The sequence below is a fragment of the Mesorhizobium album genome (assembly GCF_033977205.1).
Classification (GTDB): Bacteria; Pseudomonadota; Alphaproteobacteria; order Rhizobiales; family Rhizobiaceae; genus Mesorhizobium; species Mesorhizobium album.
Genome location: NZ_JAVIIW010000007.1, coordinates 1 through 56,950 on the forward strand (window position 1 = coordinate 1; position 56,950 = coordinate 56,950).

General features: G+C 64.9%; 51 protein-coding genes and 1 tRNA gene (1 of these 52 cut by a window edge). 18 read left to right on the top strand and 34 right to left on the bottom strand.

The features are described from left to right. Nucleotides 1–327 precede the first annotated feature (327 nt). The 7 genes from RFN28_RS07865 to RFN28_RS07895 all read right to left on the bottom strand — a co-directional run bounded on the left by RFN28_RS07865 (nucleotide 328) and on the right by RFN28_RS07895 (nucleotide 7,631). Nucleotides 328–813, bottom strand: a complete 486-nt coding sequence (locus RFN28_RS07865) for a hypothetical protein (RefSeq protein WP_320286806.1) — start codon at nucleotides 811–813, stop codon at nucleotides 328–330. Nucleotides 814–900: 87 nt separating this feature from the next. Next, a complete protein-coding gene (locus tag RFN28_RS07870; protein WP_320286807.1) occupies nucleotides 901–1,794 on the bottom strand; it encodes a sugar phosphate isomerase/epimerase family protein in 894 nt (297 codons plus the stop codon). Between the two features lie 111 nt (nucleotides 1,795–1,905). Then, nucleotides 1,906–2,844 (bottom strand): ABC transporter substrate-binding protein, encoded by a 939-nt coding sequence (locus RFN28_RS07875; RefSeq protein WP_320286808.1) that lies wholly within the window; start codon nucleotides 2,842–2,844, stop codon nucleotides 1,906–1,908. An 83-nt stretch (nucleotides 2,845–2,927) separates the two neighbouring features. Continuing rightward, nucleotides 2,928–3,926 (bottom strand): ABC transporter permease subunit, encoded by a 999-nt coding sequence (locus tag RFN28_RS07880; protein WP_320286809.1) that lies wholly within the window; start codon nucleotides 3,924–3,926, stop codon nucleotides 2,928–2,930. Beyond that, nucleotides 3,923–5,479, bottom strand: coding sequence for a sugar ABC transporter ATP-binding protein (locus tag RFN28_RS07885; protein ID WP_320286811.1), 1,557 nt, complete (start codon nucleotides 5,477–5,479; stop codon nucleotides 3,923–3,925). The genes RFN28_RS07880 and RFN28_RS07885 overlap by 4 nt, the downstream gene beginning before the upstream one ends. Next, a complete protein-coding gene (locus RFN28_RS07890) occupies nucleotides 5,476–6,852 on the bottom strand; it encodes an FGGY-family carbohydrate kinase (RefSeq protein WP_320286812.1) in 1,377 nt (458 codons plus the stop codon). Before RFN28_RS07890 ends, RFN28_RS07885 begins: the two co-directional genes overlap by 4 nt. Beyond that, nucleotides 6,849–7,631 (bottom strand): DeoR/GlpR family DNA-binding transcription regulator, encoded by a 783-nt coding sequence (locus RFN28_RS07895; protein ID WP_320286813.1) that lies wholly within the window; start codon nucleotides 7,629–7,631, stop codon nucleotides 6,849–6,851. Before RFN28_RS07895 ends, RFN28_RS07890 begins: the two co-directional genes overlap by 4 nt. A gap of 194 nt (nucleotides 7,632–7,825) precedes the next feature. Here RFN28_RS07895 and RFN28_RS07900 point away from each other — a divergent pair, with 194 nt between their 5' ends. The 3 genes from RFN28_RS07900 to RFN28_RS07910 are packed head-to-tail and all read left to right on the top strand — an operon-like array spanning nucleotide 7,826 to nucleotide 10,993. After that, entirely contained in the window at nucleotides 7,826–8,866 is a 1,041-nt protein-coding gene (locus RFN28_RS07900; protein ID WP_320286814.1) for a class II aldolase/adducin family protein, read from the top strand. A 4-nt stretch (nucleotides 8,867–8,870) separates the two neighbouring features. Further along, nucleotides 8,871–10,145, top strand: a complete 1,275-nt coding sequence (locus RFN28_RS07905; RefSeq protein ID WP_320286815.1) for an FGGY-family carbohydrate kinase — start codon at nucleotides 8,871–8,873, stop codon at nucleotides 10,143–10,145. Between the two features lie 2 nt (nucleotides 10,146–10,147). Continuing rightward, on the top strand, nucleotides 10,148–10,993 hold the full coding sequence (locus RFN28_RS07910) for a TIGR01459 family HAD-type hydrolase (RefSeq protein WP_320286816.1): 846 nt from the start codon (nucleotides 10,148–10,150) through the stop codon (nucleotides 10,991–10,993). A gap of 1 nt (nucleotide 10,994) precedes the next feature. On the opposite strand, the gene RFN28_RS07915 is transcribed toward RFN28_RS07910, so the two are convergent. From RFN28_RS07915 to RFN28_RS07945, 7 genes are all read right to left on the bottom strand, one after another. Further along, nucleotides 10,995–12,062 (bottom strand): ABC transporter ATP-binding protein, encoded by a 1,068-nt coding sequence (locus tag RFN28_RS07915; protein ID WP_320286817.1) that lies wholly within the window; start codon nucleotides 12,060–12,062, stop codon nucleotides 10,995–10,997. 3 nt (nucleotides 12,063–12,065) lie between these two features. Next, nucleotides 12,066–12,914: a carbohydrate ABC transporter permease gene (locus RFN28_RS07920; RefSeq protein WP_320286818.1), complete on the bottom strand. Its 849-nt coding sequence runs from the start codon at nucleotides 12,912–12,914 to the stop codon at nucleotides 12,066–12,068. Beyond that, entirely contained in the window at nucleotides 12,914–13,837 is a 924-nt protein-coding gene (locus tag RFN28_RS07925) for a carbohydrate ABC transporter permease (protein WP_320286819.1), read from the bottom strand. Before RFN28_RS07925 ends, RFN28_RS07920 begins: the two co-directional genes overlap by 1 nt. Before the next feature lie 182 nt (nucleotides 13,838–14,019). Next, nucleotides 14,020–15,297, bottom strand: a complete 1,278-nt coding sequence (locus tag RFN28_RS07930; protein ID WP_320286820.1) for an ABC transporter substrate-binding protein — start codon at nucleotides 15,295–15,297, stop codon at nucleotides 14,020–14,022. Nucleotides 15,298–15,324: 27 nt separating this feature from the next. After that, nucleotides 15,325–16,527 (bottom strand): PLP-dependent transferase, encoded by a 1,203-nt coding sequence (locus RFN28_RS07935; protein WP_320286821.1) that lies wholly within the window; start codon nucleotides 16,525–16,527, stop codon nucleotides 15,325–15,327. Beyond that, entirely contained in the window at nucleotides 16,524–17,255 is a 732-nt protein-coding gene (locus RFN28_RS07940) for a FadR/GntR family transcriptional regulator (RefSeq protein ID WP_320286822.1), read from the bottom strand. The genes RFN28_RS07935 and RFN28_RS07940 overlap by 4 nt, the downstream gene beginning before the upstream one ends. A gap of 179 nt (nucleotides 17,256–17,434) precedes the next feature. Beyond that, nucleotides 17,435–18,142 (bottom strand): DJ-1/PfpI family protein, encoded by a 708-nt coding sequence (locus RFN28_RS07945; RefSeq protein ID WP_320286823.1) that lies wholly within the window; start codon nucleotides 18,140–18,142, stop codon nucleotides 17,435–17,437. An 86-nt stretch (nucleotides 18,143–18,228) separates the two neighbouring features. Here RFN28_RS07945 and RFN28_RS07950 point away from each other — a divergent pair, with 86 nt between their 5' ends. Then, on the top strand, nucleotides 18,229–19,176 hold the full coding sequence (locus RFN28_RS07950) for a GlxA family transcriptional regulator (protein ID WP_320286824.1): 948 nt from the start codon (nucleotides 18,229–18,231) through the stop codon (nucleotides 19,174–19,176). Between the two features lie 84 nt (nucleotides 19,177–19,260). Here RFN28_RS07950 and RFN28_RS07955 read toward each other — a convergent pair whose 3' ends face one another. The 4 genes from RFN28_RS07955 to RFN28_RS07970 form a co-directional block, all read right to left on the bottom strand. Further along, nucleotides 19,261–19,929: a DUF2161 domain-containing phosphodiesterase gene (locus tag RFN28_RS07955; protein WP_320286825.1), complete on the bottom strand. Its 669-nt coding sequence runs from the start codon at nucleotides 19,927–19,929 to the stop codon at nucleotides 19,261–19,263. A 62-nt stretch (nucleotides 19,930–19,991) separates the two neighbouring features. After that, the gene (locus RFN28_RS07960) at nucleotides 19,992–20,342 is read right to left on the bottom strand and encodes a hypothetical protein (RefSeq protein WP_320286826.1); all 351 of its coding nucleotides are present in this window, start codon (nucleotides 20,340–20,342) and stop codon (nucleotides 19,992–19,994) included. Nucleotides 20,343–20,477: 135 nt separating this feature from the next. Continuing rightward, a tRNA-Ala gene (locus tag RFN28_RS07965) sits at nucleotides 20,478–20,553 on the bottom strand. A gap of 164 nt (nucleotides 20,554–20,717) precedes the next feature. Beyond that, complete coding sequence (locus RFN28_RS07970; RefSeq protein WP_320286827.1) at nucleotides 20,718–21,107, bottom strand: TIGR02300 family protein; 390 nt, start codon at nucleotides 21,105–21,107, stop codon at nucleotides 20,718–20,720. Between the two features lie 195 nt (nucleotides 21,108–21,302). On the opposite strand from RFN28_RS07970, the gene aroA reads away from it, so the two are divergent. From aroA to rpsA, 3 genes are all read left to right on the top strand, one after another. Beyond that, the gene (gene aroA / locus RFN28_RS07975) at nucleotides 21,303–22,661 is read left to right on the top strand and encodes a 3-phosphoshikimate 1-carboxyvinyltransferase (protein WP_320286828.1); all 1,359 of its coding nucleotides are present in this window, start codon (nucleotides 21,303–21,305) and stop codon (nucleotides 22,659–22,661) included. A gap of 264 nt (nucleotides 22,662–22,925) precedes the next feature. Beyond that, nucleotides 22,926–23,576: a (d)CMP kinase gene (cmk, locus tag RFN28_RS07980; protein ID WP_320286829.1), complete on the top strand. Its 651-nt coding sequence runs from the start codon at nucleotides 22,926–22,928 to the stop codon at nucleotides 23,574–23,576. Nucleotides 23,577–23,778: 202 nt separating this feature from the next. Further along, complete coding sequence (gene rpsA / locus RFN28_RS07985) at nucleotides 23,779–25,476, top strand: 30S ribosomal protein S1 (protein ID WP_320286830.1); 1,698 nt, start codon at nucleotides 23,779–23,781, stop codon at nucleotides 25,474–25,476. A gap of 77 nt (nucleotides 25,477–25,553) precedes the next feature. Here rpsA and RFN28_RS07990 read toward each other — a convergent pair whose 3' ends face one another. From RFN28_RS07990 to RFN28_RS08005, 4 genes are all read right to left on the bottom strand, one after another. Then, the gene (locus tag RFN28_RS07990; RefSeq protein ID WP_320286831.1) at nucleotides 25,554–26,261 is read right to left on the bottom strand and encodes an SDR family NAD(P)-dependent oxidoreductase; all 708 of its coding nucleotides are present in this window, start codon (nucleotides 26,259–26,261) and stop codon (nucleotides 25,554–25,556) included. 227 nt (nucleotides 26,262–26,488) lie between these two features. Continuing rightward, the gene (locus RFN28_RS07995) at nucleotides 26,489–28,069 is read right to left on the bottom strand and encodes a 5-guanidino-2-oxopentanoate decarboxylase (protein ID WP_320286832.1); all 1,581 of its coding nucleotides are present in this window, start codon (nucleotides 28,067–28,069) and stop codon (nucleotides 26,489–26,491) included. Next, nucleotides 28,066–28,713: a TetR family transcriptional regulator C-terminal domain-containing protein gene (locus RFN28_RS08000; protein ID WP_320286833.1), complete on the bottom strand. Its 648-nt coding sequence runs from the start codon at nucleotides 28,711–28,713 to the stop codon at nucleotides 28,066–28,068. Before RFN28_RS08000 ends, RFN28_RS07995 begins: the two co-directional genes overlap by 4 nt. Further along, a complete protein-coding gene (locus RFN28_RS08005) occupies nucleotides 28,710–29,582 on the bottom strand; it encodes a dimethylarginine dimethylaminohydrolase family protein (protein WP_320286834.1) in 873 nt (290 codons plus the stop codon). The genes RFN28_RS08000 and RFN28_RS08005 overlap by 4 nt, the downstream gene beginning before the upstream one ends. A 211-nt stretch (nucleotides 29,583–29,793) precedes the next feature. On the opposite strand from RFN28_RS08005, the gene RFN28_RS08010 reads away from it, so the two are divergent. The 6 genes from RFN28_RS08010 (at nucleotide 29,794) to RFN28_RS08035 (ending at nucleotide 35,634) form a co-directional block, all read left to right on the top strand. Next, nucleotides 29,794–30,609 carry an ABC transporter ATP-binding protein gene (locus RFN28_RS08010; protein WP_320286835.1) on the top strand — a complete coding sequence of 272 codons (816 nt, stop codon included), beginning with the start codon at nucleotides 29,794–29,796 and terminating at the stop codon, nucleotides 30,607–30,609. 56 nt (nucleotides 30,610–30,665) lie between these two features. Further along, nucleotides 30,666–31,460, top strand: a complete 795-nt coding sequence (locus RFN28_RS08015) for a transporter substrate-binding domain-containing protein (RefSeq protein WP_320286836.1) — start codon at nucleotides 30,666–30,668, stop codon at nucleotides 31,458–31,460. A 198-nt stretch (nucleotides 31,461–31,658) separates the two neighbouring features. After that, nucleotides 31,659–32,324, top strand: a complete 666-nt coding sequence (locus tag RFN28_RS08020) for an ABC transporter permease (RefSeq protein WP_320286977.1) — start codon at nucleotides 31,659–31,661, stop codon at nucleotides 32,322–32,324. After that, a complete protein-coding gene (locus RFN28_RS08025; protein WP_320286837.1) occupies nucleotides 32,324–33,133 on the top strand; it encodes an ABC transporter permease in 810 nt (269 codons plus the stop codon). The genes RFN28_RS08020 and RFN28_RS08025 overlap by 1 nt, the downstream gene beginning before the upstream one ends. A gap of 96 nt (nucleotides 33,134–33,229) precedes the next feature. Then, nucleotides 33,230–34,231 (top strand): Ldh family oxidoreductase, encoded by a 1,002-nt coding sequence (locus tag RFN28_RS08030; RefSeq protein ID WP_320286838.1) that lies wholly within the window; start codon nucleotides 33,230–33,232, stop codon nucleotides 34,229–34,231. A 419-nt stretch (nucleotides 34,232–34,650) separates the two neighbouring features. Continuing rightward, entirely contained in the window at nucleotides 34,651–35,634 is a 984-nt protein-coding gene (locus RFN28_RS08035; RefSeq protein WP_320286839.1) for a complex I NDUFA9 subunit family protein, read from the top strand. 52 nt (nucleotides 35,635–35,686) lie between these two features. On the opposite strand, the gene RFN28_RS08040 is transcribed toward RFN28_RS08035, so the two are convergent. Continuing rightward, nucleotides 35,687–37,057, bottom strand: a complete 1,371-nt coding sequence (locus RFN28_RS08040; RefSeq protein WP_320286840.1) for a cytochrome P450 — start codon at nucleotides 37,055–37,057, stop codon at nucleotides 35,687–35,689. Between the two features lie 289 nt (nucleotides 37,058–37,346). On the opposite strand from RFN28_RS08040, the gene gyrB reads away from it, so the two are divergent. Next, a complete protein-coding gene (gene gyrB, locus RFN28_RS08045; protein ID WP_320286841.1) occupies nucleotides 37,347–39,818 on the top strand; it encodes a DNA topoisomerase (ATP-hydrolyzing) subunit B in 2,472 nt (823 codons plus the stop codon). Nucleotides 39,819–39,897: 79 nt separating this feature from the next. Here gyrB and RFN28_RS08050 read toward each other — a convergent pair whose 3' ends face one another. The 11 genes from RFN28_RS08050 to RFN28_RS08100 all read right to left on the bottom strand — a co-directional run bounded on the left by RFN28_RS08050 (nucleotide 39,898) and on the right by RFN28_RS08100 (nucleotide 52,274). Beyond that, nucleotides 39,898–41,295 carry an NAD(P)(+) transhydrogenase (Re/Si-specific) subunit beta gene (locus RFN28_RS08050; protein ID WP_320286842.1) on the bottom strand — a complete coding sequence of 466 codons (1,398 nt, stop codon included), beginning with the start codon at nucleotides 41,293–41,295 and terminating at the stop codon, nucleotides 39,898–39,900. Nucleotide 41,296: 1 nt separating this feature from the next. Beyond that, nucleotides 41,297–41,722: a proton-translocating transhydrogenase family protein gene (locus RFN28_RS08055; protein WP_150828522.1), complete on the bottom strand. Its 426-nt coding sequence runs from the start codon at nucleotides 41,720–41,722 to the stop codon at nucleotides 41,297–41,299. Beyond that, nucleotides 41,722–43,002: a Re/Si-specific NAD(P)(+) transhydrogenase subunit alpha gene (locus RFN28_RS08060; RefSeq protein WP_320286843.1), complete on the bottom strand. Its 1,281-nt coding sequence runs from the start codon at nucleotides 43,000–43,002 to the stop codon at nucleotides 41,722–41,724. The genes RFN28_RS08055 and RFN28_RS08060 overlap by 1 nt, the downstream gene beginning before the upstream one ends. Before the next feature lie 85 nt (nucleotides 43,003–43,087). Beyond that, nucleotides 43,088–43,312 carry an aa3-type cytochrome c oxidase subunit IV gene (locus tag RFN28_RS08065; RefSeq protein ID WP_320286844.1) on the bottom strand — a complete coding sequence of 75 codons (225 nt, stop codon included), beginning with the start codon at nucleotides 43,310–43,312 and terminating at the stop codon, nucleotides 43,088–43,090. Between the two features lie 149 nt (nucleotides 43,313–43,461). Beyond that, the gene (locus tag RFN28_RS08070) at nucleotides 43,462–43,611 is read right to left on the bottom strand and encodes a DUF3096 domain-containing protein (protein WP_320286845.1); all 150 of its coding nucleotides are present in this window, start codon (nucleotides 43,609–43,611) and stop codon (nucleotides 43,462–43,464) included. Nucleotides 43,612–43,757: 146 nt separating this feature from the next. After that, nucleotides 43,758–44,519 carry an N-acyl amino acid synthase FeeM domain-containing protein gene (locus RFN28_RS08075; protein WP_320286846.1) on the bottom strand — a complete coding sequence of 254 codons (762 nt, stop codon included), beginning with the start codon at nucleotides 44,517–44,519 and terminating at the stop codon, nucleotides 43,758–43,760. A gap of 403 nt (nucleotides 44,520–44,922) precedes the next feature. Continuing rightward, nucleotides 44,923–47,238: a putative bifunctional diguanylate cyclase/phosphodiesterase gene (locus tag RFN28_RS08080; protein ID WP_320286847.1), complete on the bottom strand. Its 2,316-nt coding sequence runs from the start codon at nucleotides 47,236–47,238 to the stop codon at nucleotides 44,923–44,925. A gap of 150 nt (nucleotides 47,239–47,388) precedes the next feature. Further along, entirely contained in the window at nucleotides 47,389–50,862 is a 3,474-nt protein-coding gene (locus RFN28_RS08085) for an indolepyruvate ferredoxin oxidoreductase family protein (RefSeq protein WP_320286848.1), read from the bottom strand. An 89-nt stretch (nucleotides 50,863–50,951) separates the two neighbouring features. Next, nucleotides 50,952–51,083, bottom strand: a complete 132-nt coding sequence (locus RFN28_RS08090) for a hypothetical protein (protein ID WP_320286849.1) — start codon at nucleotides 51,081–51,083, stop codon at nucleotides 50,952–50,954. A 62-nt stretch (nucleotides 51,084–51,145) separates the two neighbouring features. Further along, complete coding sequence (locus tag RFN28_RS08095; RefSeq protein WP_320286850.1) at nucleotides 51,146–51,673, bottom strand: hypothetical protein; 528 nt, start codon at nucleotides 51,671–51,673, stop codon at nucleotides 51,146–51,148. Then, nucleotides 51,666–52,274, bottom strand: a complete 609-nt coding sequence (locus RFN28_RS08100) for a CGNR zinc finger domain-containing protein (RefSeq protein ID WP_320286851.1) — start codon at nucleotides 52,272–52,274, stop codon at nucleotides 51,666–51,668. Before RFN28_RS08100 ends, RFN28_RS08095 begins: the two co-directional genes overlap by 8 nt. 127 nt (nucleotides 52,275–52,401) lie before the next feature. Here RFN28_RS08100 and RFN28_RS08105 point away from each other — a divergent pair, with 127 nt between their 5' ends. The 4 genes from RFN28_RS08105 to RFN28_RS08120 form a co-directional block, all read left to right on the top strand. After that, on the top strand, nucleotides 52,402–53,307 hold the full coding sequence (locus tag RFN28_RS08105) for a branched-chain amino acid ABC transporter permease (protein WP_320286852.1): 906 nt from the start codon (nucleotides 52,402–52,404) through the stop codon (nucleotides 53,305–53,307). 242 nt (nucleotides 53,308–53,549) lie between these two features. After that, a complete protein-coding gene (locus tag RFN28_RS08110; protein ID WP_320286853.1) occupies nucleotides 53,550–54,155 on the top strand; it encodes a TRAP transporter small permease subunit in 606 nt (201 codons plus the stop codon). Then, nucleotides 54,152–55,936, top strand: coding sequence for a TRAP transporter large permease (locus tag RFN28_RS08115; protein WP_320286854.1), 1,785 nt, complete (start codon nucleotides 54,152–54,154; stop codon nucleotides 55,934–55,936). Before RFN28_RS08110 ends, RFN28_RS08115 begins: the two co-directional genes overlap by 4 nt. 10 nt (nucleotides 55,937–55,946) lie before the next feature. Then, nucleotides 55,947–56,950, top strand: partial view of a zinc-dependent alcohol dehydrogenase family protein gene (locus RFN28_RS08120; protein ID WP_320286855.1) — the 5' portion only. 22 nt of this gene lie beyond the right edge of the window; 1,004 of the gene's 1,026 nt are visible here — the first part of the coding sequence; the start codon lies at nucleotides 55,947–55,949; the stop codon falls past the right edge of the window.

The window sequence follows — 56,950 nt, forward strand, 5'->3', positions numbered from 1 at the left end:
CCTGTTTTGCTTCCTCAGGTCCGGCCGAGGCGTATTCGCCGACCACGTCGTTGGTGTTCGACGGGTTGATGTTGCGCGAGCCAGCATCGCCCAGCCACTCGCCGTCGATCAAGTTCTTGCGGAGCACGGTCATCTTCATTCCTTCGAGATTGGCTTATTTGTTCGAGATTAGCAGGGGCGATAACGCGCCGGTTATTTGTCAGACAAATGATATAGCATCGCCCGCCGAAAGGTCTACCCGAGAGCTTTCGATAAAGGTAGGCGCGCGGTTGCGGAAGTCCATTGGCTTCGTCCGCGACGACCTGTCACGATGTTGAGTCAGCGCCTTCAGACAGAGAACGACCAGAACAGGCAGGCGAGCGTTACCGCGGCGAAGATGACGAAGAACAGGCTTCTGAGCAGGACGTTGCGGCGAAGTTCGTTCATGGTGAGATGCGCGGCGACGATCGCCGCAACGAACAGGAAGCGCCAGTTGAAAAGCCCCCACAGCACCTCATGCTGGCCGAAGGCCCAGCGGGCGAGAAGCGAGCCGACGATGGTGGCGAACAGCATGATCGTGGCCCAGAAGATCGCATCGGCAGCGTGGGTGAGCACAACGCCGGCGGCGCGGATGGGCAGGATCATCATCAACAGCGCACTGAAGAAATAGATGGCGGCAATGGCGAGGAAGGACCCCGCTTCGGCAATACCGTCGAGGCGCTTCATGCCGAAAGCGCCGTAAGGATAGCCGTGCCTGGCAACCGCCAGCGAAAGCGCCATCAGCAAGGCGCTCAACACCGTGACCAATGCGAAAGTGCCGAGAGCCTTGCTCATGCCGTTTCCTGTCGAGACGAATCAACAAGAGTTTAGCAGAGCGCGGCCGCCAAAAGCCGCAATTCACCTCTCGGCATTCTCGAAGCGTCAAGGCCTCTGCGATGCCGAAACGAGCTCGGCCTTGCGCCGTGCCGTCTCCAGGCCGACGTCGATGAAGCGGCGCGCATGGCGGGCAAGCTCCATGTTGTCGGTCCACAGATTGCGCCAGATCGCCGTCTTCTTCGACAGGTTCTCGTCGACGATCTCGGAGGAGAAGGATTCGAAGCTGAGGTCGTCGCTATAGCCGATGGCCGTCAGCGCATCGAAAATCGCGGCGAAATCGATGCTGCCGGTGCCGAGGAAGCCGCGATGGCTCTCGCCGATATGGACATAGCCGATCGTCTTAGCGGCATGGCGGATGGCCAGCCCGACATCGGCCTCCTCGATGTTCATGTGGAAGGTGTCGAGGTGCAGGAAGATGTTGTCGGAGCCGGTGTCCTCGATGAAGGCGAGCCCCTGCGCGGCGGTGTTGAGCAGGTTGCTCTCGAAGCGGTTGACGATCTCGAGATTGAGCGTGACGCCGGCCGCCTTGGCTGTCTCCGCGACCCTGGCAAGCGTCGCGGCGCTGCGGTTCCACTGGTCGCGCGTCGGCGGCTCGGTCTGCAAGCCGTGGTTGGTCGAGAGAATGCCGCCGACCTTGCGGCCGCCGAGATCGCGGGTGAGCGCGATGGTGCGGTTAAGGATTTCGACGCCGCGCGCGGCGACCGCCTTGTCGGGGCTGGAGATGTCGCCGTCGGCCGGCAGGCCGATGCTGATCGCCACCCCCAGACCGAGGTCGGCGATGCTTTTGGCCAGCCTTGCGATGTCGACATCGGCCGGGTCGAGATAGGAGAATTCGATCAGGTCGAAGCCGGCCTCTTTTGTATTGGCCAAAGTGCGCTCGATATCCGCCTGTGCCGAGCTCGCCGACCAGACGAAAGAATGGATTCCAATGCGCGACATATTCGTCTCCATCTGCTGCGAAGCATCGGACCCGGAATGGAGCAGGTCCGGGTCCGATGCCTGGACAAGGAGTGCGGCCAGCCTGCGCCGGCCGCGCTGCGCTAAAGAGGATCAGCGCGCCGCCGTCCAGCCCTTATAGTCCTTGAGGTTCTCGGCGGTGATCAGCTTCGGATCAAGCAGGACGACCGGCTCGGCCGGCTTCTTGCCGGCAAGCACGTCGGCCGCCATCTGCAGCGACTGGCCGGCCATGACATAGGGATCCTGCGAGGCGGAAGCCTTGATCATCGAAGTGCCGGATGCGAACTCCTTCTCGATGTCGGGAGCGCCGTCGACCGCGGTGAAGATGAATTCCGAGCGGTTGAGCTGCTTGGCCGCGAGCTGCGCGCCGATCGCCGTCGGATCGTTGATGGCGAACACCGCGTCGATCTTGTCGAAGCGGGTGAGCAGCGACTGGAACACTTTCAGGCCGCCGTCGCGCGAGCCTTCGGCGTTCTGGTCGTCGGACAGGATCTTGATGTCCGGATGCTGAGAGAGAACGTTCTTGCAGCCCTTGACGCGCTCCAGGATCGACGACGATGCCGGGCCGTTGAGGATGACGTAATCGCCCTTGCCGCTGGTGTGGTCGACCAGGTACTGGCAGGCCTCCTCGCCGGCCTTGACGTTGTTGGTCATCACGGTGACGTCGGCACCCGGCGCCGAAACGTCGAAGGCGGCAACCACGATGCCGGCCGCCTGCGCCTTCTTGACGGCGGGCGCGATCGCCTTGGCGTCGACGGCGTTGAGCATGATCACGTCGACGCCGGCGGCGATGAAGGAATCGATCTGCGAGACCTGCTTGTTGAGATCGTAGTCCGCCGATACCGACGTCACCTCGACCTTGGGATTGATCTTCTTGGCCGCGTCCTCGATGCCCTTGATGGTGGCGACGAAGAAGGGGTTGCCGAGCAGGCCGACCGAGATGCCGACCTTGTTCAGGTCCTTGGCCGATGCCGGCGCGACGACGAGAGCCGCGAGGGCCGCGCCGCAGAGCAGTTTGGCGATGGTCTTCATTTACTTGCTTCCTCCGATTGCCCCGCGCCTCTCACGGTGCGTTACACACAGTCCGGCCCGTCCGGGCCGGCGACCAAGGTCAATCACGTTCTTGCTCCGGCCTGGAGCCGGTAACGGTCGAGGGCGACCGCCACGATGATGACCAATCCCTTGATGATGTACTGCCAGATGTCGGAGACACCGGCCAAAATGAGCCCGTTGGAGAGCACTGCGATGATCAGGCCGCCGATCAACGTGCCCCAGATCGAGCCGACGCCGCCGACGAAGCTGGTGCCGCCGAGGATGACGGCGGCGATGGCATCGAGTTCATAGGACTGGCCGAGCTGCAGGCCGTTGGCAGCATAAAGTCTCGCAGCCGACATGACGCCGCCGAGGCCGGCAAGCAGGCCGGACACGCCATAGACGAAGAGCAGCACCAGCGGCACCTTGATGCCGGTGAGGCGCGCCGCCTCGGCGTTGCCGCCCACGGCATAGATCCAGGTGCCGAGCACGGTGCGCTTCAAGACCAGCCAGGACAGAACCACCACCGTCAGTGCGATGATGACCAGCCACGGAACGCCGAACAGCGAGCCATTGCCGATGAAGTCGAACGGCAGGTCGGAGTTGAACACGGTCGTGTCCTCGCCGAGCAGGCGGGCGACGCCGCGGACCGCGGTAAGCGAGCCCAGCGTGACGATGAAGGCCGGCAGCCTGATATAGGCGACGAGCAGCCCGTTGATGACGCCGAAGCCGAGGCCGACCAGGATGGCGGCGGGAATACCGAGCATGCCCCAGTCCGGCACCAGCGACACCAGCACCGCCACCATTGCCGAGGCGGCGAGGACGGAGCCGACCGAGAGATCGATGCCGCCGGTGAGGATGACGAAGGTCATGCCGGCGGCGAGCACGATGTTGATCGACGATTGCTGGGTAACAATCAGCAGGTTGGTGCCGGTGAGGAAGCGCGGGTTGATGAACTGGAAGCCCGCGGCAAGCAGCACCAGAACCGGCAGCATGCCGAGCGCGGCGAAGGCCGAGCGCAGCCGCCGGCTCCTGAGCGCCGCCTGATCCGCTGTCGTCGTCACGGTTGTGCTGTCGGTCATCGCTTCGGTCCTTCCTGGGCCGCTCCCGTCGCAAATTCCATGATCGCTTCCTGGCGAAGCGGCGCGCCCGCGGACGCCGTCACCTCGCCGGCGATGGCGCCGCCGCGCATCACCAGCACGCGGTCGGCGACCCCGATCACTTCCGGCAATTCGCTGGAGATCATCAGGATGGCGATGCCCCTGCCGGCGAGATTGTCGATCAGCCGGTAGATCTCCGACTTGGCGCCGACATCGACACCGCGCGTCGGCTCGTCGAGGATGACGACCTTCGGCGCGGTCTCCAGCAGGCGGGCGAGCAGCACCTTCTGCTGGTTGCCGCCCGACAGCGAGCCGGCATTGGCCTGTGCCGACCTGGTGCGGATCGACAGCTCGGCGACAGCCTTGGCGGCGCGCCGGTCGGCGGCGGCGAAGTCGCGAAAACCGCCTGCGCGCGCGTCCCTGGCCAGCACGCCCATGTTGATGTTGTCGGAAATCGACATGTCGAGGAACAGGCCGAGCTCCTTGCGGTCCTCGGTGAGATAGGCGATGCCGGCCGCGAGCGCCTCACGCGGCGAGGCGATCGCGAGCGGCTTGCCGTCGAGCTCCAGCACGCCGGCGCTGCGCCGGTCAGCGCCGAAGATCAGTCTGGCGAGCTCGGTGCGGCCGGAGCCGACCAGCCCGGCCAGCGCCAGGACCTCGCCGTGATAGAGGTCGAACGAGCAGTTCTTCAGCAGCCTGCCGTCCGACATGCCGCGCACCGACAGCGCCACCTGGCGCTTGCTGTCCGGCGGGCGGTGATCCTTCCTGTAGAAGGCCGACAGATCGCGGCCAACCATCATCGAGACGAGGCGCGAGGCATTGAGATCGGCATGTTCCAGCGTGCCGACATAGCCGCTGTCGCGCAGCACGCTGACACGGTCGGCGAGCTGGTAGACCTCTTCCATGCGGTGGCTGATGTAGATGATGGCGATACCTTGCGCCTTGAGCGTGGCAATGACCTCGAACAGCCTTTCGGTCTCGCGCGACGTCAGCGAGGTGGTCGGCTCGTCCATGACGATGATGCGGGCGCTGGTCGACAGCGCGCGGGCGATCTCGACCAGTTGGCGTTCACCGAGCGACAGGCTGGAGACCAGGGTGCGCGCGGAGAAGGAGACGCCGAGCCGCTCGATGATTTCCCGGGCGCGCCGGTTGCATCGATCGCGATCGACGACGCCGAACCTGCGCGGCTCGTTGCCGAGGAAGATGTTCTGCGCCACCGTGAGGTTCGGCGCCAGCGACAGCTCCTGGTAGATGACGGCGATGCCGTGGGCGCGCGCCTTGATCGGATCGCCGGTGGCGACCGGCGCGCCGTCGATCAGGATCTCGCCGCCGGTATCAGGCCGATAGGCGCCAGACAGCACCTTCATCAGCGTCGACTTGCCGGCACCGTTCTCGCCCATCAGCGCGTGCAGCTCGCCGGCGTTGACGGTGAGCGACACGTCCTGCAGGGCGCGGATTGGGCCGAAGGTCTTGGAGATGTGGCGCATCTCCAGCACCGGCCTCTGCGCCGCCTGGGCATGGGCGATGGCGGTCATTGCGCACCTCCCGCCGATGCGGCGATGCCGCGCCCGGCGATGAGGGCGCGCCAGCCGTCACGGTAACCGGCCAGGCCCTTGAAGTTTGTGGCGCGGACCGGCTCCGGCGTGTCGGCGGCGAATTCGCGCCCGACACTCTCGAAGGCGAGCGCGGCCGCGCCCGTGGCGCTGCCTTCCAGCGTGGCACCCTGCATGAAGGACTGGCCGGGGCGCAGCGCGGCCAGCAGACCGGCGAGCAGGCCGCCGGCATTCAGGCCGCCATCGACGATGACGGTGCCGCGCGAACGGATCAGGTCGAGCGACAGGTCGACCATCAGCGCCACGTAGAGCAGCGCCACGGCCGCACGTTCCTCGGCATCGGAAACGCGCCCGACGATTTCGCCCGTCCGGCCTGGCATCGGTCCGCCTGGGGCAAAGGTCGGCAGCGCGATGATGCCGGCGTCGATCGCGCGCTCTATCGCGGCCGGAGCAATCGTGCCCTGCCAGTTGCCGCTGATGGTCGCGAATTCGCGCCCGCCCATGAAGCGGATGGTGGGCACCGGGCCGCCATCGACATCGACATTGACCAGCATGTCGCGGTCGCGGTCGAGCGCGTCGAGCGGGCAGTCCGGGTTGAGTATGATCACCCAGGTGCCCGTCGACACCACGGTGAGCGGCCCAAGTTCCTGCCGCCGATAGGCATGGAGCGCGGCGTTGCTGTCGTGGACACCGTTGTGGATGGAGACCGGCCGGCCCGATTTGCCGAAGCGCCGCTCGCCGATGACTGCGCCGGCGCGCGCGAAGGCTGGCATCTGACCGCGCCAGCCTTCGGCGTCGACCAGCGAGGAGAAGTCGCGCTTGCGCGGTGCCCACAGATGCGAATGGCAGCCCAAATAGGACATCTCCGAAACGGCGCGGCCGCCGAAGCGCCAGCTCCAATATTGCGGATAACCGAGGATCGCCCTCGCCGCCTCGAAGGCGCCCGGCGCTACTTCCTTCAGCCACATCATGTGGCGGGCGTAGTTGAAGCCGAGCGGCAGGCGCGGCGAGAAGGTCTCGGCGAAATCGGGGATACGGCGGTCGATCCGCGTGGCGATTTCGGCCGGCGGCTCCTGCTCGTAATCGAGTATCGGGTGCGTCAGCGCCGTCCCATCGACCAGCGCGAAGGTGCAGCCATGGCCGGACACCATCAGGCCTTCGATGCCATGGCCGTCGACGGCCTCGTCGACGGCATTGAGCGCCCAGTCATGCAGCGCCATCTCGTCAAGCACGCTGAGGCCGTCCTTGCGTATCCAGTCGGGCTTGGTGCGCCGCTCGTCGAGGATGCGCCCGTCCTGGCCGAAGACGAACAGCTTCGAATTGGTCTTGCCGAAATCGAGCACCGCCACCTTCACGGGAGGGCTCCCGAGGACGGCGCGATGCGCACGGCGACGCCGGCGTCCTCCAGCATGCGCGCATCGGCATCGGAGAGGCCGTCATCGGTCACTAGCGTGCCGATGCGCGACAGCGGCAGGGCGACATTGCGGGCATGGATCGACAGCTTGCGGCTGTCGGCCAGCACCACGATCTGGTCGGCGCAGAGGCTGAGATCGACGATCGAGCGCACCAGCAGCGGATGCGATTCCAGCACGCCCTCATGGCTGAGGCCCTGCGCGCCGACGAAGAACTTCGAGGCGTAGAACGGCACGGCCTGGGTGAGCGAGTGGATGATGCCGGGCTCGCGATGCAGGTCGCCGCCGGCGATGGTCAGGCTGCAGTGGCCATGATCGCTGAGATAGGCCGCGAGCGGCATGGAATTGGTGAAGAGGCGGATGTTGCGGTCGGCAAGCTTGACGCCGAGGTGGAAGCAGGTCGAGCCACCATGGACGATGACGGCGTCGCCGTCGCGTACGATGGTCGCGGCGACGGCGGCGATCTGCCGCTTGGCGTCGACCGCGAGATCCCGGTTCTCGTCATAGGGCCTGGCATAGGCGACCCCGGCATGGGCCGCGCCATCGAGGGCGGAGATGCCGCCATAGACCTTCCGCGCCTCGCCGGCCTCGTCGATCTTGTCGATGTCGCGCCTGACCGTCGCGGCCGAGACGCCAAGCCGCTCCTGCAGCTCGCGCACCGACGCAAAGGGGCGGTCCCGCAGCAGTTCGACGATCTGACGCTGGCGGCCGGAGTCGCTCAAATCTTTCCTCCCGAATGCCATTTTTCCACGGCAATTGGCGCAACTTACTCAACATCGGGCAGAATGCAAGCCAGATTTGACGATACTAGATCACTGTTGACGCAGGTCGCTCGCATCTGCGATATCAGCGCCGAACGCTCCCGGGGACGGGAGATGATGCCGAAACCCGACCAAGCCATCGGAGGACAAGCGCCATGGCGACCCAAGCTGACGCGCAGGAACTGGCCGCCCTGCGGGCGCTTTCGGCCAGGATCGGCGGCAACCCGCACCTGACCCAGGCGGCCGGCGGCAACACCTCGCTGAAGGCCGGCGACACGCTTTGGATCAAGGCGTCCGGCACCTGGCTGAAGGACGCGCTGTCCGAAGACATCATGGTGCCGGTGGCGATGGTGCCGCTGATCGAGGCCGTCGAACGGCGCGATCCGGCCGCCGACAAGCCGCAGGCCTTTGCCATCGACGCCCTCAATCCGCGCGGGCTCCGCCCGTCGATCGAGACCACCGTGCACGCGCTGATGCCGCGGCGGGTCGTGCTGCATGTCCATTGCGTCGATACGATCTCGCTCGCGGTCCAGGCCGATTGCGAGAGCGAGGTCGCGCGGCGACTCGAGGGCATCGCGTGGGCCTATGTTCCCTATCGCCGGCCGGGCCTGCCGCTTGCCCAGGGCATTGCCGAACGGCTGCGGCCCGGGATCGACGTGCTGATCCTCGGCAATCACGGGCTGGTCGTGGCCGCGGAGACCGTGGCCGAGGCGGAGCACCTGCTGCACCGGGTCAGGTCGCTCCTGGCGCGCCCGGCGCGAGCGGCGGCGGAACCGGACGCCGCGGCGCTGACGGCGCTTGCCGGCGACAGCGGCTACAGGTTGCCGGCGGAGGTCGAGGCGCATGCGGTGGCGCTCGACGCAGCCAGCCGCCGCATGGCAGAAGCCGGCAGCCTCTATCCGGACCATGTCATCTTTCTCGGCCAAGGTTCCGTGGTGGCAAGGCCCGGCGAGCAGGTTGACGACGTCACCGCGCGGCTGGGAGTCAGTCCGGCTGCGATCCTCTTTCCCGGCGCCGGCGTGCTGATGCGCGGCGACGCCAGCTCCGGCGCGGACGCCATGCAGCGCTGCCTTGCCGATGTGACTGCCCGGATCGACATCTCGGCGCGGCTGAACTATCTCACCGCGGCCGAGAATGACGAGCTCATCAACTGGGATGCCGAGCAGTATCGCCAGAAACTCAACGCCGCGGGCTAGGGCCATGGCGCCGCTTGCCGTAGGCATCGACATCGGCACCTCCGGGTCGCGCGCCGTCGCGATGCGTCCGGACTTTTCCATCACAGCGCGCGCCGCCGTGCCGCTCGAGCGCTTCGGTGCGAACGGTCGCGACCCTGAGGTCTGGTGGGCCGCGGTCGAGGCGACGCTGAAGGCGCTGCTTTCGAGCGTCGACCGCGCAGCGGTGCGCGCGATCGCCGTCGACGGCACGTCGGGCACCGTGCTGCCGGTCGACGGCACCGGGCGGCCGCTGGCCGAGCCGCTGATGTACAATGACAAGGTTCCGGACGACCCCATTCTCGCCGGGATTGCCCGCACGGCGCCGGAAACGAGCGCCGCGCATGGCGCGACATCCGGTCTTGCCAAGGCGCTGTGGTTCCAGCGTCAGCCCGACGTCCAGGCCGTGCTGCACCAGGCCGACTGGATCGCCGGACAATTCTCGGGCCGTTTCGACGTCAGCGACGAGAACAACAGCCTGAAGACCGGATACGATGCCGAGACGCGCCGCTGGCCGGACTGGATCGCAGAAACCGGCATGCGCATTGAGCTGCTGCCCGCCGTCGTCAGGCCTGGCAGCGTGACAGGCAGGCTCACGGCCTCCGCCGCCGGCCTGTTCGGCCTGCCGCGCGAGGTGGCGGTGGTTGCCGGCACCACCGATGGCTGCGCCTCGTTCCTGGCGACGGGCGCGGCGGCCGCCGGCGACGGCGTCAGCGCGCTCGGATCGTCGCTAACCATCAAGATCCTGTCTGAGCGGCCGATCTTTGCGCCGCGCTACGGCATCTACAGCCACCGGCTCGGCGACGCCTGGCTGGCCGGCGGCGCCTCAAATACCGGCGGCAAGGTGCTTGCCCGGCATTTTTCGCTCGAGCGCATCGTCGAGCTCAGCGCCGCCATCGATCCCGCGACCGAGACCGGCCTCGACTATTACCCGCTCGGCACGGCCGGCGAGCGCTTCCCCATTGCCGATCCCTTACTGCAGCCGCGCCTCCTTCCCCGCCCCGACTCCGACGCCGACTATCTGAAGGCGATGCTGGAAGGCATCGCGGCCATCGAGGCGCTCGGCTACCAGAGGCTTGCCGAGCTCGGCGCGCCGACACTGACCTCGGTGCGGAGCGTCGGTGGCGGCGCTGCCAATGCGGCCTGGACCGCGATCCGGCGGCGCAAGCTCGGCGTCGATTTCCTGCCGGCACTCTCCGACGAGGCCGCCGCCGGGACGGCAAGGCTGGCGCTGATCGGCGCAAGTGAGGCGGGACTGCTGTGAGCATGAGGCAAGCCAGACATCTCGGTGGGATCGGAGCGCTCGCCGAACGCTACGACGTGTTCCTGCCCGATCAGTTCGGCGTGCTGCATGACGGGCAGCAGCCCTATCCGGGTGCGGTCGAAGCCCTGTCGGCGCTGAAGCGCGCCGGCAAGACCGTAGTGCTGATCTCCAATTCCGGCAGGCGGGCAGAGCCTAACGAGCGACGGCTGCTGAAGCTCGGTTTCGAGGCGGGAAGCTGGGACCATTTCGTCTCGTCCGGCGAGGTGGCCTGGCGGATGTTCAAGGACATGGTGGGCTCGGGCGCCTTGAGGGCGGGCACGAGATGCCTGCTGATCAGCCGTGACGGCGACCGTTCGGCGATCGAAGGCCTGCCCTTGACCCTGACCGAGCGGGGCGACGACGCAGAGCTGGTGCTGCTCTCGGCCAGCGAGGGCGACCGCTATGATCTCGATCATTACCGCACGCTGCTTGGTCCGGCCGCCGCGCGACGGGTGCCGTGCTTCTGCACCAACCCCGACCGGATTATGCTGACCGCGGTCGGACCGCGTTTCGGCGCCGGCGAGATCGCCGACCTCTATGAATGCCTCGGCGGCAGCGTCACCCGCATCGGCAAGCCCTACCCGGCGATCTTTGAAGCGGCGCTGGCGCTGGCCGGAAATCCGGTGCGCGGCAACGTTGTCTGCGTCGGCGACAGCGTCGAGCACGACATCGCCGGAGGCAGAGGCGCCAGCGTCGCGACCGCGCTGGTCATGTCCGGGATATTGGCCGATGCCGGCGACCTGACCGGGCTTTTCCGAGAGCTCGGCGCATGGCCCGACTATACGATGGACGCCTTCCGCTGGCGTTGACCTACCCGATGCGATTGCCGCTTGCCGGATCGAACAGATGCAGCGCCGCGGGCTCGGCGGCGAGCCGGATCGTGTCGCCCGGCTTCACATCACTGCGGCCCATGACGAAGACGCAGATCTGCTGGCTGGCCAGCCTGACATAGAACTGCGTCGAGAGACCCAGCGGTTCGACCACCTCGACCTCACCTTTCAGCGGGCCGTTCTCGGCCAGCCGGATGTGCTCCGGCCGCAGTCCGACGGTCAGCGCATCGCCGTCCTTCAGCGGCAGGCCATCTGGCAGCCTCAGCTTCTGGCCGTCGGCCAGCACGGCGTCGACCTTGCCGCCCTTGGCGACCTTCGCCGGCAAAAAATTCATGCCGGGCGAGCCGATGAAGCCGGCGACGAACGTGTTGGCCGGCCGGTCGTAAAGTTCCAGAGGATGGCCGACCTGCTGCACAAAGCCGTCATGCATGACGACGATGCGGTCGGCCATGGTCATGGCCTCGACCTGGTCGTGGGTGACATAGACCGAAGTGGTCTTGAGCTGCTGGTGCAGGGCCTTGATCTCGGCACGCATATGGACGCGCAATTTGGCGTCGAGGTTCGACAGCGGCTCGTCGAACAGGAAGACTTTCGGATCGCGCACGATGGCGCGGCCCATGGCGACGCGCTGGCGCTGACCGCCCGAGAGCTGGCGCGGCAGACGGCCGAGGAAGCTTTCAAGGCCGAGGCGTTTGGCAGCGGCGCCGACCCTGCCGTCGATTGTCGTCTTCTCGGCCTTCTTCAACATCAGGCTGAAGCCCATGTTGGAGGAGACGTCCATATGCGGGTAGAGCGCGTAGGACTGGAACACCATGGCGATGTCGCGATCCTTGGGGGCGACATCGTTGACCAGACGCTCGCCGATGCGGATTTCCCCGCCGGTGACCTCTTCCAGGCCGGCGATCATGCGCAGGAGCGTGGACTTGCCGCAGCCGGACGGGCCGACCAGCACGACGAACTCGCCGTCGGCGATTTCGAGATCGACGCCGTGCAGGATGCGCAGCGCGCCGTAATCCTTCTCGACATGTTGCAGTGTGACTGAAGCCATCTTTTATCCTTTGACAGCGCCGGCGGTGAGGCCGGTGACGAGATAGCGTTGCAGGAAGGCGAAGAAGATGCAGACCGGGATCAGCGCCAGAATGGACGCCGCCATCATCTGCCCCCAGTCGACGGCGAACTTGCCGATGAAGGTGAGCAGGCCAACGGCAAAGGTCTTCTGCTCGTCGCTGGAGATCAGCATCAGCGCAAACAGCAACTCGCTCCAGGCAGCGGTGAAGACGAAGCCGAGCGTCGCGCCCATGCCGGGCAAGGTCAGCGGCACGATCACCCTGCGCATCGCCTGAGCGCGCGTGCAGCCGTCGATCATCGCCGCCTCCTCCAGATCCTTCGGGATGCCGTCGAAGAAGGACTGCATGAGGAAGGTGGCGAAGGCGGTGTTGAAGGCGGTGTAGATGATGATCAGCCCGATCAGGCTGTTGGTCAGGCCAAGCTGGCCCATGATGCGGTAGATCGGCGGGATGACCATGACCAGGGGGAAGGTCTGGGTCAGCAAAAGCAGGATGGCCAGTGTGGCCTTGCCGCGGAAGGTGAAGCGCGACATCGCATAGCCGGCAAGCGTGGCGACGACCGTCACAAGTGCCGCCGTCGATACCGAGACGATGACGCTGTTCAGGAAATAGCGCGGGAAGTCGGAGGCCTCGAGCACGGTGGCGAAGTTCTTGAGCGTCATCTCAGACGGCCAGAAGGTGATGCCTTCGGAATAGAGCAGCCGCTCCGGCGTCACCGAGATCTTCAGCGTCCAGAAGATCGGGAACAGCGCGAAGATGACATAGGCGGCGATGGCCGAGTAAAGGCCGATACCGCCCGCGATGCGCGAAGAGGTGGAGCGTCCGGCGATCATCAGACATGCCTCACAAGCGTGCGGCGGATGGCGATCAGCGCGATGGCATAGGCAATCAGCAGCACCAGAAGCAGCACCGCGACCGCCGAGGCGTAGCCTTTATCCAGCGATTTGAAGGCGCTGACATAGATGTAGACCGGCACCGTGCTGGTCGAGCCCGCCGGTCCGCCCTCGGTCATGACGAAGATCAGGTCGGCGAAGGTGGCGATCCAGATGGTGCGCAGCATGACGGTGATGACGATGGTGGGCGCCAGGAACGGCAGCGTCACCTTGGTGAAGCGCTGCCAGGGCGAGGCGCCGTCGATGGCTGCCGCCTCATGCAATTCGGACGGGATCGACTTCAGCGCCGCAAGCAGGGTGATGGCGAAGAAGGGGATGCCGAACCAGATATTGGCGACGATCGGTCCCCACATGGCGGTGGCCGGATCGGAGAGCACATTGGTCGGCTCGGCCTTCAGCCCGAGCGCGAAGAGCCAGTGCGGCAGCGGCCCGATGATCGGGTTGAACAGCCAGGCCCAGGTGAGGCCCGAGAGAAAGGACGGCACCGCCCAGGGCAGGAACACCACTGCCTGCACGATCCTGCGGCCGTAAAACGGCTTGTCGAGCAGCAGCGCCAGGCCAAGCCCAAGGAAGAACTGGAAGAACAGGCTAGCGACCGTCCACCACAGCGTGTTGATCAGCGCCTGGCCGAGCACGGCGTCGGAAAGCATCGCCTGGTACTGGCCGAGGCCGACATATTCCGACTTGAAGGCGGAGAATTTGCGGAAGGAGTAGCTGATGCCGATGATCAGCGGCACCAGAAGCACCACGACCAGCAGGACGATAGCCGGCGAAAGATAGAGCCATGGCTCGATCGCAGCCTTGCTCAGCCGCTTCTTTCGCGGCCGGGCGGCAGATCGGATTTCGGACACTGCGTAGGTCATACGGTGCTCGCGATGGAAGGTGGGTGCCGGCGACGCAACAGGTTCCTTCTCCCCCGTTTTACGGGGAGAAGATGCCGGCAGGCAGATGAGGGGCGGCGCGAACCTGCGAAAGTATGGCGCTGCCCCTCGTCCGGCCCTTCAGGCCACCTTCTCCCCGGAGGCGGGGAGAAGGAAGAAGGGTGCTACTTCTTGTTCTTGGCCAGCCAGGCCTGCTGCTCCTTGGTCAGGAACGCGGCCCATTCGTCGGCCACGTCCTTGGCGGGCTTCTGGCCGAGCAGCACTTCCTGGAAGTTCTTGATCGCCACCTGGTCGACGAAATTGCCGAGGTTTTCCAGATGGGTCGGCGGCGTCACCATTTCATATTTGGAGCTGTCGCTGAGCTCGGTGAACCAGCCCTTGAACTGCTCGGTTTTGAAATGGGCGTCCTGGTCGGCGCCGTTGTGGATCGGGATGACGCCGACTTCCTTGGCCCATTCAAGATTGTCCTTCGGCGAAAGCAGCGTTGCCATCAGCTTCCAGGCCTCTTCCTTGTGCTGGGAATTGGCGAACATCGCCCAGCCGGCATAGCCCAGCGTCGGATAGGACTTGCCGCTCGGTCCGACCGGCAACGGCGCCACGGCAAAATCGTCGGCGCTCATCTTGTCGGCGATGCCGAGCAGCGCGTCGGGATCCTGGTTGAGCATGGCGCAAGTGCCCGAATAAAAGCCGGTCACCGTTTCGTTGAAGCCCCAGCTCACGGCATCCTTCGGCGCCAGGCCGTTCTTGTACATGTCGGCCAGCATCTGCAGGCCCTTGACCGAGCCCTCGTCATTGATGGTCGAGGTGCCGTCGTCGGTGAAGTACCCGCCCTTGCCGTCGGCGATGTTCATGAACATGTGCATGCCGTTGAAGGCGCCGGGGCCGCCGCGCAGGCAGTAGCCGTATTTGCCGGGGATGGCCGAGATCTTCTTGGAAAACTCGACGAACTCGTCGAGGGTTGCCGGCGGACGATCGAGCCCGGCTTGCTTGAACAGCTTCTTGTTCCAGAACAGCGCATTCACATAGTAGCCGTAGGGGATCATGAACTGCGTGTTGTTGACCGTCGAGCCGAACTGCTTGGCGCGCTCGCCGAGCGTCTTGGCATCGGGCCAGGTGGCCATGTACGGGCCGAGATCCTCGAGCTGGCCGTTGTTGGCATAGAGGCCCATCCAGCGCTCCGGCATCTCGACGACATCGGGCGTGTCGCCGGCCTGGACCATGGTGAGGAATTTTTCGAAGGCCTGACCCCACGGCAGCGAGACGAGCTCGACCTTGACGCCCGGATTTGCCTGCTCGAACTCGGCGAGCTGCTTCTTCAGGAATTCGGTGCGCGGCGGGCTGGTGATGACCTCGACCATCTTGATGGTGGTGTCGGCCAGCGCGGCTCCGGCGGAGATCGCCAGGCCGGCAGCGGCGGCAAGCAGGATTGTCAGTCTCTTCATGTTCAGGACTCCCATTTTGAACACTCGTTATTTTTTTGACTTGTCGAAGGCCTGGGCGATGTCGGCCCAGAGATCCTCGACGTTCTCCAATCCGACATTGAAGCGGATGGTTCGGGGGCTGACGCCGAAGCGCGCCATCGAATTGAGGCCCGGCGTCTGCTCGAGCGAAGCCTTCGCCGGCACGACCAGGCTTTCGTGGCCGCCCCAGCTGACACCGATGTGGAAGAGCTTCAGCGCATCGACGAAAGCCGGAATGTCGACATCCTCGGTGACCTCGAAGGAGAACAGCCCGGCATAGCCGGCAAGCGTCTTCTTGCCGGGATGATTGGAATAGGCGGGGTGGTTGACCCGCTCGACCTTGCCATGCGCCTTCAGCCGCTCGGCAAGGGTAAGCCCGCTCTTCATGTGATGCGGCAATCTGAGCGGCAGCGTGCGCAGGCCGCGCAGCAGGAGCCAGCCTTCGAAAGGCGAGAGCTTGCCGCCGAGCGAGGAATAGGTCTGCTCGTTGATGTGCTTGATATACGCGGCCGAGCCCGCCACCACGCCGGCGACGGTGTCGCTGTGGCCGCCGAGATATTTCGAGGCCGAATGCAGCACCAGATCGACGCCATGCGAGATCGGCTTCTGGAAGACAGGCGTGGCCCAGGAATTGTCGATGGTGGTGACGATGCCTTGTTCCTTCGCCAGCCGCGTGAGGTGCGCGATGTCCTGCAATTCGAACATCATCGAGGTCGGGCTTTCGAGATAAAGCAGCTTGGCGCCGGGAAGGGCCGCAGCAACCGCATCGGGATCGGAGCCGTCGACATAGTCGACCTTGATTTGCAGGCGCGGGAACAGGCGCTCGAACAGCCGGTACGCATCGCCATAGCAATTGCGCACCGTGACGATGCGCTCGCCGGCGCCGACGAAGGCAAGCACCGTGGCGCTGATCGCGGCCATGCCACTGGAGAAGCCGCGCGCAGCTTCGGCGCCTTCCAGCGCCGCGACGCGCGCCTCGAACTCCATCACCGTCGGATTGTCACCGCGCGAATAGATCGGCTGGCGGCGACGGCCGGCAAAGGTGTCGGCCATGTCGGCATAGCTATCGAAGGTGAATAGCGAGGTCTGATAGATCGGCGGCACCACCGCACCGCCGGGGAAAGGATCGTCATGCGCGAGAAGCGTGGCCGCCTCGCCCAGATAGTCGCTGGCCAAAGAGGCCGGATCGAAGGCGGTCGGGTGTTCGTTCATCTGCGGTCCGAAAGCTTGAGGTTGGCGGCACCGCGCTTCAGGTCGTCCTCGACGGTGGCGATGAGCTTCAGCGCCTCGGCGCGGGCTCCCTCCGGGTCGTGCGCGGCGATGCAGTCGAAGATGGTGCGGTGGTACGGAAAGCTAGCATGGCCGAAATCGCGCACGCCCAGCGGATGTTCCCAGAAGCGGTGGAACAGCTCATGCATGGCGCTGATGATCTGCTCGAACAGCGGATTGCCGGAGGCGCGGTAGATCGACTGGTGGAACTCCCAGTCCTCTTCCGAGGACATGCCGGCGCGGGCGTGGAAGGCTTCCTCCATGATGTCGAGCTTGCGCTCGATCTCGGCGATCTCGGCCTTGCCGGCGCGGACGGCGCAAAGGGCGGCCGCCTCGGCCTCCAGCGCACGGCGGATCTCCAGCGTGCGCATCAGGCCGGCGAAGTCGTTGCCGCCGGCGAGCGTCAGCGGCATATGCAGCATGTCGGGCGAGACGGCGGCCTTGAGATACGTGCCGCTGCCCTGACGCCGCTCAACAAGACCCAGGCCCTCCCAGCGCGTCAGCGCCTCGCGCACCGTGTTGCGGCTGACCTTGAGGCGTTCGGCAAGGATGCGCTCCGTCGGCAGTTTTTCACCGGGGCCGAGAGCCTCCTGCCTCACAAAGCCCGCCAACGCCTTCAGCACCGCGTCATCGCGGGCGGTCGTCTGAATGGGCGGGAGGCTGTCTGTCACGCCGGCGGAGCCTAAAGTGGTTCAATGGTCCAACCAATTTCTGCACAGAGCGAGATGCGTGTCAACAGTCGAAACGCGGCTAGGCCGAACGGCGTGGATATGCGCCATTCGGCCATCTCTTTGTTTAAGCAATTCCGGACGGAAAACCGCTCACACTTTTCCTGGAATTGCTCAAGCTTTCAGGCGCAGATGCGCGCCGGCGTGGCGGCCGCGCGAGCCTCGCGCCAGCGAGCGAACATTTCCTCGCGAACCCGCCTCGAGGCCGAGAGCCGCTCTTTTGCCTCCGCCAGGACAGCCGGCGAAGCCTCGGCGGGCGTGCCGGATCGGAAGGGAGGCGCCGGCGCATATTCGAGCGAGAGTTGCACGGTCTCCGCTTCGGCCTGTCCGAGGAGCCTTGCGACCAGCGCCAGACCGAAATCGATGCCTGAGGTGACACCACCGGCGGTGATCAGCTTGCCGTCCTCGACGATACGCGCATCGACAGGGATTGCGCCGAACTCTTCAAGGAAATCATGCGCATACCAATGCGTGGTTGCCCGCTTGCCCTTGAGCAGCCCGGCCGCGCCGAGCACCAGGGCCCCGCTGCACACCGAGGTGATGTAGCGCGCCTGCGCCGCGCGCTCCCAGACGAAATCGACGACCGCCCGGTCCTCCAACAGCGCGTTGACGCCGCCTCCGCCTGGAATGCACAGAACGTCGAGAGGCGGGCAGTCGTCGAAGGTCGCCGTCGGCGTAAGGGAAAGACGCGTCGACGACGACACCGGATTGCGATCCTTCCAAATCAATTCCACCTCGGCGCCCTTGGCGGTTGCCAGGACTTCGTAAGGGCCGGTGAGATCGAGCTGCTGGACGTTGGGGAATACGAGAATGCCGAAACGAAGGGTCATCGAAATCTCCACAGGTTGACTGCGGGTAATCTATGGCATCATGCTTTGGCACGATCGCCAATCATCCCTCGTTTCAGGCCAAACCGATGCGCCGTATCGAAATCCTCGCTTATCCCGACGTCCAGCTCCTCGACGTCAGCGGACCGCTTCAGGTTTTCGCCAGCGCCAACGACTTCAGGACGCAGGCCGGCGAAGCGGCCGCCTATGAAATCGTCGTCGTCGCCGCCTCGCCACGGATAAGAACGTCGTCCGGCCTCGTGCTGGAGGCAGCAGCGCTGCCTGCGCACGGGCTCGAGATCGACACTGTGATCGTGCCCGGCGGCTGGGGCGTCAACGCCGCCTGCGACGATGCCGAGCTCGTCCAGTGGATCATCGGCCGCTCGCGCGATGCCACGCGAACAGCCTCCGTCTGCAGCGGCGCCATGCTGCTAGCCGAGGCAGGCCTGCTCGATGGCCGCCGCGCGGTCACCCATTGGGGGCGCTGCGCGGAGTTCGCCCGGCGATTTCCGGCGGTCCGGCTCGAACCCGACCCGATCTTCATTCGCGACGGCAATGTGTGGACGTCCGCCGGCGTGACGGCAGGCATCGACCTGGCGCTTTCCTTCGTCGAGGCCGACCTTGGCCGGCGCATGGCGCTCGCGGTGGCGCGCGAATTGGTCGTCTTCCTGAAACGCCCCGGCGGCCAGGCGCAGTTCAGCCAGACCCTCAAGCTGCAGGATGGCGACGAGCGCTTCGACAAGCTGCATGGCTGGATTCTGGACAATCTGGGCAGCGACCTTTCGCTGACGAGACTGGCCGAACGCGCCAACATGAGCCCGCGCAGCTTTTCGCGCCATTATCGGCAGGCAACCGGCCGCACACCCGCCCGCGCGGTCGAAGAGATCCGGATCGAGGCGGCGCGACGGATGCTGGAGCAGGGGCTAGCCGTCAACCAGACGGCCCGCCGCTGCGGCTTCGGCTCGGAAGAGACGATGCGACGCGGCTTCGTGCGCGCCCTCGGCACCAACCCGCGCGACTATAGGGAGCGGTTCTAGAGCGTTTCACGGAAACGCCGAGCGGAAAACCGCTACGCACTTTCCCTGGAATTGCTCTAGCGCCATTCCTTGCGCAGCGGTTCGCTAGAGCGAACCCTCGATCACTGCATGTGATTGGACAGCGATGTGGCCGATTTCGGTCAGCGCGTAGATGCCGCGCTCGGCCCGGGCGAACCAGCCATAATAGTTGTGCAGCAGGATGCTGGCCGCGCGCGGCGAAAGGGTTTTCAAATCGCGCGGCCGTTTCGGGCCGTCGGTCATGGCGGCGGCGCAGGCGAGAGCCTCCTGCCGGTAGGCGGTCATGATCGGTTTTTTTCGCGTGCTGCCGCCGATGGACGGATCGCCCTTGCGGCGGTGATGTTCCTCGACCAAACGCGAGCGGCGCCTCGGGTCGCGCCGCGGCGGCACGGCGGCGGGGCTGAGCAGCAACTCGACCCTGCCCTTTCCATCGACCGCCAGCAGACCGAAGCCGAGGCGGCGGCAGAGCGCGCGGAAGCGGCGGTCATGCTCGCGGCCCTTGCCGCGCGCCGACATCCGGGCGGCGAGCCAGACCTCGTCGCAGGCCGCCGCGCGATCGACGCCCTGCAGGACGAGCTCAAGATTGAATTGCAGCTTCAGCTCGCAGATGACCACCACGGGCGGCTCGCCATCGCGCAGCCCGACGATGTCGCAGCCGCCGACTTCACCCTTGACGGTGAAATCGAGGCTCTCGAGAAACCGCTTCACCGGGGCATAGAGGGACGTTTCCTGCATGGGAAAGGCATAGCCGATTCGAGACCAGCCGACACGGCAGAAGGCGACGCGACTGCCCGCCGCTATTGCCTGGCGAACGGCCCCCTATAGGTCTGGCCGGCAAGCGCATAGGTGGCGGACAATGTTCCGTCGGGCTGCATCGTAAAGGTGGCGTCCGCGCCATTCGGAAGACGCCCGAGCTTCAATGTGTTCCCGACGATCCGGCCGGCGCCGTCGGCCACGCCCGGCTTGTTGTCGGCCACATCGCCCCATGCGTAGCTGACCGTCACCTGCCCGCCCGGAGAAACCGTCAGCACGGCCAGCTTGCCTTCATACATGCCATCCAGCCGTCCGGCCCAAATTCCTGAAAACGCGGCATATCTGGCGGGGACACTCTTGCCGGGAGGCGTGATCGCCACGGTTTGGTCCAACACCGCCAAATCCGGAGAGACGGGCGCCGCGACAGCAGCCGGGGCAGGTTGCGGTGGAGGAGGCGGCGGCGCCTGGGACGCTGATTCGCAAGCCACGAGCGCCAATGCCACGAAACCGAGCATGAGAGAAAGACTGTTTGGTGGAGCCAATCGGAATCGAACCGACGACCTCTTGAATGCCATTCAAGCGCTCTCCCAACTGAGCTATGGCCCCACTCCCGGCAGTCGGCCGGCGCCGTTTCCGGCGAAGAGATCCGGCGCGACTGGGAACCGCGCCGTTGTTTAGTGCTGGCGGCTTCTAGCGCCGCCTTCGGTCAAGATCAAGCCTTGAAAAGCCGCTTTTTCGTCACAGGCCAAAATGGCCGGCAAACGATCAGATCAGACCTCGTCCTCGTCGTCGCCGACGCCGATCATGTCGGAGACGTCGTCGTCCTCTTCCTCCTCATCGGCAAGGAAGGTGTCGTCGTCATCGTCACCGAGATCGACATCCTCATCGTCGCCGAGATCGGGCAGATCGTCGCCGCCCTTGGCCTCGTCGTCCGCATCTTCCAGCGAGACGACCTCGGCGCCCTCTTCGTCCTCGGCGTCCAGTTCCTTTTCGGCGACGTCCTCGTCTTCCTCGAGCGCGGAAATCTTGCCTTCCTCGAAATAGGAACGCGGATAGCTCTTGCCGGTATAGGGCGAGACGATCGGGTCCTTGTTGAGGTCGTAGAATTTTCGACCCGTTTCGGGGTCGATACGCTTTGTGCCAAGTTCAGGTTTTGCCACGGCAAGCCTCGTCAAAAAAAGAATGGTCCCCTTAACCGCAGCTTACGGCGTTGTCAAAGCCAAAAGCCACCCTCTGAAAACCCGATTTTCAAAGCCCCGCGCGAGGGGATGACCATCGCGGCGCAGCGTGATAGGAGACCGCCGCAACATGACGAATTGAGCCGGCCCGCCGGCACCTTACTTGGAAAAGACAATATGTCTCACGCTGCCGCCCCGAAGCCGGCCACGGCCCGCAAATCTCCCGCTCTTGCCGGCGCGGCGCGGGTGCCGGGCGACAAGTCGATCTCGCACCGCTCCTTCATGTTCGGCGGGCTGGCCTCCGGCGAGACGCGCATCACCGGCCTGCTCGAAGGCGAGGACGTGATGCGCACGGGCGCGGCCATGAAGGCGATGGGCGCGCATATCGAAAAGAAGGGCGCCGAATGGGTGATCCGCGGCACCGGCAACGGCGCGCTGCTCGAGCCTGAAGGTCCGCTCGATTTCGGCAATGCCGGCACAGGCTCGCGGCTCACCATGGGCCTGGTCGGCACCTACGACATGGAGACGACCTTCATCGGCGACGCCTCGCTTTCCGGCCGGCCGATGGGCCGTGTGCTGGAGCCGCTGCGCCAGATGGGCGTGCAGGTGCTGAAGGCGGCGCCCGGCGACCGCATGCCGATCACGCTGCGCGGCCCCAAGCACGCCGCACCCATCACCTATCGCGTGCCGATGGCCTCCGCCCAGGTGAAATCGGCGGTGCTGCTCGCCGGCCTCAACACGCCGGGCATCACCACCGTGATCGAGCCGGTGATGACGCGCGACCATACCGAAAAGATGCTGAAAGGCTTTGGCGCGAACCTTTCGGTCGAGACCGACGAGCGCGGCGTGCGTCATATCTTCATAGAGGGCCAGGGCAAGCTCACCGGGCAGACGATCGCCGTGCCGGGCGACCCGTCCTCGGCCGGCTTCCCGCTGGTTGCTGCGCTCATCGTGCCGGGTTCGGACATTACGATCGAAAACGTGCTGATGAACCCGACCCGCACCGGCCTGCTTCTCACATTGCAGGAAATGGGCGGCCGCATCGACATCCTCAATCCGCGCAATGCCGGCGGCGAGGATGTCGCGGACCTGCGCGTGCGCTCCTCCAACCTCAAGGGCGTCGTGGTGCCGCCGGATCGGGCGCCGTCGATGATCGACGAATATCCCGTGCTGGCCGTCGCCGCGAGCTTCGCCGAAGGCGAGACACTGATGCAGGGGCTCGAAGAGCTGCGGGTCAAGGAGTCCGACCGGCTGGCGGCGGTGGCCAATGGCCTGAAGCTCAACGGCGTCGACTGCACCGAGGGCGAAGCTTCGCTCACCGTGCGCGGCAAGCCCGGCGGAAAAGGTCTGGGTGCTCACCCCAACGGGCCGGATACGGCGGTGAAGACCCATCTCGACCACCGCATCGCCATGAGTTTTCTGGTCATGGGGCTGGCGACGGAGAAGCCGGTGACCATCGACGACGCCAACATGATCGCGACGAGTTTTCCGGAATTCATGGGATTGATGAAGGGGCTGGGCGCGGAGATCGAGTAGAGTGATGGCAACCGCAAAGCTTCGAGATTGGCATCCGACGTCCTTCCCGTCGTCATCCTGGGGCGAAGCAAGGAGCAAAGCGACGCGGCGCAGACCCCAGGATCCATGCCGTGACTTCGAAGCGCCGCAACGGTGCAGAATTCTGGTCCGTGGCGTTCTTGGGCTGATGTTACGGCATGGATCCCAGGGTCTCCACTTCGCTCCGCCCTGGGATGACGAAGGCGTGAGGGTTTGTCGCCACGCCAATGACGCGATGGCCCGCCCATGACTTGCCCCTTCACCATCGCCATCGACGGACCCGCCGGCGCCGGCAAGGGGACGCTGGCCCGTCGGCTGGCCGATCATTACCGGCTGAACCTGCTCGACACAGGCCTCACCTATCGCGCGGTGGCCCACAAGCTGCTTGAGCTCGGCCTGCCGCTCGACAATGTCTCGGCGGCCGAAACCGCGGCGCGGCAGGTGGACCTTACCAACCTCGACCGCACGGTGCTTTCGGCGCATGCGGTTGGCGAGGCCGCCTCGAAGGTCGCCGTCATTCCCACTGTCCGACGCATCCTGGTCGAAAAGCAGCGCGAGTTCGCCAAGGCGCCGCCGGGCGCGGTGCTCGACGGCCGCGACATCGGCACCGTCGTGTGCCCCGATGCCGACATCAAGCTCTATGTCACGGCAAGTGCTGCGGTGCGGGCGCAGCGCCGGCTGGCCGAGATCGAGAGCATGGGCGGCAGCGCCGATTTCGCCACCATCCTCGCCGACATAGAGCGCCGAGACGAGCGCGACATGGGAAGAGCCGACTCGCCGCTCAAGCCCGCCGCCGACGCGCACTTGCTTGATACCAGCGAAATGGCTATAGAGGCCGCGTTTCTTGCGGCCATGGCGATCGTTGACGACGTCCTGGCCAAGAGAAACAAGGCCTGATCCGGGTTTTCCTCGTATTTCCGTTGCCGGAGGCGAAGAAAGTACCCATATCGGGACGAACCAGCCTGCCAGCATTCTTCATGCGCCGGACTTGCCGCTTTAAGCGGCCCAGGGCTCTTCAGCCCGGAACGCCGGCAGGCTCACGCAACGCTAACCCACGGCGCCCGCTCCGCTATGATTGCTGAGCATTCCAGGAGAAACAATGTCAGCTGCAAATCCCACTCGCGATGATTTCGCGAGCATGCTCGAAGAATCATTCACCGCCGGCCATTCCGGCGAGGGCCAGGTTGTCCGGGGCACGATCACCGCGATCGAGAAGGACATGGCCATCATCGATGTCGGCCTGAAGGTCGAAGGCCGCGTGCCGCTGAAGGAATTCGGCGCCAAGGGCAAGGACTCCTCCCTCAAGGTCGGCGACACCGTCGAGGTCTATGTCGAGCGCATCGAGAACGCGCTTGGCGAGGCCATGCTGTCGCGAGAGAAGGCTCGCCGCGAGGAGAGCTGGGTGCGCCTCGAAGAGAAGTTCAGCAAGGGCGAGCGCGTCGAAGGCGTCATTTTCAACCAGGTCAAGGGCGGCTTCACCGTCGACCTCGACGGCGCCGTGGCGTTCCTGCCGCGCAGCCAGGTCGACATCCGTCCGATCCGCGATGTCTCCCCGCTGATGCACAACCCGCAGCCCTTCGAGATCCTCAAGATGGATCGCCGCCGCGGCAACATCGTGGTGTCGCGCCGCACGGTACTCGAGGAGAGCCGCGCCGAACAGCGTTCGGAGATCGTGCAGAACCTCGAGGAAGGCCAGGTGGTCGAAGGCGTGGTCAAGAACATCACCGACTACGGTGCGTTCGTCGACCTCGGCGGCATCGACGGCCTGCTGCATGTCACCGACATGGCGTGGCGCCGCGTCAACCATCCGACCGAGATCCTCAACATCGGCCAGACGGTCAAGGTTCAGATCATCCGCATCAACCAGGAAACCCATCGCATCTCGCTCGGCATGAAGCAGCTCGAGAGCGATCCGTGGTCGGATATCGGCACCAAGTTCCCGATCGGCAAGAAGATCAAGGGCACCGTCACCAACATCACCGACTACGGCGCGTTCGTCGAGCTGGAGCCGGGCATCGAGGGCCTCATCCACGTTTCGGAAATGTCGTGGACGAAGAAGAACGTGCACCCCGGCAAGATCCTGTCGACGACGCAGGAAGTCGACGTGGTGGTGCTCGAGGTCGATCCGGCCAAGCGCCGCATCTCGCTCGGCCTCAAGCAGACGCTTGAGAACCCGTGGGAAGCCTTCGCGCGCAACCATCCGGTCGGCAGCCAGGTCGAGGGCGAGGTCAAGAACAAGACCGAGTTCGGCCTGTTCATCGGCCTGGAAGGCGACGTGGACGGCATGGTGCACCTCTCCGACCTCGACTGGACCCGTCCGGGCGAGCAGGTCATCGAAGAGTACAATCGCGGCGACATGGTCAAGGCGCAGGTGCTCGACGTCGACATCGAGAAGGAGCGCATCTCGCTGGGCATCAAGCAGCTGGCCCGCGACACCGTCGGCGAGGCGGCGAGCAGCGGTGAACTGCGCAAGAACGCCGTCGTCACCTGCGAGGTCATCGCGGTGAAGGATGGCGGCCTGGAGGTGCGGCTGGTCGACAGCGGCCTCGAGACCTTCATCAAGCGCTCCGACCTTTCCCGCGACCGCGACGAGCAGCGCCCAGAGCGCTTCACCGTCGGTCAGAAGGTCGACGCCCGCGTCATCGCCTTCGACAAGAAGACCCGCAAGCTGCAGGTCTCGATCAAGGCGCTGGAAATCGCCGAGGAGAAGGAAGCGGTCGCCCAGTACGGCTCGACCGACTCCGGTGCGTCGCTCGGCGACATCCTGGGCGCGGCGCTGAAGAAGCAGGGCAACTAAGCTCTTTCGCCAGGACCAAACAAAAACCCCGCCGGATCGCTCCGGCGGGGTTTTTGTTTGTCTGACCAGTTGGCGTCTCAGGCCCGGCCGTAGAGCGGCACCAGCGTGCCGCTCATCGCCTGGTTGGCGGGCGAGGCAAGATAGGCGATCGCCTCCGCAGCGGCCTCGAGGCTGACCCATTTGGTGAAATCGGCGTCGGGCATGTCGGCGCGGTTGGCGGGCGTGTCGAGCGTCGAAGGCGCGACCGCATTGACCAGGATGCCCTTGTGCTTCAGTTCCTCGGCCATCGCCTGCGTCATCGCGGCGACGGCCGCCTTGCTGGCGGCATAGGCGACCATGCCAGAACCACGGCGCGGATCAACGCCGGCGCGCGCGGTGACGTTGACGATGCGGCCCGCCGTGCCCGACGCCAGCATCGAGCGCACCGCGGCCCGACTGCAGAGGAAGGCGGTGCGGGCATTGGTGTCCATCATCTCGGCAAAGGATGCCGACTCGATCTTCTCAACCGGTGCCATGGTGAAGCCACCGGCAAGGTGGATCGAAGCCCAGAGCTCCGGGACCTGATAGTAAAAGGCTTCGACCTTGGCGGAGTCCGAGAGATCGACATTATGCGCCAGGTGGACGCTGGCATGCGCCGCGTAGGGAAAATGCGGCGGAGCCGCGGCATGGGCATTAGGCACATGGCAGATCGCGCCCTGCTCCAGCAACCTGCCGACAACCGCGCCGCCGAGCGCCCCAGTGCCGCCCGTCACCACGACATGCCTGCCGTTAAGCGTTTCCGTCATATTTCGACTGCTCCTGTCGTATTCTTATGGTTATGCCGCCCCAGCATCGAACGTCGCGCCTTTCGGCCTGTCACTCAATTGAAATATCGACATGGCTGGCGTCCCGTCTTTGCATGCGTCGGGCCGGCGGAAAGATCGCGCCATCGCGTCCGGATCGGATCGGATTCACAATATGCAGAGCCGCGTTGCAATCTTGAGCCGGCAAATTGCTCGCGCCCGCCAATGCTTCAGTCGACCGTGATCTCGACCACCCGCGGCTTGCCGGCCGCTCGCGCACGCTTCAGCGCCTCGGCCAGGCCGCCGACCCCGGCCAGCCGCTCGGCCCCGATGCCATAGGCTTCGGCGAGCCTGCAGAAATCCGGCGGCGCCGGCGACACGCCGACTGGCTCGACGCCGACATCGAGCATCGAGCTCTCGATCTCGCGATAGCCGCGATTGTTCCAGACGACGAAGATCACGGGCGCCTTGGCGTCGAGCGCCGCGCCCAGTTCCGGTAAGGTGAACTGGAAGCCGCCGTCGCCGGCGAGACACACGACCGGAGCATCGGGCACGGCAAGGGCGGCGCCGATCGCCGCCGGCGGGCCGTAGCCAAGCGCGCCGAAGCCGGTCGCGGCGTTGAACCAGCCGGCTGGACGATCATGGTCGTAATAGAGGTTGGCGGCATAGATGGGCTGCGTCGAATCGCCGACGATGATCGCGCCGGGCAACGCGTCGCGGATCGCCTCCACCGCGCGCAGCTGCGCCAGATAGTCCGGCCTCAACTCTGCCAGCGCTGCCTCTCGTCCCGCCGCCGCGCGGGCCTCGCCGTCCTTCGCGGCGACATGAGCGGGGCCTAGCTCAGCCAGCAGCGCACGAAGCGCATCGGCGCAGTCGGCCTGGATCCCAACCGTCACCGGCCGGCGGGCGAGCTGGTCGGCGCCGATATCGATGCGGATGAGGTTCTGCGGCAGCACGAAGCCGCCGTCGCCATAGCCGTCATAGTCGGTCGGGCCGAATTCGGTGCCGGCGGCAATCACCAGATCGGCGTCAGCCATCAGCGCGCGCACCGCCTTCAGGCTGGGGCTTGCCGGCACGCAGAGCGGATGGGCATGCAACAGGCCGCGGGCATTGGCGGTCTCGACCACCGGCGCGCCCAACGTTTCGGCGAAGCGCGTGAGCGCCGCATCGGCCTTCTTGGCTCCGCCGCCCGCGAGGATCAGCGGCCGGCGAGCCGCCTTGATCAGCCTCGCAGCGTCGCCGATCGCCGTTGCCGCCGGAGCTGGCGGCGCGGCATTGCTGAGCACCGGCGCGAGCCCGTCGGCGGGCTTCACCATGACGTTGGTCGGGATCTCAATATGGACCGGACCCGGACGTGACGAGGAGAAAACGGCGAAGGCGCGGGCGAGCGCGCTGGGCAGTTCCCCGGCTTCGGTGACGCGCTCAGAGAACAGCGCCACCTTCTCCATCATGCCGCGCTGGTCGGGCAGCTCGTGCAGGAAGCCAAGGCCCCTGCCGAGCGTGTCGGTGGCGTTGACGCCGGAGATAACCAGCATCGGCACCGAATCGGCGCGCGCCTGGCCCATGGCGGTGATGGTGTTGGTCAGCCCAGGCCCGGTGATGACGAAAGCAACGCCCGGCCGGCCCCCGGCGCGCGCGTAGCCGTCGGCCATGAAGCCGGCGCCCTGCTCGTGGCGCGGCGTGACGTGGCGGATCGTCGAGCGCGCCAGCCCGCGATAGAGCTCGACCGTGTGCACGCCGGGAATGCCGAAGACGGTGTCGACGCCATGCGCCTCGAGCAAGCTGATGAGCGCTTCGCCGACGGTTGTCATTGCTCTTCTCCCCTTTCCGGCACGAGCCCAAGCTCTGCTTCGACAGCCTTGATGCCAATCGCCGCCAATTCGCCGGGCGAGAACATCTCGCTGGCCAGGCAGCCTTCGATCCAGAGCCCGTCGATGATCGCATTGATCGCGATGGCATGGTGGCGCAACTGGCTCGCGTCCGGCTCGCGCTGTTCGGCGGCGAGCACTTCGGCCACAACCGCTTCCACCTCGTTGCGAAAGCCAAGGTAGCCTTCGCGATGGGCACGGGCGAGCGTCGGATCCGCACCAGCGCGGCCGATGAAGGTTGCCCAGAGCGAAAACACCCGCGCGTCGATGATCGGCGCGTTGAGGTTGGCGGTGACGAAAGCCGCAAGGCGTTGGCGCGGCGAGGCGTCTTCCACGACCAATGCTGCTTTCGCCTGCTCGGTCATGCGGCCCATCAGCGCTGTATAGGCTTCCTGCAACAATTCTTCCTTGCCGGGGAAATAGTGCCGGATCAGTCCGGCGGTAACGCCGGCACGCAACGCGATGGTGCGCAAGGTGGCGCCCTGCAAGCCGTATTCTGCCACGCAGTCGAGTGTCGCTTCGATCAGATCCTGCCGCCGCCGCTCCTCGCCTTCGCGACGGAATTTGCGGCGGGATGGCGAAGTCATTGGCGCAGAATCGGCCGCGTCAGGCATGTCGGCCCGCCTTCACAGGCGATGCAGAGCGCGTCCGCCTCGAATATCTCAACCGTGCAGCCGGCGGCTTCCATCGCGACTTTGGTTTTGGGAAAGCCTGCAACTGCAATGACCTTGAGCGGGCTGGTCGGCAGCACATTCAGGCTGAGGCCGTTGGAAGCGGCGAACTCTTCGGCGTCGCCTTCGACCAGCCGGATGCCTCGCGCCTTCAGCATCTGATAGAAGGGAGCCGGCAAAAGCGGTGGATAGACCAGTGCGAGGTCGTCGGCGAGCGGGCTGATCACCGACATCAGATGCAGGCACGCCTCTTCGCCCTGCCACAGCGGCAGATCAAAGCCGTAGACGGAAATGCCCAGCGGCGTCAGCAGGTTGGAAACCTGCTGGATGCCTTGCTGGTTGGAGCGGACACCGCGCCCGATCGCCAGCGTGCGGGCATCCACCCATACACAATCACCGCCTTCGACCTGGCCAGGAGCCTCGACGCGGCCGAGGATCGGAATGCCCAGTCTTCTGTAGGTTTCCTCGTGCAGCGAGGGCTCCCTGGCGCGCAATGGCTTGCCCATGGACAGGATCAGCGCGCCATGGTCGGTCATCAGCGATGGGTCGTGCGTGAACACCGAATCCGAAAGGCCGTCGGCCTTGTCCTCGATCCATTCGATTTCGGCGCCGGAAGCCGCCACCAGTTCAGCAAGGAGCGCATGCTGCGACGCTGCTTTCGCCGGGTTGAACCCCGGACCATAATGCCAGGCAACTCCGTCGGCGTCGCGCATGGCGTTGGCCGCCGACCGCATCAGCACGCGCCGCAGCGGCGCCGCCATGGACTGTGATCCGAAAGCGCTCATCGATGCCCTTTTAAGCTGAAAAAAATCGAAAAAATTTCATGAAAGGCTATTTATACACTTGCGCAACAAGGCCGCAAGTGCCGTAATGAGCGGGATTGACGGGCTCGCGCTGTCGGGTCCATGCTGAAATCTGGACCGGGGCAGTACAGCGTATGTTGATTTGCCGGATAGACGTTCGACGAACTGCCTTCGACCATATAGAGGTCACCCGGTGAGCGCGGTAGGAACCGCCGCAGTCCCATCCGGCGCGGCGCAGAGCGGCGCCGCCGAAGCCATCCATGTCGAGAACCTGCACAAGAAGTTCGGCCAACTGCATGTGCTGAAGGGCGTTTCGCTGTCGGCGCGCGACGGCGAGGTGATCGCCATCATCGGCGGCTCCGGTTCCGGCAAGTCGACGCTGCTGCGCTGCATCAACTGCCTGGAAAACCCGACCAGCGGCATCATCCGCGTCAACGGCGAGGAGATCAAGCTGAAGGCCGACAGCCACGGCCATACGGTTCCGGCCGACCGCAAGCAGATCGAGCGCATCCGCTCGAGACTCGGCATGGTGTTCCAGAACTTCAACCTATGGAGCCACATGACGCTGATCGAGAACGTCATCGAGGTTCCGGTGCATGTGCTCGGCGTCAAGCGCGACGAGGCGATCGCCCAGGCGGAAAAGCTGCTTGCCCGCGTCGGGCTCGCCGAAAAACGCGACGTCTATCCGGCCTTCCTCTCGGGCGGCCAGCAGCAGCGCGCAGCGATCGCCAGGGCGCTGGCGATCAATCCGCGCGTCATGCTGTTCGACGAGCCGACCTCGGCGCTCGATCCGGAGCTGGTCGGCGAGGTGCTGAAAGTGATCGGCGACCTGGCGCGCGAGGGGCGCACCATGGTGCTGGTGACGCATGAAATGAAGTTCGCCCGCGAGGTCGCGACGCATGTCGTCTACCTCTACAACGGGCTGGTCGAGGAAGAGGGACCGCCGGAACAGCTGTTCGGCGCGCCCAAATCCGAAAGGCTCAAGCAATTCCTCCGCAACGTCGGCTAGGGCCGGCGTCAAGCGGGGCGAAAAACCGGGAACAACAACAAACTGGGAGTCCTGACATGAAGACTGTTCTCAAGACCTTTGCCGCAGCACTGCTGTTCGGCGTCGCCGCGATGGGCGTGGCCAAGGCCGATCAGGTCAAGATCGGCGTCGCCGCCGAACCTTATCCGCCCTTCACCTCGCCTGATGCCAGCGGCAAATGGGTCGGCTGGGAGATCGACTTCATCGATGCGGTCTGCGCCGAGGAGAAGCTCGACTGCGTCATCACGCCGGTCGCCTGGGACGGCATCATCCCGGCGCTGACCACTAAGAAGATCGACCTCATCGTCTCCTCGATGTCGATCACCGACGAGCGCAAGAAGACGATCGACTTCTCGGACAAGTACTACAACACGCCGACGGCAATCATCGGGCCGAAGGACCAGAAGTTCGGCGCCACGCCGGACGACCTCAAGGGCAAGACTATCGGCGTCCAGGTTTCGACCGTGCACGCCGTCTATGCCAAGAAGCACTTCACCGGGGCGCAGGAGATCAAGGAATACCAGACCCAGGACGAAGCCAACAACGATCTTGCGGCCGGCCGTCTCGATGCGGTGCAGGCCGATTCCATCGCGCTCGGCGAATTCCTGAAGACCGACCAGGGCAAGGCCTGCTGCGACCTGAAGGGCATGGTGGCGCCGGACGACGAGGTGCTCGGACCGGGCGTCGGCGCCGGCGTGCGCAAGGAAGACACCGCGCTCAAGGAAAAGATCAACGCCGGCATCAAGGCGATCCGCGCCAGCGGCAAGTATGACGAGATCTCGAAGAAGTACTTCGATTTCGACATCTACGGCGGCGCGCCGCAGTCGAACTAACCTCTCCGAATGAGCTAGGGGCATGGCCAGCGCCATGCCCCTAGCCCAAACCTTGCCACGCGTGCCTGCCGCTGAACGCTGTCGTCAGCGGTTGCCAGCAATTCGGGGGCGAAACTGATCGACGCCTTTCTTCCGGCCTCGGCGGCCGGCATCATCGAACTCCTGTCGCCCGTGCCGCCAGGTTGGGGCGGCACCTTGCTGGTCGGACTGCTGCATTCGATCGAGATCGCCATCGGCGCCACCTGCCTTGGCCTTTTGATCGGCACCGGCGGCGCCTTTGGCAAGCTTTATGGCGGGCCCGTGACGCGCGATCTGCTGGCCGTCTACACCACGGTGGTGCGCGCCGTGCCGGAGTTGGTGCTGATCCTTTTGCTCTATTATGCCGGCACCGACCTCATCAACCAGTTGCTGACGGCGATGGGCTACCAGCGCGTCGACATCAGCGGGCTGGCGGCCGGCATCTTCGTGCTCGGCGTGGTCCAGGGCGCCTATTCGACGGAGGTCATCCGCGGCGCCATTCTGTCCATCCCGCAAGGTCAAATTGAAGCGGCCCGCGCCTATGGCATGCCGCCGCTGCTGATGCTGAGGCGCATAACGGTGCCGGCGATGCTGCCTTTCGCCATTCCGGGACTTGCCAATCTCTGGCTGATCGCCACCAAGGACACCGCGCTGCTTGCCGTCGTCGGTTTCTTCGAGCTGACGCTGGCGACGCGCCAGGCGGCAGGCGTAACCAAGGCCTATCTGCTCTTTTTCGTTGCTGCCGGCGCGCTCTATCTGGGGCTGACGCTCTTCTCCAACCTGATCATCGGTCGCGTCGAAGCCTGGTCGCGGCGCGGCATGCCTTCCGTCAAGGAGGCACGCTGATGTCGGCCGAAGCGACCGCAATCAACTTGGCGGCGCGCGCCTCGCTCTGGCTCAAGCCGCACCGCATCTTGCTGATCCTGGTAGCCTTGGCGCTGGTGTTCTGCGCCGCCTTCTTCATGCGCTGGGACTGGCTGCCGCAATATTGGGAGATGGGGCTGCTCGGCATCTGGCGGGCGCTGTGGATCCTCGTCGTCACCTGCGCACTGGGCTTCCTGCTGGCCGTGCCGCTCGGCCTGGCGCAGGCCGGCGGGCCGTTCTGGTTCGCGGTGCCGGCCAAGGTGTTCTGCACCATCATCCGCGGAACGCCGCTGCTGTTGCAGCTTTGGCTGCTCTATTACGGGCTGGGTTCGCTGTTCCCTCAATACCCATGGATCCGCGCATCCTGGATGTGGCCCTATCTGAGGCAGGCGTGGCCCTATGGCGTGCTGGCGCTGACCTTGTCCTTCGCCGGCTATGAAGGCGAGGTGATGCGCGGCGCTTTCGCCGGGGTGCCGAGAGGTCAGCTCGAGGCCGCCCGCGCCTTCGGCATGAGCCGCTTGAAGATCTTCCGCCGCATCTGGCTGCCCCAGGCCTTCTTCCGGGCGCTGCCGACACTGACGGGCGAAACCGTGCTGCAGCTGAAGTCGACGCCGCTGGTGGCGACGATCAGCGTCATCGATATCTTCGCCGTTTCCTCCAAGGTGCGGCAGGACACCTACCTGACATACGAACCCTTGCTGCTGCTCGCCTTGATCTATATGGCCATCACCGGCATCCTCGTCTTGATCTTCAGCCGGATCGAGGCGCGGATTCCGGTCAAGATCGGATAGAAGCGAATAGAGAGTAGCGAATAGCGAATAGCGAGCGGGTCGCTGGATTTCCCCCTACTCGCTATTCCCTATTCGCTATTCGCTTAGAGGCAAAAAATGCAACTCACCCTCGACCAGGCAAGAGGCCTATGCCGGATGGCGGCGCTCGGCGCCGGCGCCAACGAGGAGGCCGCGCAGTCGCTCACCGCCTCGATCATCGCGGCCGAAGCGGAAGGCCTGACTGCGGTCGGGCTGGCGCATTTCATCGATTATCTCGAGGCGATCGAGGCGGGGCGGATCGACGGCAATGCCGATCCGGTCGTCACCAGGCCGGCGCTTGCCGTCTATCTGTCGGACGCACGTGGCGGCCTTGCCCATACCGGCTTCGACCGCACCATCGATGATCTCGCCAAGGCGGCAAGGCTGTTCGGCGTCGCCATCTTCTCGCAGAAGAATGCCTATACCTGCGGCGCGCTCGGCTATTTCACCGGGCGGCTGGCCGCACAGGGCCTGGTCTCCTTCGCCGCCACCAACGGGCCGGCGGTGCTCGCGGGCTCAGGCTCGATCAAGCCGGTCTACTGCACCAATCCGATGTCCTTTGCGGCACCCGCCGCCAACGGGCCGCCGCTGGTCATCGACCAGTCGTCGAGCGCTACCGCTTTTGTCAACATCCGCAAGGCGGCCGAGGACGGCAAGAGAATCCCGGAAGGCTGGGCACTGGACGCCAGCGGCAATCCGACCACCGATCCGGCGGCGGCGATGAAGGGTGCGATGCTCGCCTTCGGCGGCCAGCGCGGCGCCAACATCGCCCTTATGGTGGAGGTGCTGGCGGCAGGCATGTCCGGCGCCAACTGGTCGCTCGACGCGCCCTGGTTCAGCGGCGGGCCGGACAGCCCGGGAACCGGGCTCTTCGTGCTTGCCGTCGAGCCCAAGCTGCTCGACCCGGATTTCGAGCAGCGCATGCGCGACCAGCTCGACCGGCTGCGGCGACGCTACGGCGTGCACATCCCCGGCCGCGCCCGGGCCGAGGCCGCGGAAAAGGCAACGGCGCGCGGCGTCGATGTTCCGAAGGCAGTCGTGCAGCGCATTTCGGAATTCGCCGAGCGCTATTCGGCCTGACCAAAGCAGCACTCAGCAACGAGGCGTGCATTTGCGTGCGCGTCCTGTTGAACCTTTTTTCGCCCTGCAGCGACCCATCACCGGCACCTCACATCGCAAGCCGCAAAGGGTGGCTTGGGTCGCGGCTTGCGGTTGGCGGCGCCGCGCCGGGCGTCCAGGGTCGGGGGCGGGCGTGCTTGCTTCACGCCGCCTTGATGCCGTCTCAGGTCAGGCCGCCTCGCAGGCCCTGTTTCAGCGCGGGCGCTGTCCGGAAAACCCCGCTTCGGCGGGGTTTTCTGTTTCAAGCAATTCCAGAAAAATGCGCTGCGGTTTCCGCCCGAAATTGCGAGGTCGTGATTGGCCCTGACCCTTTGCCTTTGGCGCGAAACCGACTATGAACGCCTCTAGTCAAGCACCATCGGGAAGCGCCGGAGCCAGCCATGACCGAAATCCTGCAGACCCCCAAGCTCGTCGTCGTCTTCGGCGGGTCCGGTTTTGTCGGCCGTCATGTCGTGCGGGCGCTCGCCAAGCGCGGCTACCGCATCCGGGTCGCCTGCCGGCGGCCCGACCTTGCCGGCCATGTGCAGCCGCTCGGCAATGTCGGCCAGATCCAGCCGGTGCAAGCCAATGTGCGCGTGCGCTGGTCGATCGACCGCGCCGTGCAGGGCGCCGACCACGTCGTCAACCTGGTCGCCATCCTGCACGAGACCGGCCGGCAGAAATTCGGCTCAGTGCATGACTTCGGCTCGCGCGCCGTCGCCGAGGCCGCGCGGTCGGTCGGCGCCGGCCTCACCCACATCTCGGCGCTCGGCGCCGAACTGAACTCGCCTTCCGCCTACGCACGCACCAAGGCGCTCGGCGAGAAAGCGGTGTTCGAGACGATCCCAGATGCCGTGATCTTCCGGCCGTCGATCAATTTCGGACCGGAAGACTCTTTCTTCAACCGCTTCGCCGGCATGGCCCGCCTCTCGCCCGTCCTGCCGCTGATCGGTGGCGGGCACACGAAATTCCAGCCGGTCTATGTCGGTGACGTCGCCGAAGCGATCGCGCGCTCGGTCGACGGCAATGTCAAGGGCGGCGAGATCTATGAGCTCGGCGGCCCGCAGGTGCTGACCTTCAAGGAATGCATGGAGGAGATGCTTGCCGTGATCGACCGCCGGCGCTTCCTGGTGCCGGTGCCGTGGTGGATTGCCAACATCCAGGCCTCGATCCTTCAGCTGTTGCCCAATCCGCTGCTGACCAAAGACCAGGTGCTGCAGCTGCGCCAGCACAACGTCGTCTCCGAAGCCGCCGCCAAGGCGAACCGGACGCTCGGCGACCTCGGCATCCAGCCGCAGGCGATCGCGACCATCCTGCCCAGCTATCTCTGGCGCTTCCGCGCCGCCGGCCAGTTCCAGCAGCGCCGGCCAATCGCTGACAGATAGGGCAATTCCAGAGTTTTTCCTCCCGCAATTGCGCTGACTCGGGAGAAATCCCTCAGACGCGGCGGGAAACCTGCATCGGCAGCCCGCCTTGCGGCTGCGTGGTCAGCTTCTGCACCGGCCATGGCTGGGTTTCGGACGTCACGTCGAAGCGGAAGCGCGACAGCAGGATCGCCAGCGCGATGATCGCCTCCTGCATGGCAAAGCTGGCGCCGATGCAGACGCGCGGACCGGCGCCGAACGGCAGATACTGGAAGCGGTCGATCCTGTCGCGGTTTTGCGGATGGAAGCGTTCCGGCATGAAGGCATCCGGCCTGTCCCACAGCTTGCGATGGCGGTGCACGACCCAGGGCATGACCAGCACGGCGGCGTATTTGGGGATATAGAGACCGTTCCAGGTCTCCGGCTCGATCGGCTCGCGGTTGATCGAGGGCGCCGGAGGATAGAGCCTGAGCGCCTCCTCGAAAGCGGCGCGGGTGAGCGGCATGGCGTCCAGCCATTTCGTCGGATCGGGCTCCTTGGCCAGCACCGCGTCGATCTCTTTTTCGATCCTGTCGCGCTCCCACGGCGCCTCGGCGAGGCAATAGATCGTCCAGCCGAGAGCGCGCGCCGTCGTCTCGTGGCCGGCGCCGATGAAGGTGATGATGTTGTCCTCGACTTCCGCGCGCGTCAGTCCGTCCGGCCCCTCGGCCTTCAAGAGAAGCGTCAGGAAATCCTGCGGCACGCCGTCGGGATCGCGCTTCATCCGCTCCTCGCGCATCTTGACCGTGCCGGCGACGATGTTGCGGAAATAGGCCATGGTCTTGCGGCCGCGTAGGCGGGTGAGGCGCGGCAGCCATTTCGGCGCGCGCAACAGGTCGAGCGGGTCGACGCGGCCCATGGTCTCGAACAGGTGGTCGACCTCCTTGGCGAAGCTGCCCTGCTCGCCCGCGATCTCGCCGGAAAACAGCGTCTCGGCGAGGATGTCGTAGGTGAGCATCGTCATGTCACGGGCGACGTCGGTCGTGCCGCCGGCCTCGTAGCGGGTGACGAACTCCAGCGCGCGCTTCAGCATCGGCTGAGCGAAGCCGAAGATGTGGCGCGGCGTGAACATCGGCGCCATCGCCTTACGCGAGCGCCGCCATACCTCGCCCTCGGCGGTGAGCAGGCCGTCGCGCAGGATCGGGCGCAGGATCAGCTGGCGCACCGTCGCCATCTTGTAGTTTTTGGCGTTGTCGATCAGCACATGGCGGATGAGGCCGGGCTCGTTGGCGATGACCAGCGGCCCGCCGATGCCGGTCACCGAGATCCAGGGCTCATTGTAGGTGTGCTCGCCCCACAGTTCGAGCGGGTTGCGGTAGACGATGCGCATCATCTCCAGCGTCGAGGGCGGCTGGGTGCGCGGCTTCGGCGCAGGCGGTACGAAGGGGGCGGGCTTGGTGTCCATGAGCATGCTCCGCTACGAAGGCAATGTAATGCGCGGCAAAGCGGGCGTCCATGCGACGGCGATCCTTCGCGCTGGCTTTTACAAGCGTCGTCGTGTTTTTACGGCCTGCCAGTCGGCCGTCCCGCAAAGACGGCGAAAGCATTCTCCATGCTGCCTGCCGGCAAGCCGGCAAAGTGCCTGCAAACCTTGGAAAAACGGCCATTTGCGCCTATATCTAGGACATCAAAACGGCGCGATTCGGGGCCATTTTCCCGCTCCGGATCGGCAGCACCCAATCAGACAGGTATTTATGAGCGACCAGACCGAAAGCGCCATTGGCGCGGAAGCCGAGTACGGCGCCGATTCCATCAAGGTTTTGAAGGGGTTGGATGCAGTCCGCAAGCGGCCGGGCATGTATATCGGCGACACCGACGACGGCTCGGGCCTGCATCACATGGTCTATGAGGTGGTGGACAACGCCATCGACGAGGCGCTGGCCGGGCATGCCGACCTGGTCTCGGTGACGCTCAACCCCGACGGCTCGGTGACGGTGATCGACAATGGCCGCGGGATTCCGACCGATATCCACCCCAGCGAGGGCGTTTCGGCGGCTGAAGTCATCATGACGCAGCTGCATGCCGGCGGCAAATTCGACCAGAATTCCTACAAGGTGTCGGGTGGCCTGCACGGCGTCGGCGTATCGGTGGTCAATGCGCTCTCGGCATGGCTGAAGCTCAAGATCCGCCGCAACGGCGAGATCTTCGAGATGAGCTTCACGCACGGCAATGCCGACGCGCCGCTGAAGGTGACCGGCAGCTATGCGCAGGAGAAGCGCCCGGGCACTTATGAGGGCCGCAGCGGCAGCGAGATCACCTTCTTCCCGTCGGCCGAAACCTTCAGCATGATCGAGTTCGACTACAACACGCTGGAGCACCGGCTTCGCGAGCTCGCCTTCCTCAATTCCGGCGTGCGCATCGTGCTGACCGACGCCCGCCATGCCGACCTCGTGCGCCACGAGTTGCACTATGACGGCGGCCTCGAGGCGTTCGTCAAATATCTCGACCGAGTGAAGAAGCCGCTGATCGACAAGCCGATCGCCATCCGCGCCGAGCGCGACGGCATCACTGTCGAGGTGGCGATGTGGTGGAACGACAGCTACCACGAGAATGTGCTGGCATTTACCAACAACATCCCGCAGCGCGACGGCGGCACGCATCTGGCCGGCTTCCGCGCGGCGCTGACGAGGCAGATCACCGGCTATGGCGAGTCCTCCGGTCAGACCAAGAAGGAAAAGGTGTCGCTGACCGGCGACGACTGCCGCGAAGGCCTGACGGCCGTTCTCTCGGTCAAGGTTCCCGATCCGAAATTCTCCTCGCAGACCAAGGACAAGCTGGTCTCGTCCGAGGTCCGGCCGGTGGTGGAAAGCCTGGTCAACGAGGCGCTCGGCACCTGGCTGGAAGAGCATCCCACCGAAGGTAAGGTGGTGGTCGAGAAGGTGATCCAGGCGGCTGCCGCGCGCGAGGCCGCGCGCAAGGCGCGCGACATCACGCGCAAGAGCACGCTCGGCGTCACCTCGCTTCCCGGCAAGCTTGCCGATTGCCAGGAGCGCGATCCGGCCAAGTCCGAGATCTTCATCGTCGAGGGCGACTCAGCCGGCGGCTCGGCCAAGGGCGGTCGCTCGCGCCAGAACCAGGCGATCCTGCCGCTGCGCGGCAAGATTCTGAATGTCGAGCGCGCGCGCTTTGACCGCATGCTGAGCTCCGACATGATTGGCACCCTGATCACCGCGCTCGGCACCTCGATCGGCAAGGACGAGTTCAATGCCGACAAGCTGCGCTACCACAAGATCATCCTGATGACGGATGCCGATGTCGACGGCGCCCACATCCGCACGCTGCTGCTCACCTTCTTCTTCCGGCAGATGCCGGAGCTGATCGAGCGCGGCCATCTCTACATCGCCCAGCCGCCGCTCTACAAAGTGACGCGGGGCAAAAGTTCGCAATACCTCAAGGACGAAGGCGCCTATGAGGAATATCTGATCGATTCCGGACTGGAAGAGACGTCGCTGACGCTTGGCTCCGGCGAGGTGCGCACCGGGCAGGATCTGCGCAGCGCCGTCGACGACGCGCTGGCGGTGCGGCACCTGATCAACGGGCTGCACACGCGCTATAACCGCGACGTCGTCGAACAGGCGGCGATCGCCGGCGCGCTCAACGCAGACGTGCTTGCCGATCTCGGCCGCGCCAGCCCCATGGCCGAGCACGTCGCCAGGCGGCTCGACATGATCGCCGAAGAGACCGAGCGCGGCTGGACCGGACATCTTTCGACCTCCAATGACGGCTCGGGCGGTTATGTGTTCGAGCGCACGGTGCGCGGCGTCAAGGATGCGGTCCAGCTCGATGCCGGGCTGATCAATTCAGCCGATGCGCGCCAGCTCGACCGCTACGCGCCGCGGCTTACGGAAGTCTATGGCGAGCAGCCGACGCTGCGCCGCAAGGACGTTTCGGAGATCCTTTCCGGACCGCTGGCGCTGCTCAACGCGGTGTTCGCCGCCGGCCGCAAGGGGCTGACCATGCAACGCTACAAGGGCCTCGGCGAGATGAACGCCGAGCAGCTCTGGGAAACCACGCTCGATCCGAATGTGCGCTCGCTGCTGCAGGTCAAGGTGAACGACGCCACCGACGCCGACTCGCTGTTCTCACGGCTGATGGGCGACGAGGTGGAGCCGCGGCGCGAGTTCATCCAGGACAATGCGCTGTCGGTCGCCAATCTGGACATCTAAGCAGGTAAGGCCGACAGCCTTCCGCAACAAAAAGCCCGGCGTCATTTCGCCGGGCTTTTTTGCAGAAGCTGCGACGGGATCAGTGATCAAACGCCTTGACGATTTCCTCGGTCATCTTCTTGGCGTCGCCGAGCAGCATCATGGTGCCGTCCTTGTAGAACAGCGTGTTGTCGATGCCGGCATAGCCGGAGCCGAGCGAGCGCTTGACGAAGAGGCAGGTGCGGGCCTTGTCGACGTCGAGGATCGGCATGCCGAAGATCGGCGAGGACTTGTCGTCGCGCGCGGACGGGTTGGTCACGTCGTTGGCGCCGATGACATAGGCCACGTCGGCCTGCGCGAACTCGGAGTTGATGTCCTCCAGTTCGAACACCTCGTCATAGGGCACGTTGGCCTCGGCCAGGAGCACGTTCATGTGGCCGGGCATGCGGCCGGCGACCGGGTGGATGGCGTACTTTACTTCCACGCCGTTGGCCTTGAGCTTGTCGGCCATCTCGCGCAGCGCGTGCTGCGCCTGGGCGACCGCCATGCCGTAGCCCGGCACGATGATGACCTTCTGCGCATTCATCATCAAGTAAGCCGCGTCGTCGGCCGAGCCCTGCTTGACCGTGCGCTCGATGCCGTCGCTGGCCGCCGCGGCAGTCTCGCCGCCGAAGCCGCCGAGGATGACGGAGATGAAGCTCCGGTTCATGCCCTTGCACATGATGTAGGACAGGATCGCACCGGAAGAGCCGACCAGCGCGCCGGTGATGATCAGCGCCAGGTTGCCAAGCGTGAAGCCAAGCGCCGCCGCCGCCCAGCCGGAATAGGAGTTCAGCATCGACACCACGACCGGCATGTCGGCGCCGCCGATCGGGATGATCAAGAGCACGCCGAGCACCAGCGAGGCGGCCACGATCAGCCAGAAGACGAACTTGGATTCGGTGGAGACCAGCAGCACGATCAGCACGACCAAGGCCGCGCCGAGCGCGATGTTGATCAGGTGGCGGCCACCGATCATGATCGGCTTGCCGGACATGCGGCCGTCGAGCTTGAGGAAGGCGATGACCGAGCCGGTGAAGGTGATGGCGCCGATGGCGACGCCAAGGCTCATCTCGATCAGCGCCTGGGCATGGATGTCGCCCGCCGTGCCGATGCCAAAGCTTTCCGGGGCGTAGATGGCGGCAGCCGCCACCATGACAGCGGCGAAGCCGACGAGCGAGTGGAAGGCGGCGACCAGTTGCGGCATCGAGGTCATGGCGATGCGGCGCGCCACATAGGCGCCGACGCCGCCGCCGATGGCGAGGCCCAGCACGATCATGCCGAAGCGGCCCGCAGACGGCAGGGCCAGCGCCAGCGTGGTGGCGATGGCGATGCCCATGCCGATCATGCCGTAGAGATTGCCCTGACGGCTGGTGGTCGGATGCGAGAGGCCGCGCAGCGCCAGGATGAACAGGATTCCGGAGACCAGATAGAGGAAGGAAGCCAGATTGACGGTCACGTCACTTTTCCTTCTTCTTGTACATGGCGAGCATGCGCTGGGTGACGAGGAAGCCGCCGAAGATATTGACCGAGACCAGCACCATGGCGATGAAGCCGAAGCCGGCGGCAAGGCCGGAAGCCGCGATGCCGACGGCAAGCAGCGCGCCGACGACGATAACCGAGGAGATGGCGTTGGTGACGGCCATCAGCGGCGTGTGCAGCGCCGGCGTGACCGACCAGACGACATAATAGCCGACGAAGATCGCCAGCACGAAGATGGCGAAGCGGAAGACGAAGGGATCGATGGCGCCGCCCGAGAGCGCATGCGCCGCGTTACCCGCAGCCTCGGCGCCGCCGGCGGGCGCATTGGCCAGGTCCTGCACCGCGAGGCGAACGGCGGCGGTCGCCTGATCGAGCTGGTCGAGGGCTTTCTGCAGCTGGTCCATCAGGCGGTCCCTTTCGACTTGGACGAGAGCGACTTGGCTGCGGCGGGTTTCTTCGTCGCGGCCTTCTTCGCGGCAGGTTTTGGCGATGCGTCGGCGACCATCGTAGAGACCGGGATCGCAGCCGGTTCGGTGCGCGGGGCCTCGGTTGCCTTGGCGAAATTCGGATGCACGACCTTGCCAGCATCGGTCAGCATCGTCGCCTTGACCAGTTCGTCGTCGCGCTTGATGGCGAGTGTCTTCGTCGCCTTATCGACCATCGTCTCGAGGAAGGCGTAGAGGTTCTTGGCATAGAGCAGCGAAGCCGATGCCGCGACGCGACCCGGCACGTTGAGATGGCCGACGATCTTGACGCCGTTGTCGGTCGTCAGGACCTTGCCGGGCACGGCGCCCTCGACATTGCCGCCGCGCTCCACCGCGAGGTCGACGATCACCGAGCCGGGCTTCATCGACGCGACCATGGCAGCCGAGACCAGCTTCGGCGCCGGCCGGCCGGGGATCAGCGCGGTGGTGATAACGATATCCTGCTTGGCGATATGCTCGGCGGTCAGCGCCGCCTGCTTGGCCTGGTATTCCTTCGACATTTCCTTGGCGTAGCCGCCGGCCGTCTCGGCCGCCTTGAACTCCTCGTCCTCGACGGCCATGAATTTTGCACCGAGCGACTGCACCTGCTCCTTCACCGCCGGGCGCACGTCGGTGGCGGTGACGACCGCGCCGAGACGACGCGCGGTGGCGATCGCCTGCAGGCCGGCGACGCCGACGCCCATGATGAAGGCCTTGGCCGCCGGCACGGTGCCGGCCGCCGTCATCATCATCGGCAGCGCGCGGTCATATTCGGCGGCCGCGTCGACCACCGCCTGGTAGCCGGCGAGATTGGCCTGCGAGGACAGCACGTCCATTACCTGCGCGCGGGTGATGCGCGGCATGAATTCCATGGAGAAGGCGGTGATGCCGGCTTTGGCCATCGCGGCCACCGCGGCGTCGTTGCCGTAGGGGTCCATGATGGCGATGACGGCCGCGCCCGACTTGTAGCCCTTCAGCTCGTCATCGGTCGGCCGGCGCACTTTCAGCACCACGTCGGCCTTCCTGGCATCGCCGGCTGTTCCGATCGTGCCGCCGGCGGCGGCGAAATCCTGATCGGTGATGCGCGAGCCGAGGCCCGCACCCTTCTCGACAATCACCTCGAAGCCTAGGCCCGCCAGCCGTTTCACCGTTTCCGGCGAGGCCGCGACACGCGGCTCGTTCGCATCAACCTCACGAGGGATGAATACAGTCTGTCCCACCGCATGATCCTTTCGGCTGGAACCTGATGCGCCAGGCGTCGGCCGGGACCTCCGGCGGCGTCACGGGCAATGGGCTTTGGAAGGTCTACCGCAGAATGAGGGCGCCGACGGCCGTGATCACGATGAACAAGATGACCCCGGAAAAGAAGCCGCCGACGAAGAAACCAAATGCCATGGCAAGCAGGATCGCGGCGCAGACGAGCGAGCCGTATTTGGCAAGCGCGAGGAATGCCTTGTAGGTGCGATCATGCTCGGCATAGTCCATCTGCGCGCCCAGTTCGACAGGACCGGTCGGCGTGTGATCAGCCATAGGAATACCCCTTCGAAAATGCCTCCGAGGCACATAGCGAAAAGCCGGACCAGGCGCAATGGCGCTATTGCCGCACGGCCCGCGACAACAGCCTCAAGCGAAAGTTGAAATTGGGACGGGCTCGCCGCGAGGGGCGGACCGCCCCGGCTTCAGCTGGCAAGGTGCGGAAACAGGCCCAGAAGGCCGACGACGATCAGGTAAAGCGCGACGATGTAGTTGAGCAGCCGCGGCATCACCAGGATCAGTACGCCGGCGATCAGCGAGATTAGGGGCGCGAGCGCAAGCGAGTGAATGGTCATGATCCGTATTCCTTCCCATGAACAACCCGACATGAACCCGGGCGAAACGCCCTGGGGGCAGGATTTCGCCGGCGCCCGGATGCGCGCCGCACCCTCATAACGGCGAAGCCGCGGGAAAGGTCCATGATGCGGGGAAACACGCCCGTTCAGGCGGCGTCGCGATAGTATTTCGCCGTCGGTATGATGGACAGCGGGGTCAGCCGGTTGATAGCCGGATTGCCGAACATCAGCCGCTGTTCCATCGGTGTCGACTTGAAAAACGGCAGCCGTTCGAGCGTCAGGCGCATATTTTCGCCGGCAGGAATTTCGAACAGGGCGATCGGGGCAAGAACGCCCGGAAATTGCTTGGCCTCGCTCCTCTGCACGGCATGGAAGAAACGCATGTAGAAAGCGGAATGCTCGAGCTTGACCGGCGTAAGCACCGAGTCCTGGCCGAAGTAACAAGAGGCGACCATGGCGATCCTGAGCGTCAGGAACGGCAGCACTCCGGGCGCCGGCGCGCTGTCGGGATCGGCGGCGAAGCGGGTTCCGTCGATGAAGGTTTCCCCGCGGGCGAGCCGCGGAAGCAATATTTCGGGATAGGCGTCGATCGAAGGCGAGTATGGCTGCTCACTGGAAATATAGTGAAAGCGCAATGTGCTGACCAGTTCACCGTAACAATAGACGCCGAACCGGTAGGAATTGGGCAGATTATCCCAGCGGTCCTCGAACATTCCGCTGGCGATCGGGCCGCACATGCCGGAGCGCAGATAGGATTGATAGCGAAGCCGGTAGATTGCCTCCAGATCCTCGCCCCCCGTAATGAGGCGATATTCGACATGCTCCAATAGTTGCATCATCGTTCGGTTGAGCACCGAGTCGATTTTTGCGCCGGCGCGAGCCCGCGCATCGTTCCCCGAAATGTCCACTGCCAAAGTCCTCGTATCCGCCTGTGAATAAGGCTATTCGAGTTGAAATGGGACACAAGCCGAAAATTCGATATTGCTGATTTACCCTTCGTTAACCTTAATAGCCGGCGCGACTCCCTTCTGCAGAGTTGCGCTGAGAAAGCAAGTATGGCGGCTTGATCTAAGCTCGCGCTCGATATCAAGAGCACCGCGAGTTCAGGATTGGAAAGCATCAGATCTGCTCAGCTTCCAGTAGAAGCGTCAATCCGCTGCAGATATTTGGTTTGTTGCAGTTTCTGACGGAAAATCGCTGCGCGAATTTCCTATGACTATTCTAGAAGCCGCCTACCAAGCGAGCTTCAAAACTGCTGTTCTCATGCAAGCCGTTGCGCAGCTTAAGCAATGCGCCTTCGCAATTGCAGAGCTATCTGGCTGTTCGTTTGGCGGCGAGCCGCAGGTCCGCGGCGAACGGCCAGGTGACGTTCGACATCGTCTCGATGCCCGACGCGCTGAGCGCGGCACCGAAGAGGAACCCCTGCACGAGGTCCGGTTTGACCGAATGCACCAGTATTTTGAGCTGCTCGAAGGTCTCGACGCCTTCGATGGTGACGACAAGGCCCAACGTCCGGGTCAAGCCGACGATACCCTTCAAAAGATCGAGCGACTGCGGGCTCTGGGTCACATCAATCAGGAAGGAGCGGTCGATCTTGATCTTGTCGAGCGGCAGCTTGTGCAGATAGCTCAGGCTTGAATAGCCGGTGCCGAAGTCGTCAAGCGCGATACGCACGCCAAGGGTCTTCAGCTCTTCGATCAACTCGCGCGTCAGCGATTTGTCGTCGAGCAAGGCGGTCTCGGTGACCTCGATCTCGAGCCGGTGCGGCGCAAGGCCGGACGCCGCCAGGGCGTCCCGCACCTTCTGGACAACGTCGCGGTTGCGGAAATCCTTGGCCGAGAGGTTGATCGAAACGCTGGTCTGCGCCGGCCATTTGGCGCATTCGGCGCAGGCCGCCTGCAGCACGAAGGTGCTGATCTCCGAGATGATGCCCATCTCCTCGGCCAGCGGAATGAAGACGCTCGGCGAAATCGGGCCGAGATCGGGATGATCCCAGCGGCATAACGCCTCGCAGCTGGCGATGCGCATCGTGCTCATCGACACGATCGGCTGGTAGACCACGCGCAGTTCCTTGTTCTGCACGGCGCTGCGCAGATCGGCCTTCATCAGCTGGCGATTGCGGAAGGCGGCATCCATCGATGCCTCGAACAGCCGCCAGCTGTTCTTGCCCAGCTCCTTGGCCTTGTAGAGCGCCAGGTCCGCCTTGACGATCATGGCGTCGACATCGCTGTCCTTGACCATCGACAACACCGCGCCGCCGCTGGCCTGGATGCGCAGGCCATGCCCGGCAACGTCAACTTCGCCCTGCAATTCCGCAAAGATCTCGTCGAGCAGGCCGCTGAGATGGCTCTCATCCTCGATGCGGTCGAAATAGATCATGAACTCGTCGCCGCCGAAGCGGCTGACATTGATGCCTGGCCCGGCAACCGCCGCCAGCCGTTCGGCCACGGCATAGATCAGCCCGTCGCCGACCGGATGCCCGAGCGTGTCGTTGACGCTCTTGAAATCGTCGAGGTCGAGCACCGCCAGGCCGCAGAGCCGGTCGCGGTCGCCGGAGGCCATGGCCTCGCCGGCCAGCTCGTGGAAGTAAGCGCGGTTCGGCAGGCCGGTGAGATTGTCGTAGCGCGCCATGAAACGGATTTTTTCCTCCGCTTCGACGCGAGCCGTCACATCCTCGAAGGTGACGACGCCGAGTTCCTGGCTGCCCTCGCGCGCCGAAAATTCGTAGTGCTGGCCATTGGCAAGCGACACCAGCACCTTGCGATCCCGGCCCTCGCGCAGGGCGCGCGTCAGTTGCGCCTCGATGTAGCGGCAGTCCTTCGGCGCCAGCATGCCGCCGGCGACGCCGCGCATCAGAAGCCCGTGGATCGAGCGCCCGAGCAGCGAGTCGGCCGATTTCAGCGACATCAGATGGGCCGCCTCGGCATTGGCGACCGCGACGCGTCCGTCCGGTCCGAGCATGACCAGGCCATGCGACATGGTGTTCAGCGCGCGGTCGAACTTGCGCGTTACGGACCTTGCCTGCTTGTGGCCGATAACCGCCGAGAAAAGCACGTTGCGGACGTGGTCGGCGCTGTTGATCGTGATGAATGTCAGGGGGATGATCATCAGGCCGAGCAGGACGGAAGGGGCATCCATACGCAGCAAGAGCGCAAGGGCCGCCGGACCAATGAAGGTTACCGAAAAAACCCGCACCATGCGCGGAGACCCGTAGTTACGGCCGACAACCGTTACCAGGGTCGCCAAGGTCAACGACATCGCCGCCAGTTCGGCGAAGGGATCGGGATACACATAGATCGATATGAAGCACAGCGAGCCCAACCCGAGACCCTGCAAGCTGCCCTTGAGGATGTAGTTGCGCTCCAATCTTTGTGCCTGTTCGACATCGGCTATCATGCCGCCTGTCTTCAGGAAGCTGCGAATGCCGAAGTAACGGAAAAGGCTGATGGACAGCAGAAGAAAAGAAAAACCGATGAACAACGGATTGTACGTGCGCAGATAAATCATGAATCCGAGGATCCAATAGCACGCACCGCCGATCACCAACATGTACGCGTTGTCGAACAACGACCGCACAAACTGGATATAGACATCCGCCGGGATGCTCTCGGTCTTTGTTCTGCCCATATCGTCGGCCCAACGCTAAGCCTTGTCATGACACAACCGCCTTAAGAAAGGCTTAGAACAGGAAACGCTTAAGAACCGGTCCGGGCTTGCCCGTCGGGGCACGAGGACGCAGGCAGACGGAAAGACGCTTCGAACAAGCGGCTGGCGCAATCACTCGGCGGCGCTGAGAACCGGCGCCGGGACGGCTTGGTTGAGCCGCTGAAGCAGCCTGGAGCGCTCCTGCGCCGCCTTTGCGGCGCTGGCCTGCCGGACATGGCCATAGCCGCGGACGAGCGCCGGTACGGAGGCAAGGGCAGCGGCGGCCTCGATGCTGCCCCGCGCAAGTGCTGTGGCGATCAGATCGAGATCCGCTTCGTATTGCGCAAGCAGCTGCCGCTCGGTGCGCCGTTCGGCGGTATGGCCGAAGAGATCGAAGGCGGTGCCGCGGAGACCTTTCATTGCGGCAAGCAGGCGAAACGCCTTCATCATCCAAGGGCCGAAGCTCGATTTCCTCGGCTTGCCGTCGTTACCGCGCCGCCCGAGGATCGGCGGCGCAAGGTGGAATTCGAGCTTTTCGTAGCTCTGGAACTGCCTTGCGAGGTCGGCTGCGAAGCTGCCGTCGGTGTAAAGCCGCGCCACCTCATACTCGTCCTTGATCGCCATCAGCTTGAAGAGATTCCTGGCGGCGGCCTCCGCGACCGCTGTCGAACCGGGAACCGCGCGTGCCTCGGCGGCACGCAGCGCAACCACCCTGTCGGCATAGCGCTTGCCATAGGCGGCGTTCTGGTAGGCGGTGAGGAAGGCGACGCGTCGGGCGATGATATCGTCGAGCGTTTCGGCAGGCGCCGACGCCGGCTCGCCCGTCCGGCCGACCAGGCCGCGCACAAAATCCGGCCGGTGCGCGGCGCAGCGGCCCCAGCGGAAGGCAGCGATGTTCATCGCCACCGCTTCTCCGTTCAATTCGATAGCCTTTTCAACGGCTTCTGCCGACAGCGGCAGCCCGCCATGCTGGAAGGCGAAGCCGAGCATGAACATGTTGGCGCCGAGCGAATTGCCAAACAACGCCGTCGCGGTGCGGGTGGCGTCGAAGAAATGGGCTTTGTCGTCGCCGGCGGCAGCACGGATCGCCTTCTTCAGCCGCTCGACAGGCAGGGAGAAGTCAGCAGCGCGGGTGAATTCGCCTGGCATGATTTCGGCGGTGTTGGCGAGGAACATCGTGTGCCCCTCGCGCACCGCAGCGAGCACTTTCTTGGCACCGGAGACGACAAGGTCGCAGCCGAGCACGAGATCGGCCTTGCCGGCAGAAACGCGGATGGCGTGGATGTCCTCGGGCGTCGGGGCAATGCGGACATGGGTGAAGACCGAGCCGCCCTTCTGAGCAAGGCCTGCCATATCGATCATGCCGCAGCCCTTGCCTTCGAGATGCGCGGCCATGCCGAGCACCGCGCCTATGGTGACGACGCCGGTGCCGCCAACGCCGTCGATGATCGCCGCCCACCCCTGGTCGCCGAGCGGGAATCCGGCGGGCGACGGCACGCCGTCGAGCGGATCGGTCTTGCCGGCAAGGCCATCCGCCTTCCTGATCCTGGCGCCATGTACGGTGACGAAGGACGGGCAAAAGCCGTTGAGGCAGGAAAAATCCTTGTTGCAGCTCGACTGGTCGATCCGGCGCTTGCGGCCGAACTCGGTCTCGACCGGCTGGATCGAGACGCAGTTCGACTCCACGCCGCAATCGCCACAGCCTTCGCAGACCAATTCGTTGATGAAGACGCGTTTGTCGGGGTCCGGGAAGGTGCCGCGCTTGCGGCGGCGGCGCTTCTCGGCGGCGCAGGTCTGGTCGTAGAGAAGCACCGACACACCCTTCACATCGCGCAATTGGCGCTGGACAAGGTCGAGGTCGTCGCGGTGATGGATGGTGGCACCGGCCGGAAAATCGGCCTTGCCGGCATATTTTTCGGGCTCGTCGGTGACGACGGCGATGCGGTCGACGCCTTCGGCGCGCACCTGCCTGGCGATCATGTCCACCGTGAGGCCGCCTTCATGCGGCTGGCCGCCGGTCATGGCGACCGCGTCGTTGTAGAGGATCTTGTAGGTGATGTTGGCGCCGGAGGACAGCGCAAAGCGGATCGCCAGCAGGCCGGAATGGTTGTAGGTGCCGTCGCCGAGATTCTGGAAGATATGGCCACGCTTCGAGAACGGCGCCTGGCCGACCCATTGCGCGCCCTCGCCGCCCATGGCGGTGAAGCCGACGGTGTTCCTGTCCATCCATAGCGACATGAAGTGGCAGCCGATGCCGGCGGCGGCGAGCGAGCCGTCCGGCACCTTGGTCGAGGAATTGTGTGGGCAGCCGGAGCAGAAGAAGGGCGTGCGCGAGCCGATGTCGACGGTATCGGCAAGCATGGCCTGGAACTGGCGCAACTTCGCCACCCGCGCGGCGATCTCCTCCGACGGGCCGATGGTGCGCAGGATACGCTCGCCAAGCGCGATCGCGATCTCGTTCGGATCGAGCGCGCCCTTGGCCGGAAACAGCCAGTCGCCGCGCTCGTCCTTCTTGCCGACGATGGCCGGCTGGATGGCGGTGCCGTAGAGGTTCTCGCGCAGCTGCACCTCGATCAGCGAGCGCTTTTCCTCGACGACGACGATGGTGTCGAGGCCGCGGGCGAAGTCGGCAACGTGCTGAAAATCGAGCGGCCAGGGGCAGCCTACCTTGAACAGCCGGATGCCGATCCGGTTGGCGGCCTTCTCGTCGATGCCGATATCCTCCAGCGCCTGGCGGACGTCGAGATAGCTCTTGCCGATGGTGATGACGCCGAGCTTGGGGTTGCGGCCGCCGGAATAGACGATGCGGTTAAGCCCATTGGCCTGGATGAAGGCGGCGGCCGCGGCGCGCTTGTACTCATGCAGCCTCTCCTCCTGGCCGAGCATGTTGATCTCGTGGCGGATGTTGAGGCCGCCGGGCGGCATGTCGAACTCGGGCAGGACGATGTTAAGCCGCTCGATCGATGCGTCGACCGAGGCCGTCGATTCGATGTTGTCCTTGACGCATTTGATCGCCGCCCAGGTGCCGGCGAAGCGCGACATGGCAAAGCCGTAGAGGCCGTAGTCGATGATCTCCTGGACACCGGCCGGGTTGAGGATCGGCACCATGGTGTCGACAAAGAGGAACTCGGTGGCATGCGCGTTGGTCGAGGATTCGGCCATGTGGTCGTCGCCCATCAGGGCGAGAACGCCGCCGTTTCTCGACGAGCCGGCAAGATTGGCGTGGCGGAACACGTCGCCGGAGCGGTCGACGCCTGGGCCCTTGCCGTACCAGACGGCAAAGACGCCGTCATGCGTACCTTCGCCCAAGAGCTCGGTCTGCTGCGACCCCCAGCAGGCGGTGGCGGCAAGCTCTTCGTTGAGGCCGGGCTGGAAGACGATTTCGGCCTGGGCAAGCTGCCGCTTCGCCCTCCAGAGCTGCATGTCGAGGCCGCCGAGCGGCGAGCCGCGATAGCCGGAGACGAAGCCCGCGGTGTTGAGGCCGGCGCGGCGGTCGCGCTCGCGCTGCATAAGAAGCATGCGCACGACAGCCTGCGCCCCGGACAGGAGGACGCGCTCCTTGCCAAGGTCGAATTTGTCGTCGAGCGCGACATCATGCAGCGTCATCAGGGCATTTCCTCTGCGCAGGCGCACCTCAGACCGGGCGGCCAACGTCGGAGTGGGACGCCGCAGTCTTTCTTCCCTTGCAGGAGAGGTCAAACAAAATCACAGAGGCCAGAGCGGACGCAACAAACGGTCCGGGTGAAGCCGCCCGGCGCATTTAAGATGACGCTAAGCGCTTCATGAAGCACGAAAATTTCATTGGCCAGGGCGGCCTGGTTGAGCATGATCTTTCCGAAGACCGCTACACGCTTTTTGCGGACGCTGACCTCCGGTTCGGGATCGTGCTCTAGGCAGCCTTCGAGCAATCCGGCTTCGGCTGATCGGGCAGCTTGCCGTCGGGATGGCCGGCGAGGTCCGGGTTGAGCTCGTATTTCGGCCCGATCACCAGCGGCCGGTCCGGCAGCATCGTCTGATCCTCCGACGAGGTCATCGTGGTCTCGAGGCTTTGGAGCAAAGTGCCGCTGGAATCCTCGATGCGGATCGTGACGGAATAGGGCTTGTCCTTGACCACGCAGGTGAGCGGCGGGCTGGTCAAGGTGATATGGGGAAGCTTCGGCCATATCTTCTGGTTGACGATGAGCGGGTCGCCGCCGGCCGGATTCTGGAAATTCACCACGGCAACCTGCCCCTCGGCCATCGGCCGCAGCGGCTTCAGCGTGATGACGTAGGTGGCGATGCCGAGCCGATAGTTGAACTCGAACAGCTTGCCGGAGATGGCGAAGAGCTGCTCCTTGCTGGTGTCGCGGCAGGCGCCGAGCGCCGTCACGGCGATCAACGCCGCGCCGAGCGCGATCGAACGGAATTTTCTACGCATTGGTGGCCTCCCTGGCCGCCGTGCGGCGGCGATAATAGCGGTTCGCCTTCTGGCGGTTGCCGCAGACGGCCATGTCGCACCAGAGGCGGCTGGAGTTGCGGCTGCGGTCGATGAACAGCCAGCTGCAGTTCGGACAGATCCTGAGCCTGGCAACGGTTTCGTCGCGTAACAGCGAAAGCGCCGAGACGGCCAAAGCCGCCTCGAAGGCGATCGGCGTCGCCGGATCGCCGAAAGGGCGGCCCGGCGCGCCGATCTCGGTCGCGCTGCCGGAGAGCCCTTCGGCGCAGGCCGTCAGGAAATCCGGCAGATGGCGTGTGGCGATCGCGCCCTCCGTCACGGCATGGCGAAACAGGCGGTCGGTCGCCTCGCGGATCGACAGCACCACCGGGGCGATGCTGTCCGGTTCCGGCGCCGCCAACCGCCGGCCACCGAGCTCGGTGGCGCGAAAGCCACTCGCCGCCTCGGCGAAGCGAGCGATCTCGGCTGGATCGTCGAAGCGGTCGAAGGTCTTTCCCGGATCGTTGCGCAGCACGACCGTGTTCGCAGTGTCGAGCGCGAGAATGCCGCCGGTGAAGCGATGCGGAGTCCAGGATACCGTCATAAGAGAAATCTAACCGATAAAACATATTTGACAAGTTAGATTCCTGATGCAAGGCTCGTCGCCAAATTAAAGTGCTACAGCGTCCTTTGCGCGTCCCAAAGGACGCGCGGCGCTGCAGGGATGCTCCATGCTCTATTTCTACCAGCAGGTGCTGAACGGGCTGCATTCAGGCGCGCTCTATGCGCTGCTCGCCTTCGGCTATGTGCTGACCAACGGTATCCTGCACCGCACCAATCTTGCCTATGGCGCGCTGTTTGCCTTTTGCGGCCACACCATGATCCTGACCGCCGCCTTCGGCTACCAAGCGCTGTGGCTGACGCTGTTCGCCTCGGTCGCGCTCGGCATCGTCGCCGCCATGCTCTATGCGATGCTGATCAGCCAGGTGCTGTGGCGCAGCGTGTTCGAAAGGCTGGCGGACCGGTCGCCCAACGCTATCGTGGTGACGACACTCGGCATCTTGCTGTTCCTGTCGGAAGCGAGCCGCATCGCCGCCGACACCCATGACCTCTGGCTGCCGCCGATGCTCGCCCAGCCCGTCGTCTTCGCCCAGGATACCGGCTTCAAGGTGACGCTCACCGTCATCCAGCTTTTGGACTGCGGGGCGGTAATCGCGGTGGTGGCGCTGGCCGCCTGGATGTTTTCCCATTCGCGCTTCGGCCGCGCCTGGCGGGCCGTCTCCGACGATCCGAAGGCGGCGGCCATGTGCGGCATCGACGTGCGCGCCGTGTTCCGTCGCGCGGTGCTCTATGGCGGCTTCTGCGCGGCTTTTGCCGGCGTGCTCGCCGGCTTCTATTACGGCAACATCAGCTTCGGCACCGGCCTCGTCTACGGCCTCAAAATCCTGTTCGTAACGGCGGTCGGCGGCTATCTGTCGCCGCTCAAGGCGGCTCTCGGCGCCGCGGCCTTCGGCATGGCCGAATCGCTGTGGGCAGGCTATTTCCCGATCGAATGGCGCGATGGCTGGATATATCTCTTCCTCGTCGTCATGCTGGTGCTGATCGGCGCCGGCCGCGACCAGGCCAAGGTCGCCTGAAACCCATCAGACTTTGGTTGCATGACGTTCCGTGAGGCGGCGGTTCTCGCGCCCGGCACGGCGCATCGGCGCACAGCCGATGCTTTGCCATGTTGACCTGCCGGACCACGCACTGCATACCGTTGGGCCAAGCGGCGCGACACCGGATGGGGGAATTGGGCGCAGCCGGCACTTTGAAGTCTAGGCATCGTATTTTCCGGAATCGACGACGATTTCGGCCCGATGCGTGAGGGAGGAAATGCATGGCAGGGCTGCTCGCTCTATCCAGGACGATCGACCGCATCAACGAGTTCATCGGCCGCTGGGTGTCTTGGCTGATCCTGCTTGCGATCCTGGTGAGCGCCGGCAATGCCGTCATCCGCAAGGCGCTCGACATCTCGTCCAACGCCTGGCTCGAACTGCAGTGGTACCTTTTCGGCGCCGCCTTCATGCTGGCGGCCGCCTACACGCTGAAGCAGAACGACCATATCCGCATCGATATCGTCTACGGCATGTTTTCGCGCCGGGTGCAGCACTGGATAGACCTCTTGGGCCACCTCTTCTTCCTGATGCCGTTCGTGGTGCTGATGGTGATCTATTTCGTGCCTTACGTGTCGCTGTCCTTCCACAGCGGCGAGATGTCGACCAATGCGGGCGGCCTGATCGTCTGGCCGGCGAAGGCCATCCTGCTCGTCGGCTTCTTCCTGCTGGCGCTGCAGGGCGTTTCCGAGATCATCAAGAAGATCGCCATCATGCGCGGCGACATGGAGGATCCCAATCCCTTCGTATCGGCGCATGAACAAGCCGAGCTCGAGGCCAAGGCGCTGGCCGAAGAAGCCAAGGCGCTGGCCGGCGAGGTGCGTTCATGATCGAATTCATCGCGCAGAACATGGCGCCGATCATGTTCGCCTCGCTGATCATCTTCCTCTTGATCGGCTACCCCGTCGCCTTCTCGCTCGCTGCAAACGGTCTTCTGTTCTTCTTCATCGGCGTGCTCTTGTCGCCCTATTCCGGCGGGTCGATCAACCTCGCCTGGCCGCTGCTGCATGCGTTGCCCGACAATTTCTACGGCACCAGGGTGATGTCGAACGACACGCTGCTGGCCATCCCGTTCTTCACCTTCATGGGCATCGTGCTGGAACGGTCCGGCATGGCCGAGGACCTGCTCGACACGGTCGGCCAGCTGTTCGGCCCGATCCGCGGCGGCCTTGCCTATGCGGTGATCTTCGTCGGCGCGCTGCTTGCCGCCACCACCGGCGTGGTGGCGGCCTCCGTCATCGCCATGGGACTGATCTCGCTGCCGATTATGCTGCGCTACGGCTACGACCGCCGGCTCGCCTCGGGCGTGATCGCGGCATCCGGCACGCTTGCCCAGATCATCCCGCCCTCGCTGGTGCTGATCGTGCTCGCCGACCAGCTCGGTCGCTCGGTCGGCGACATGTATGCGGGCGCGCTGATTCCCGGCCTCGTGCTGACCGGGATCTATATGCTCTACATCCTGATCATGTCGATCATCCGGCCGCACTCGATGCCGGCGCTGCCCATCGAAGCACGCACGCTCGGCCACGGCGTGATCTCGCTGATCGTGGCCCTGCTGGTCGCGGTCGCGGTCTCCTATGGGGCCTATCGCTACCTCGTGCCGGCCCATGGCGACAACGCCGACATACTGGGGGCCACCGTCGGCGTCATCGCGATCTACGTCGTGGCGGTTGCCGACCAGCAGCTCGGGATCAACATGATGTCCAAGCTGGCGCAGCAGGTGGTGATCGTGCTGATCCCGCCGCTGGCGCTGATCTTCCTGGTGCTCGGCACCATCTTCCTCGGCATCGCCACGCCGACCGAAGGCGGCGCGATGGGTTCAGTCGGCGCGTTGATCATGGCCGCGGCAAAGGGGCGGCTGTCATTCGACGTCATCAAGCAGGCGCTGGCCTCCACTACAAGGCTCTCCTCCTTCGTGCTGTTCATCCTGATCGGCGCGCGTGTCTTCTCGCTCACCTTCTATGGCGTCAACGGCCATATCTGGGTCGAGCATCTCCTGACCTCGCTGCCGGGCGGCGAGACCGGCTTCCTGATCGGCGTCAACATCCTGGTCTTCGTGCTCGCCTTCTTCCTCGATTTCTTCGAGCTCGCCTTCATCATCGTGCCGCTCTTGGCCCCCGCTGCCGACAAACTCGGCATCGACCTGATCTGGTTCGGCGTGCTGCTCGGCGTCAACATGCAGACCAGCTTCATGCATCCGCCTTTCGGCTTCGCGCTGTTCTACCTGCGGTCGGTCGCGGCGCGGGTGCCCTATCTCGACCGCATCACCGGCAAGCAGGTCGCGCCGGTCACCACCGGCCAGATCTACTGGGGCGCGGTGCCCTTCGTCGGTATCCAGGTGATCATGATCGGGCTCACCATCGCCTTCCCGCAAATGGTGATGCGCTATAAGGGCGCCGCCGTCGAACCGAGCACGATCGATCTCAAACTGCCGGAGATGCCGGGACTCGGCACGCCACCGGCCGACAACGGCGCCGCGCCGGCGAATGGCGGCGCGCCTGCGGCGCCCGGCACGCCCGATCTGTCGCAGCCGCCGAATTTCGGCAACGCGCCGCCGGCCAAGCCGGCAGCGCCGGCGCCCGACCTTTCGAAACCGCCGAGTTTCAATTGAGGTGACCGCCATGAGAGCCGTCCGGCTGGAAGCGATCGGCAGCATTGCGCTTCGCGAGGTCGACAAACCTTCACCCGGGCCGGAGGATGTCCTGGTGCGGATCGAAGCCTGCGGCGTCTGCGGCACCGACCGGCATCTGTTCCATGGCGAGTTTCCCTGCACGCCGCCGGTCACCCTCGGCCATGAATTCTGCGGCATCGTCGAGGCGGTCGGCGACGCGGTGTCGGGCATCGCCGTCGGCGATCGGGTCACCGGCGATCCCAACATCGCCTGCGGCCGCTGCAGCCATTGCCGTGCCGGCCGCGTCAATTTGTGCAGCAGTCTCAGGGCTATCGGCATCCACCGGGACGGCGGCTTTGCCGACTACGTGCTGATGCCGCAAAGCCAGGCCTTCCGGCTGCCTTCCAGCCTAAAACCGACGCATGGCGCCTTCTGCGAACCGCTGGCCTGCTGCCTGCACGGCGCCGACCTCGCCGCCATCAGACCGGGCGACTCCGTGGCGGTGCTCGGCGGCGGCGTCATCGGCCTGCTTGTCGTGCAATTGGCGAGGCTCGCCGGCGCCGCGACCGTCGTGCTCTCGACAAGGCAGGCCTCGCGCCGGGCGCTTGCCGAGGAGCTCGGCGCCACGGCGACGGTCGACCCGAGCGCCGTCGATCCTGTCGAAGCTATCGTCGGACCGGCCGGCCTGGTGCCTGGTGGCGTCGACGTGGTGCTGGAATGCGCCGGTGTGCGCGACACGGTGGAGCAGTCGATGCGCATTGCCAAGGCCGGCGGCACGGTCGTTATCGTCGGCGTCGTGCCGCAAGGGATGAAGGTGGCCGTCGAGCCGTTCGACCTCCTGTTTCGCGAACTGAAGGTGCTTGGCTCCTTCCTCAATCCGTTCACGCATGGCCGCGCGGCCCAGTTGATCGCCTCGGGCGCGATCGAGATCGATAGGCTGATTTCAAGGCAGGTCAGCCTCGAAGAGGCGCCGCAGGTGATCTCGAACCCCGCCGCTCCGGGCGAGGTCAAGGT

Coding starts and splice junctions, on each gene's coding strand:
- RFN28_RS08085 (WP_320286848.1), bottom strand. CDS start 50,862: ATGACGCTGCATGATGTCGCGCTCGACGACAAATTCGACCTTGGCAAG.
- RFN28_RS08070 (WP_320286845.1), bottom strand. CDS start 43,611: ATGACCATTCACTCGCTTGCGCTCGCGCCCCTAATCTCGCTGATCGCC.
- RFN28_RS08080 (WP_320286847.1), bottom strand. CDS start 47,238: ATGGGCAGAACAAAGACCGAGAGCATCCCGGCGGATGTCTATATCCAG.
- RFN28_RS07935 (WP_320286821.1), bottom strand. CDS start 16,527: ATGAACGAACACCCGACCGCCTTCGATCCGGCCTCTTTGGCCAGCGAC.
- RFN28_RS07905 (WP_320286815.1), top strand. CDS start 8,871: ATGGCGCCGCTTGCCGTAGGCATCGACATCGGCACCTCCGGGTCGCGC.
- RFN28_RS07870 (WP_320286807.1), bottom strand. CDS start 1,794: ATGTCGCGCATTGGAATCCATTCTTTCGTCTGGTCGGCGAGCTCGGCA.
- RFN28_RS07955 (WP_320286825.1), bottom strand. CDS start 19,929: ATGCAGGAAACGTCCCTCTATGCCCCGGTGAAGCGGTTTCTCGAGAGC.
- rpsA (WP_320286830.1), top strand. CDS start 23,779: ATGTCAGCTGCAAATCCCACTCGCGATGATTTCGCGAGCATGCTCGAA.
- RFN28_RS08015 (WP_320286836.1), top strand. CDS start 30,666: ATGAAGACTGTTCTCAAGACCTTTGCCGCAGCACTGCTGTTCGGCGTC.
- RFN28_RS07950 (WP_320286824.1), top strand. CDS start 18,229: ATGCGCCGTATCGAAATCCTCGCTTATCCCGACGTCCAGCTCCTCGAC.
- RFN28_RS07925 (WP_320286819.1), bottom strand. CDS start 13,837: ATGACCTACGCAGTGTCCGAAATCCGATCTGCCGCCCGGCCGCGAAAG.
- RFN28_RS07920 (WP_320286818.1), bottom strand. CDS start 12,914: ATGATCGCCGGACGCTCCACCTCTTCGCGCATCGCGGGCGGTATCGGC.
- RFN28_RS08065 (WP_320286844.1), bottom strand. CDS start 43,312: ATGGCTGATCACACGCCGACCGGTCCTGTCGAACTGGGCGCGCAGATG.
- RFN28_RS08090 (WP_320286849.1), bottom strand. CDS start 51,083: ATGCTCAACCAGGCCGCCCTGGCCAATGAAATTTTCGTGCTTCATGAA.
- RFN28_RS08115 (WP_320286854.1), top strand. CDS start 54,152: ATGATCGAATTCATCGCGCAGAACATGGCGCCGATCATGTTCGCCTCG.
- RFN28_RS07930 (WP_320286820.1), bottom strand. CDS start 15,297: ATGAAGAGACTGACAATCCTGCTTGCCGCCGCTGCCGGCCTGGCGATC.
- RFN28_RS07875 (WP_320286808.1), bottom strand. CDS start 2,844: ATGAAGACCATCGCCAAACTGCTCTGCGGCGCGGCCCTCGCGGCTCTC.
- RFN28_RS08005 (WP_320286834.1), bottom strand. CDS start 29,582: ATGAGCGCTTTCGGATCACAGTCCATGGCGGCGCCGCTGCGGCGCGTG.
- RFN28_RS08040 (WP_320286840.1), bottom strand. CDS start 37,057: ATGGACACCAAGCCCGCCCCCTTCGTACCGCCTGCGCCGAAGCCGCGC.
- RFN28_RS07915 (WP_320286817.1), bottom strand. CDS start 12,062: ATGGCTTCAGTCACACTGCAACATGTCGAGAAGGATTACGGCGCGCTG.
- RFN28_RS08025 (WP_320286837.1), top strand. CDS start 32,324: ATGTCGGCCGAAGCGACCGCAATCAACTTGGCGGCGCGCGCCTCGCTC.
- RFN28_RS08000 (WP_320286833.1), bottom strand. CDS start 28,713: ATGACTTCGCCATCCCGCCGCAAATTCCGTCGCGAAGGCGAGGAGCGG.
- gyrB (WP_320286841.1), top strand. CDS start 37,347: ATGAGCGACCAGACCGAAAGCGCCATTGGCGCGGAAGCCGAGTACGGC.
- RFN28_RS08095 (WP_320286850.1), bottom strand. CDS start 51,673: ATGCGTAGAAAATTCCGTTCGATCGCGCTCGGCGCGGCGTTGATCGCC.
- RFN28_RS07885 (WP_320286811.1), bottom strand. CDS start 5,479: ATGACCGCCATCGCCCATGCCCAGGCGGCGCAGAGGCCGGTGCTGGAG.
- RFN28_RS08105 (WP_320286852.1), top strand. CDS start 52,402: ATGCTCTATTTCTACCAGCAGGTGCTGAACGGGCTGCATTCAGGCGCG.
- RFN28_RS07990 (WP_320286831.1), bottom strand. CDS start 26,261: ATGACGGAAACGCTTAACGGCAGGCATGTCGTGGTGACGGGCGGCACT.
- RFN28_RS08055 (WP_150828522.1), bottom strand. CDS start 41,722: ATGGACCAGCTGCAGAAAGCCCTCGACCAGCTCGATCAGGCGACCGCC.
- RFN28_RS08110 (WP_320286853.1), top strand. CDS start 53,550: ATGGCAGGGCTGCTCGCTCTATCCAGGACGATCGACCGCATCAACGAG.
- aroA (WP_320286828.1), top strand. CDS start 21,303: ATGTCTCACGCTGCCGCCCCGAAGCCGGCCACGGCCCGCAAATCTCCC.
- RFN28_RS08035 (WP_320286839.1), top strand. CDS start 34,651: ATGACCGAAATCCTGCAGACCCCCAAGCTCGTCGTCGTCTTCGGCGGG.
- RFN28_RS07995 (WP_320286832.1), bottom strand. CDS start 28,069: ATGACAACCGTCGGCGAAGCGCTCATCAGCTTGCTCGAGGCGCATGGC.
- RFN28_RS07900 (WP_320286814.1), top strand. CDS start 7,826: ATGGCGACCCAAGCTGACGCGCAGGAACTGGCCGCCCTGCGGGCGCTT.
- RFN28_RS07865 (WP_320286806.1), bottom strand. CDS start 813: ATGAGCAAGGCTCTCGGCACTTTCGCATTGGTCACGGTGTTGAGCGCC.
- cmk (WP_320286829.1), top strand. CDS start 22,926: ATGACTTGCCCCTTCACCATCGCCATCGACGGACCCGCCGGCGCCGGC.
- RFN28_RS07910 (WP_320286816.1), top strand. CDS start 10,148: ATGAGGCAAGCCAGACATCTCGGTGGGATCGGAGCGCTCGCCGAACGC.
- RFN28_RS07945 (WP_320286823.1), bottom strand. CDS start 18,142: ATGACCCTTCGTTTCGGCATTCTCGTATTCCCCAACGTCCAGCAGCTC.
- RFN28_RS08030 (WP_320286838.1), top strand. CDS start 33,230: ATGCAACTCACCCTCGACCAGGCAAGAGGCCTATGCCGGATGGCGGCG.
- RFN28_RS08100 (WP_320286851.1), bottom strand. CDS start 52,274: ATGACGGTATCCTGGACTCCGCATCGCTTCACCGGCGGCATTCTCGCG.
- RFN28_RS07880 (WP_320286809.1), bottom strand. CDS start 3,926: ATGACCGACAGCACAACCGTGACGACGACAGCGGATCAGGCGGCGCTC.